The sequence below is a fragment of the Stenotrophomonas terrae genome, from assembly GCF_001431465.1.
Classification (GTDB): domain Bacteria; phylum Pseudomonadota; class Gammaproteobacteria; order Xanthomonadales; family Xanthomonadaceae; genus Stenotrophomonas; species Stenotrophomonas terrae.
The window spans coordinates 1-57,671 of record NZ_LDJJ01000015.1 but is presented as its reverse complement, the minus strand read 5'-3'; the positions used below and the strand labels follow the sequence as shown (position 1 = coordinate 57,671).

General features: G+C 62.9%; 35 protein-coding genes and 1 pseudogene. 23 read left to right on the top strand and 13 right to left on the bottom strand.

The features are described from left to right. Positions 1 to 17 precede the first annotated feature (17 nt). Positions 18 to 1,631, top strand: coding sequence for an alpha-glucosidase (locus tag ABB27_RS05525; protein WP_057627234.1), 1,614 nt, complete (start codon positions 18 to 20; stop codon positions 1,629 to 1,631). A 333-nt stretch (positions 1,632 to 1,964) separates the two neighbouring features. Here the strand turns inward: ABB27_RS05525 and ABB27_RS05520 are convergent, their stop codons facing one another. From ABB27_RS05520 to ABB27_RS05510, 3 genes are all read right to left on the bottom strand, one after another. Then, positions 1,965 to 2,696 (bottom strand): DUF6348 family protein, encoded by a 732-nt coding sequence (locus ABB27_RS05520; protein ID WP_057627233.1) that lies wholly within the window; start codon positions 2,694 to 2,696, stop codon positions 1,965 to 1,967. A gap of 168 nt (positions 2,697 to 2,864) precedes the next feature. Then, a complete protein-coding gene (locus ABB27_RS05515; RefSeq protein WP_057627232.1) occupies positions 2,865 to 5,633 on the bottom strand; it encodes a TonB-dependent receptor in 2,769 nt (922 codons plus the stop codon). Between the two features lie 330 nt (positions 5,634 to 5,963). Then, positions 5,964 to 8,030 carry a glycoside hydrolase family 97 protein gene (locus ABB27_RS05510; protein ID WP_057627231.1) on the bottom strand — a complete coding sequence of 689 codons (2,067 nt, stop codon included), beginning with the start codon at positions 8,028 to 8,030 and terminating at the stop codon, positions 5,964 to 5,966. Positions 8,031 to 8,241: 211 nt separating this feature from the next. On the opposite strand from ABB27_RS05510, the gene ABB27_RS05505 reads away from it, so the two are divergent. The 3 genes from ABB27_RS05505 to ABB27_RS05495 all read left to right on the top strand — a co-directional run bounded on the left by ABB27_RS05505 (position 8,242) and on the right by ABB27_RS05495 (position 12,104). Continuing rightward, on the top strand, positions 8,242 to 9,723 hold the full coding sequence (locus tag ABB27_RS05505; protein WP_057627230.1) for an MFS transporter: 1,482 nt from the start codon (positions 8,242 to 8,244) through the stop codon (positions 9,721 to 9,723). Further along, positions 9,723 to 11,438 carry an alpha-amylase family glycosyl hydrolase gene (locus ABB27_RS05500; RefSeq protein ID WP_057627229.1) on the top strand — a complete coding sequence of 572 codons (1,716 nt, stop codon included), beginning with the start codon at positions 9,723 to 9,725 and terminating at the stop codon, positions 11,436 to 11,438. Before ABB27_RS05505 ends, ABB27_RS05500 begins: the two co-directional genes overlap by 1 nt. Before the next feature lie 285 nt (positions 11,439 to 11,723). Next, positions 11,724 to 12,104 (top strand): SseB family protein, encoded by a 381-nt coding sequence (locus ABB27_RS05495; RefSeq protein ID WP_057627228.1) that lies wholly within the window; start codon positions 11,724 to 11,726, stop codon positions 12,102 to 12,104. 193 nt (positions 12,105 to 12,297) lie between these two features. On the opposite strand, the gene ABB27_RS05490 is transcribed toward ABB27_RS05495, so the two are convergent. Next, the gene (locus ABB27_RS05490) at positions 12,298 to 13,329 is read right to left on the bottom strand and encodes a LacI family DNA-binding transcriptional regulator (protein WP_057627273.1); all 1,032 of its coding nucleotides are present in this window, start codon (positions 13,327 to 13,329) and stop codon (positions 12,298 to 12,300) included. Between the two features lie 253 nt (positions 13,330 to 13,582). Here ABB27_RS05490 and ABB27_RS05485 point away from each other — a divergent pair, with 253 nt between their 5' ends. The 6 genes from ABB27_RS05485 (at position 13,583) to ABB27_RS05465 (ending at position 18,491) form a co-directional block, all read left to right on the top strand. Continuing rightward, positions 13,583 to 14,134, top strand: coding sequence for a single-stranded DNA-binding protein (locus ABB27_RS05485; protein ID WP_057627227.1), 552 nt, complete (start codon positions 13,583 to 13,585; stop codon positions 14,132 to 14,134). A 27-nt stretch (positions 14,135 to 14,161) separates the two neighbouring features. Next, the gene (locus ABB27_RS19630; RefSeq protein ID WP_152984450.1) at positions 14,162 to 14,467 is read left to right on the top strand and encodes a hypothetical protein; all 306 of its coding nucleotides are present in this window, start codon (positions 14,162 to 14,164) and stop codon (positions 14,465 to 14,467) included. 78 nt (positions 14,468 to 14,545) lie between these two features. Continuing rightward, positions 14,546 to 15,442, top strand: coding sequence for a hydroxypyruvate isomerase family protein (locus ABB27_RS05480; RefSeq protein ID WP_211263675.1), 897 nt, complete (start codon positions 14,546 to 14,548; stop codon positions 15,440 to 15,442). Between the two features lie 27 nt (positions 15,443 to 15,469). Beyond that, entirely contained in the window at positions 15,470 to 17,155 is a 1,686-nt protein-coding gene (locus tag ABB27_RS05475) for a GMC oxidoreductase (protein WP_057627226.1), read from the top strand. Further along, positions 17,155 to 17,730 carry a gluconate 2-dehydrogenase subunit 3 family protein gene (locus tag ABB27_RS05470; protein ID WP_057627225.1) on the top strand — a complete coding sequence of 192 codons (576 nt, stop codon included), beginning with the start codon at positions 17,155 to 17,157 and terminating at the stop codon, positions 17,728 to 17,730. Before ABB27_RS05475 ends, ABB27_RS05470 begins: the two co-directional genes overlap by 1 nt. Positions 17,731 to 17,747: 17 nt before the next feature. Continuing rightward, on the top strand, positions 17,748 to 18,491 hold the full coding sequence (locus tag ABB27_RS05465; RefSeq protein WP_425477500.1) for a 3-keto-disaccharide hydrolase: 744 nt from the start codon (positions 17,748 to 17,750) through the stop codon (positions 18,489 to 18,491). Positions 18,492 to 18,500: 9 nt separating this feature from the next. Here ABB27_RS05465 and ABB27_RS05460 read toward each other — a convergent pair whose 3' ends face one another. From ABB27_RS05460 to ABB27_RS05440, 5 genes are read right to left on the bottom strand one after another with little or no spacing between them, the layout of a single operon-like run. Further along, on the bottom strand, positions 18,501 to 18,800 hold the full coding sequence (locus ABB27_RS05460) for a c-type cytochrome (RefSeq protein ID WP_244479150.1): 300 nt from the start codon (positions 18,798 to 18,800) through the stop codon (positions 18,501 to 18,503). 42 nt (positions 18,801 to 18,842) lie between these two features. Then, complete coding sequence (locus ABB27_RS05455; protein WP_057627224.1) at positions 18,843 to 19,715, bottom strand: sugar phosphate isomerase/epimerase family protein; 873 nt, start codon at positions 19,713 to 19,715, stop codon at positions 18,843 to 18,845. A 19-nt stretch (positions 19,716 to 19,734) separates the two neighbouring features. Next, a complete protein-coding gene (locus ABB27_RS05450; RefSeq protein WP_057627223.1) occupies positions 19,735 to 20,859 on the bottom strand; it encodes a Gfo/Idh/MocA family protein in 1,125 nt (374 codons plus the stop codon). A gap of 12 nt (positions 20,860 to 20,871) precedes the next feature. Next, positions 20,872 to 22,089, bottom strand: coding sequence for a nucleoside permease (locus tag ABB27_RS05445; RefSeq protein ID WP_057627222.1), 1,218 nt, complete (start codon positions 22,087 to 22,089; stop codon positions 20,872 to 20,874). A 27-nt stretch (positions 22,090 to 22,116) separates the two neighbouring features. Further along, a complete protein-coding gene (locus tag ABB27_RS05440) occupies positions 22,117 to 23,169 on the bottom strand; it encodes a sugar phosphate isomerase/epimerase family protein (protein WP_057627221.1) in 1,053 nt (350 codons plus the stop codon). Positions 23,170 to 23,264: 95 nt separating this feature from the next. Here ABB27_RS05440 and ABB27_RS05435 point away from each other — a divergent pair, with 95 nt between their 5' ends. The 5 genes and pseudogenes from ABB27_RS05435 to ABB27_RS20470 all read left to right on the top strand — a co-directional run. After that, a complete protein-coding gene (locus ABB27_RS05435) occupies positions 23,265 to 24,272 on the top strand; it encodes a LacI family DNA-binding transcriptional regulator (protein WP_057627220.1) in 1,008 nt (335 codons plus the stop codon). 534 nt (positions 24,273 to 24,806) lie between these two features. Beyond that, on the top strand, positions 24,807 to 26,540 hold the full coding sequence (locus ABB27_RS05430; protein WP_244479148.1) for a ShlB/FhaC/HecB family hemolysin secretion/activation protein: 1,734 nt from the start codon (positions 24,807 to 24,809) through the stop codon (positions 26,538 to 26,540). Positions 26,541 to 26,643: 103 nt separating this feature from the next. Next, complete coding sequence (locus ABB27_RS05425; RefSeq protein WP_057627219.1) at positions 26,644 to 39,372, top strand: hemagglutinin repeat-containing protein; 12,729 nt, start codon at positions 26,644 to 26,646, stop codon at positions 39,370 to 39,372. Then, entirely contained in the window at positions 39,369 to 39,686 is a 318-nt protein-coding gene (locus ABB27_RS05420) for a hypothetical protein (protein WP_057627218.1), read from the top strand. The genes ABB27_RS05425 and ABB27_RS05420 overlap by 4 nt, the downstream gene beginning before the upstream one ends. 180 nt (positions 39,687 to 39,866) lie before the next feature. Continuing rightward, a pseudogene (locus tag ABB27_RS20470) lies at positions 39,867 to 40,007 on the top strand (transposase); the annotation flags it as partial. 43 nt (positions 40,008 to 40,050) lie between these two features. On the opposite strand, the gene ABB27_RS05415 reads toward ABB27_RS20470, so the two are convergent. After that, a complete protein-coding gene (locus ABB27_RS05415) occupies positions 40,051 to 40,983 on the bottom strand; it encodes a LysR family transcriptional regulator (protein WP_057627217.1) in 933 nt (310 codons plus the stop codon). A gap of 120 nt (positions 40,984 to 41,103) precedes the next feature. On the opposite strand from ABB27_RS05415, the gene ABB27_RS05410 reads away from it, so the two are divergent. Further along, positions 41,104 to 42,447 carry an SGNH/GDSL hydrolase family protein gene (locus ABB27_RS05410; protein ID WP_057627216.1) on the top strand — a complete coding sequence of 448 codons (1,344 nt, stop codon included), beginning with the start codon at positions 41,104 to 41,106 and terminating at the stop codon, positions 42,445 to 42,447. 3 nt (positions 42,448 to 42,450) lie between these two features. After that, positions 42,451 to 43,584, top strand: a complete 1,134-nt coding sequence (locus ABB27_RS05405) for an alkene reductase (protein WP_057627215.1) — start codon at positions 42,451 to 42,453, stop codon at positions 43,582 to 43,584. A gap of 119 nt (positions 43,585 to 43,703) precedes the next feature. Here ABB27_RS05405 and ABB27_RS05400 read toward each other — a convergent pair whose 3' ends face one another. Continuing rightward, complete coding sequence (locus tag ABB27_RS05400; RefSeq protein ID WP_057627214.1) at positions 43,704 to 44,768, bottom strand: pirin family protein; 1,065 nt, start codon at positions 44,766 to 44,768, stop codon at positions 43,704 to 43,706. A gap of 437 nt (positions 44,769 to 45,205) precedes the next feature. Further along, positions 45,206 to 46,171, bottom strand: coding sequence for a LysR family transcriptional regulator (locus tag ABB27_RS05395; protein WP_057627213.1), 966 nt, complete (start codon positions 46,169 to 46,171; stop codon positions 45,206 to 45,208). A gap of 302 nt (positions 46,172 to 46,473) precedes the next feature. Between ABB27_RS05395 and ABB27_RS05390 the strand changes: the two genes are divergently transcribed. Both ABB27_RS05390 and ABB27_RS05385 read left to right on the top strand, forming a co-directional pair. Next, positions 46,474 to 47,136, top strand: a complete 663-nt coding sequence (locus ABB27_RS05390) for a LysE family translocator (protein ID WP_057627212.1) — start codon at positions 46,474 to 46,476, stop codon at positions 47,134 to 47,136. A gap of 650 nt (positions 47,137 to 47,786) precedes the next feature. Next, entirely contained in the window at positions 47,787 to 49,235 is a 1,449-nt protein-coding gene (locus ABB27_RS05385) for a carbohydrate porin (protein ID WP_275452861.1), read from the top strand. Positions 49,236 to 49,343: 108 nt separating this feature from the next. On the opposite strand, the gene ABB27_RS05380 is transcribed toward ABB27_RS05385, so the two are convergent. Further along, on the bottom strand, positions 49,344 to 51,107 hold the full coding sequence (locus ABB27_RS05380; RefSeq protein ID WP_057627210.1) for a peptide MFS transporter: 1,764 nt from the start codon (positions 51,105 to 51,107) through the stop codon (positions 49,344 to 49,346). Positions 51,108 to 51,315: 208 nt separating this feature from the next. Between ABB27_RS05380 and ABB27_RS05375 the strand changes: the two genes are divergently transcribed. The 4 genes from ABB27_RS05375 to ABB27_RS05360 all read left to right on the top strand — a co-directional run bounded on the left by ABB27_RS05375 (position 51,316) and on the right by ABB27_RS05360 (position 57,597). Next, positions 51,316 to 53,307: an OPT family oligopeptide transporter gene (locus ABB27_RS05375; protein ID WP_057627209.1), complete on the top strand. Its 1,992-nt coding sequence runs from the start codon at positions 51,316 to 51,318 to the stop codon at positions 53,305 to 53,307. Positions 53,308 to 53,757: 450 nt separating this feature from the next. After that, a complete protein-coding gene (locus ABB27_RS05370; protein WP_057627208.1) occupies positions 53,758 to 55,818 on the top strand; it encodes a S9 family peptidase in 2,061 nt (686 codons plus the stop codon). A gap of 99 nt (positions 55,819 to 55,917) precedes the next feature. Continuing rightward, the gene (locus ABB27_RS05365; RefSeq protein WP_057627207.1) at positions 55,918 to 56,148 is read left to right on the top strand and encodes an SHOCT domain-containing protein; all 231 of its coding nucleotides are present in this window, start codon (positions 55,918 to 55,920) and stop codon (positions 56,146 to 56,148) included. A gap of 195 nt (positions 56,149 to 56,343) precedes the next feature. Next, complete coding sequence (locus tag ABB27_RS05360; protein WP_057627206.1) at positions 56,344 to 57,597, top strand: DUF819 family protein; 1,254 nt, start codon at positions 56,344 to 56,346, stop codon at positions 57,595 to 57,597. Positions 57,598 to 57,671 lie beyond the last annotated feature (74 nt).

Sequence of the window (57,671 nt, the reverse complement as noted above, 5' to 3'; positions counted from 1 at the left end):
CCGTAGGGGGGCGTTCGATGTCCAAGACTTCGTGGTGGCGCGGTGCCGTCATCTACCAGATTTACCCGCGCAGCTACCTGGACACCAATGGCGACGGCGTCGGCGACCTGCCGGGCATCATCGAGCGCCTGGATTATGTGGCCTCGCTGGGCGTGGACGCGATCTGGGTGTCGCCGTTCTTCAAGTCGCCTATGGCCGACTTTGGTTACGACATTGCCGACTACCGCGATGTGGACCCCTTGTTCGGCAACCTGGCCGACTTCGACCGCTTGCTGGCCAAGGCGCATGCGCTGGGCCTGAAGGTGATGATCGACCAGGTGTTCAGCCATACCTCGGTGGAGCATGCCTGGTTCAAGGAAAGCCGCGAGAGCCGCGACAATCCCAAGGCCGACTGGTACGTGTGGGCCGATGCGCGTGCTGACGGCAGCCCGCCCAACAACTGGCTGTCGATCTTTGGCGGGGTGGCCTGGCAGTGGGAGCCGCGTCGCCGCCAGTACTTCCTGCACAACTTCCTGGCCTCGCAGCCGGACCTGGATTTCCATAATCCGGCCGTGCAGCAGGCAACGCTGGACTATGTGAAGTTCTGGCTGGATCGCGGCGTGGATGGCTTCCGTCTGGATTCGATCAACTTCTGCTTCCACGACGCGCAGCTGCGCGACAACCCGCCCAAGCCGGAAAGCGAGCGGGTGGGGCGTGGTTTCAGCCCGGACAATCCGTACGCGTTCCAGTACCACTATTACAACAACACCCGGCCCGAGAACATTGGCTTCCTCGAGCGCCTGCGTGGCTTGCTGGATCAGTACCCGGAAGCGGTAACGCTGGGCGAAATCTCCTCGGAGGATTCGCTGGCCACAACCGCCGAGTACACCGCGCCGGGCCGGCTGCACATGGGCTATAGCTTCGAGCTGCTGGTGGACGATTACAGCGCCGCCTATATCCGCGGCACGGTCGAGCGGTTGGAAGCGGCAATGGGCGAGGCCTGGCCGTGCTGGGCGGTGTCCAACCACGATGTGCAGCGTGCGGTGACCCGTTGGGGCGGGCATCCGGCCCAGCCGTCGCTGGCCAAGATGTTGGCTGCGCTGGTGTGCTCACTGCGCGGTTCGGTGTGCATCTACCAGGGTGAAGAGTTGGGCTTGGGCGAAGCGGATGTGCCGTTTGAGGCGCTGCAGGACCCGTATGGCATCACCTTCTGGCCGAACTTCAAGGGGCGCGATGGGTGTCGCACGCCGATGCCGTGGACCGATGGGGCGCTGGCGGGATTCACCACCGGCAAGCCATGGCTGCCGATTCCGGCCGAGCATCAGGCGCTGTCGGTGCAGGCGCAGGAAGTGGATGCTGATTCGGTATTGCACGCGTTCCGCTGCTTCATGGGCTGGCGCAAGGCGCATCCGGCGTTGGTGGGCGGTTCCATTCGTTTCCTGGACAGCGCCGAGCCGGTGTTGTTGTTTGAGCGCCAGGCGGGGGATGAAACCTTGTTGCTGGCCTTCAACCTGTCGGGTGACACCGTGCGGCACGGTTTGCCGGCGGGTGAATGGCAGGCGCTGGACGTGCCGGGCCCGGTGGCGGGCGCGGTGGAGTCTGGCGAATTGGTATTGCCTGGGCACGCGGTGTATTGCGCGCGTCGCAGCTGAGTTTTGTTGTTCTCTCTTTTGTGCGGGCGGAGATAGCATCTCCGCCTTTTTTTTGCTTTTGATTTTGATTTTGCTCTTGATCTAAGCCCCTCTCCCGCCTGCGGGAGAGGGGTTGGGGTGAGGGCGCTTTTAAAAGCAAGCCAAACCCAAAGCTCCCCCATCCGCCCTCCGGGCACCTTCCCCCGCAAGCGGGAGAAGGGAAATTCCAGAGCAATAGTGCAGAGCGAAATCTAAAGCCAAAGCTCAAAGCCAAAGCTCAACGCCAGATCCCCAAGGATTTGCTGTGGAGCATGCACTTGCGTCACCTCGAATGTGATGGTCAGTGAACAACGCTCAAGGCTTATCGCGGATAACGACATATTGCTTGCGGAACTCATTGCCTTCGCCAGGCCAGCTTCTGGCGTATTCGATCAGCAAGGGTAGGGCCTCAGGGTGATCCTGCCCATTGACCCTGCAGTCCGCAGTGAACTCACCATCGCTGTCTCGATTCACGAAGATACGGATGCCCAGCACTCCCTCAGCGGCCAGGCTTGATTGGAAAGCTGCACGGCTGTTGGTGAACAGGCAGCACGGACAGAACCCATGGTCTGCTTCCTCCGCGGCAGGGCTGGCGGCGTAACGGGCAGTGGGCCCGAACACGACTTGCCGGCAACGTGGACCTTGCTTGGCATCGCTGGGCAAGTCGAGCTCCATCGTCGTGCAGTGTTCCGGCTGTACTGCCAGCGCATCGAGAATGGCAACCAGATCCGTTCTGGCCCAGGTATCAAAACCATTGTGCAGTGCGCTTTCCACATCCGCACCGCTTGCATGCTGGTACTCGTATAGACCGTCAGGGAAGGCAGTGCCATGCGATGTCAGCGTGGCTGTAGCCGTCCTGACCCCGCCGTTGGAGAAAGCATGGGTTTCGATCAACTGGGTACGTACGCAGACTCCATTGTCGAGGCGGATGTGATCGGCTTCGATCCGGGCGGAGCGGTGGTGGGCCTTGAGGGCGGCATGCAGCTGACGTAGCTCTATTGGGTGCTCGTTGTGCTGTTTGCGCAGCAGCCGGCGCAGAAAATCCATGGGTCAGCGTCCTTGTTGACGGTTGGTTTGATTCGACACAACGCAGTGACGTTAGCTGAAAGCCCGTCTTGCTGCCAAGCTCCCTACGGTGCCGGCTAGCACTTCAGCGAACACAACAAAGGCCCGCTGCCTTGGCAGCGGGCCTTCGTTACATCGCGATATGGCAGATCAGAACTTGTAGTTCACACCCACCTGGTAGGTGCGGCCCCATTCCACGGTTTCCAGCGGACGATCCTTGGTGCCGGCATAGGTTTCGTACTTGGAGTTGGTCAGGTTGCTGGCCTGCAGGAACAGGCTCAGGCCGCTGAACATGGTGCTGTCGGCGAAGCTGTAGCCTACCTGCGCATCCAGCACGTTCTCACCCTTCACATAACGCAGGGTGCGGGCGCCGTTGAAGTTGCCGATCTCACCGATGAAGTCCGAACGCTTGCGCTGGTTCAAACGCACTTCAAAGCCGCTGTTCTCGTAGTAGGCGGTGAAGTTGTAAACGCGCTTGGACAGGCCCGGCAGCATGATCGGATCGCTGCCAACGCTGGAGGTGGTGCCCGGATCGGGCTTGATCTTGATGTCGCTGTCGTTGAAGCTGGCGCTGGCCACCACGCCGAAGCCGCGCAGGGCGTCGGAGAACAGATCCAGCGGCAACGATGCGGTCAGTTCAGCGCCGCGCAGGCTGCCACCGGTGCCGTTGAACGGGGCGGTGTAGTAGCCGGTCATCTGCGCCGGCTGCTGCAACTGGGCTTCATTGGTGTCAACCTTCAGCCACTCTGCTACCTGGTCGGTGAAATCGTAGCCGTCACGCTTTTCGGTGTAGATGTAGCTCTTCAGGTCCTTGTAGAACACGGCAGCAGCCACATAAGCCTTGTTGCCGAAGTACTTTTCCCAGGACAGGTCCACGGCGTTGGCGACCCACGGACGCAGATGCGGGTTACCGCCGCTGGCGCCGGGCTTGCCCAGGGTGGTGTCCATGCCGAATTCCATCGAGGCACGCAGTTCATCCACGCGCGGGCGCGCTACCTGGCGGGCCAGGGCGAAACGCACGGTGTTCTCGGCCGGCAGCTCGAACGCCAGGTTCAGGCTGGGCAGGAAGTCCAGGTACTTCTCGCCTTCGTTGATCGGAACAACTTCATTGCCCACGCCCTGCGAGCTGTCCCAGTAGTTGGAGCGCGAGGATTGGTCGGCGTACTGGGCCTGGATGCCGACGTTGCCGCGTACCGGGATCGAGCCGATCTGCGTGCTGATGTTGGCGCGCAGGAAGGTGGTGGTGATCTTCTCATCCACCGTCCACTGCTTCGGAATCAGGTAGCTCTCGGTGGTGGTCGGGTTGAACAGCATGTAGCGGCCAACCGCTGCCGGTACGTTCCAGGCGGGGATATAGCCGGCGCCGGCAAAGCCCAGGTTGACCGGCTTGTACTGCAGGTCAGCGGCGATGTTGGTGATGCCCTGGGCACCCAGGTTGATGTTGCCTTCGGCCTGGGTCTTGTTCTTGCTGCGATCGGCGTAGTTGACGCCAACGTCGAAGTCGGAGAACCAGGTGAAGCCTTCCGGTACCGGGAAGGTGGCAGCCAGCTTGAAGCCCTTCAGCTCGTCGTCAACATGCGGGGTCTTGCCGTAACCCGAACCATAGATGGTGTTGGTCAGGTAGAGCTTGCTGTAGTCCGAATAATCAAGGCCGGGCGTGAACTGCGGGAAGCTGCCGCCTGCGAAATTCAGCTTGACCGAATCCAGCATCGGCGCCGGCAGCAGCTGCAGGTTGTTCTCAAGGTTCAGTTCGTCACGCTCGGCCTTGGACCAGCTGACGTCGGCCACCACGCGCACCTCGCCGAAGGTGAATTCGTTGTTCCAGCCAACCGCCTTGATGGTGTCTTCGCGGTTGTTGTACATGCCGCGCACCAGCGGGTAGACGTTGTGCGCCACGCCGCTGACGAAGCTGCCATTGCCGTTGACCACCACGTCGGTGACGTTCAGGCGGTCATAGCCACCGTTGTAGTCGCCCAGATGGATTTCCATCTGGTTGGCGGTGTCGTATTCCTTGGCCTTGGTGTAGAAGGTGTCCAGCGTGCTGGTCCAGCTGTTGTTGGGCCGGAACTGCAGGGTTGCCATCACCCCGTCGCGCTTGGAATGGCCGGTGCGGCGCAAGGCCTTGATGCCGTCGGAGTAATAGGTGCCTTCAGCCACGCCGGGGCGCCAGTTGTCACCGATTGCCTGCCATGGCTCATACAGGCCGACCTGGTTTTCCTGCTTGGACATCTCCGAGTGGGAGATGCCAATGGCCAGGCCGATGGTGTTGTCGGCGAACTTGTCGACGTAGCTGAAATTGAGGCGGTTGCCATACGGATCTTCGCCGGCCGCTTCGCCCAGCGAGTTCTTCTGGTAGCGGCCGCTGACGGCGATGACGCGCTCGTTGTAGCTGAGCGGGCGCACGGTCTGCAGGTCCAGCGTGCCGGACAGGCCCTGGCCAACTAGGCCTGCGTCGGGGGTCTTGTAGACGGTGACGCCGCTGATCAGTTCGGACGGGTACTGGTCGAACTCCACCGAGCGGTTGTCACCGGTGCTGACCATTTCGCGGCCGTTGAGCAGGGTGGTGGCGAAGTCGGGCGACAAGCCACGCACGCTGATCACCTGGGCGCGGCCAGCGACGCGCTGGGCAGCCAGGCCGGGCAGGCGGGCGATGGATTCGGCGATGCTGACGTCGGGCAACTTGCCGATGTCTTCGGCCGAGATGGCTTCCACGATCGAGGTCGAGTCGCGCTTGACCGAGATCGCACTCTCGATGCCGCGGCGGATGCCGGTAACGGTGACGGTATCCAGGTCAGTGGCCTGGGCCTTTGCTTTTGCAGTGGCCTCGTCGTCCACGCTCTGCGCGTGTGCGGCGGTTGCGCCCAGCGTGATGGCCGAAGCCAGTGCAACGCTCAGCAGGTTGCGCTTGTTGTTCAACATACTCCCCTCTCCCAGGTGATGTCGGTTGGTTGCTTTTCTGCTCCCCCACATGGGTGCGGGGGATGCGTCGCATTGTTTTTTTCGCTGCTTGCGACTGTCTCGCATGGTAATCAGCACGCAAGGCCGTGGCGCCGACCTGCATACGTATTCAATGGCGTGCAGGGGCGGCAGATAGGTCTGAAAACGCTTTCTGCGGTGGTTTTGGATGTCTGTACAGGGAAAGGGCAGCGGGCACCTGCGCCGCTGCCCTCAAGCCGTCATCTCCATTGATGCGGAAAATGACGGGTGGGAAGCAAGGCCCGAAACGCCTTGCTTCAGTGCGACAGGGGCTTAATCCAGCGGTACAAACCGCAGCGCAGCGCCGCCACCGGCGCCCAGCTGCAATTTGATACGGTCGCCACGGCCGACCTCGCGCGTCTCGCGGACGAAGGCAAACGGTGCGGTTTGCCAGTTGGCGCCGTCACCGTCGCGGTAGATTTCCGCGCGATAGCGCTTGCCCGCGTCGAGGAAGCTCAGCGGCACGTCCAGCGCCTGCGGCGTCTCGCTGCCGACGCTGCCGACGAACCATTCCTGGCTGCCGCGGGCCTTGCGTGCAAACGTCACGTATTGGCCGACTTCGCCGTTCAGGACGTGGCTTTCTTCCCAATCCACCGCCACGTCCTTGATGAACTGGAAGGCGTCCGGATGCTGCGCGTAATGCTCGGGCAGGTCGGCCACCATCTGCACCGGGCTGTACAGCACCACGTACAAGGCGAGTTGCTTGGCCAGGGTGCTGCGCAGGGCCAGGCCGTTGCGGCCCTTCAGGCTGACGATGCCGGGCGTGTAATCCATCGGCCCGCCCAGCATGCGGGTGAACACCAGCGTGGCCTCATGGCCCGGCGGGTTGGGCGGGTTGCCCCAGGCGTTGAATTCCATGCCGCGCGCACCCTCGCGCGATACCCAGTTGGGGTAGGTGCGGCGCAGGCCGGTGTCCTTGATCGGCTCGTGCGAGTTGATCGCGATGTGCTTGGCGGCGGCCTGCTGCAGCACGCGCAGGTTGTGGTTGCTCATCCACTGGCCTTCGTGCCATTCGCGGGTGATCGGGCCATCGGCCTGATCCTGGCGGTGGATGTCGCCGGCGTCGCAGACATAGCCGGTCTTGATCACGTCCACGCCGTTGCGCGCGTACAGATCCAGCGCTGCCGGCAGCTGCCGCTCGTAATGGCTGACCGCGCAAGCGGTTTCATGGTGGCCGATCAGGTGCACGCCCTTGCCGGCGGCATAGCTGGCAAGCCCGGGCAGGTCGAAATCGGGCGTGGCGCGGGTGAAGTCGAAAGCCTCGCCATTGGCGAACCAGTCGCCGTCCCAGCCAACGTTCCAGCCTTCCACCAGTACGCCGCGGAAGCCATTTTCGGCGGCAAAGTCGATGTAGCGGCGGGTATTGGCGGTGGTGGCGCCGTGCTTGGGGCCGGTGGCCCAGGTTTCGGTTTCCAGGTGCAGCGACCACCACACGCCGGCATATTTGGCCGGCTTGAACCAGCTCACATCGCCAATCGCGTTGGGCTCGTTGAGGTTGAGGATCAGGCTGGATTCGGCCAGATCGCCGGCCTTTTCGCCGATGGTGATGGTGCGCCACGGGGTATTGAAGGGCAGGGCGCGCACAACCGGCGCACCGCTGCTGGACGGGGTCAGCGTGGCGTGCAGGATGTCGCCATCACCGCGGGCCAGGTTCATGCCGGCATAGTCGACCAGCGCGGCTTCATGGATGGAGATATGCAGGCCGTTGTCGCTGCGCAGGGTCAGCGGGGTCTGCGCGGTGCCAACTTCCTTCAGCGGCGTCTGGTGGTACAGGTATTCCTCGCGGTTCCACTCGAAGGCGGGGATCCACCACGCGGTCGCCGGGCGGGCCAGCGCGAATTCGGTCAGTTCGGCGTGGATCTGCGCCTGCTTCATGCCGGACTGCTGCGGGAACTCGTAGCGGAAGCCGATGCCATCGTCGTAGACGCGGAACACGACATCAAAGCGGCGCTCGTAGTTGCGGCCGGCGCCCGGCTTCTCGGTGAAGCTGGCACGTAGCTCGTTGTAGTGGTTGCGGGTGAGGCGGCGCTCGCCCCACGGCTGCTCCCAGGTTTCATCGAAGCTGCGCTGCGACTGGCCGGTCAGCGCGACATTGCGCTCCAGCCGGCCATCGCCCAGCAACATGCCCAGCCGCGACGGCGCAATCACCGCCTCGCCGTTGCGTTCCACCCGGTACGAGGGGCGGCCCTCGTGCTGGGATTCGACGATCACCACCAGGTGCTTGTCGGGCGAGGTGACGCGCGCCAGGTCGGCGGCGTGGGCCGGCAGGCAGCTGATCAGCAGCAGCGCGAAGGCGGCTTTCAGCGACAGGCGGGCAGGGGTGGGACGTGTATCGGCCATGCGGGTCTCAACTCCGGGTTCTGGTCGGCGCGCCGGCCCTGCGGGGCGGCACGTGGCGCCACTATTCCCCGGCGCAGGCCGCCGTGGGCGCAATGCCGCATTGAATACGTATGCAACGGCGGTGCAGATCACAGGTGCGCCCTCTACCATGGCCGCAGCGCATCCGCGCCCAACCATCGCATCCGTGATTCCCGGAGGGGGGAAGCGCTTGATGAATAGCAAACCGCAGCTGTCGTTCTGGCAGATCTGGAACATGTGTTTCGGCTTCCTGGGTATCCAGTTCGGCTTCGCGCTGCAGAACGCCAATGCCAGCCGTATCTTTGAAACGCTGGGCGCGCCGATGGATGCGGTGCCGGGGCTGTGGATCGCCGCACCCCTGACCGGCCTGCTGGTGCAGCCGGTGATCGGCTACCTGTCCGACCGCACCTGGACGCGCTGGGGCCGCCGCCGGCCTTACTTCATGATCGGCGCGGTGCTGACAACGCTGGCCCTGCTGGTCATGCCGAATTCGCCGACGCTGTGGATTGCGGCAGGCACGCTCTGGGTGCTGGACGCATCGATCAATATCTCGATGGAGCCGTTCCGCGCCTTCGTCGGTGACCAGCTTTCGCCCAGGCAGCGCCCGGCCGGGTTTTCGATGCAGAGTTTTTTCATCGGCGTAGGCGCGGTGGTGGCCAGCTTTCTGCCCTTCATCCTGGCCCACTTCGGCGTGGCCAATACGGCCGGTCCCGGTGAAGTGCCCGATACCGTGCGCTATGCGTTCTATTTTGGCGCCGTGGTGTTGCTGCTGGCGATGAGCTGGACCGTGTTCAGCACGCGCGAGTACTCGCCGGCCGAGCTGGCCAGCTTCGATGATGCCGAGCCGTCGCCGGTACACGCCGCACAGCGTGTGGGTGGCCCGCCGCAGTGGCGCCAGATCGGTCTATGGCTGGGCCTAGGCGTGGTACTGGCGGCCCTGATCGCGTGGCGGCAAGGTGATCGCATGCTCTATGTGCTGGCGGGCCTGTGTGCCAGCTACGGTTTGTTGCTGGCGGTGGCGCGGGTGCTGCCGGGCACGCATATGCTGGCCACCATCGTCGACGACCTGCGCAGCATGCCGGGCACGATGCGGCGCCTTGCCTGGGTGCAGTTCTTTTCCTGGTTTGCACTGTTTGCGATGTGGATCTACACCACCGCAGCGGTAGCCGGCACCCATTTCGGCTCTACCGATACGCAGACCGCGGCCTACAACGAAGGCGCAAACTGGGTCGGCGTGCTGTTTGGTGCCTACAACGGTTTTGCCGCGGTGGCTGCGCTGATCATTCCATTGATGGTGCGCGCGATCGGCCTGCGCTGGAGCCACCTGGTCAACCTGTGGCTGGGTGGGCTGGGGCTGATCTCGCTGATGCTGATCAAGGACCCGCATTGGCTGCTGCTGTCGATGGTGGGCGTGGGTTTTGCCTGGGCATCGATCCTGTCCTTGCCGTATGCCCTGCTGTCGGACAGCGTGCCGGCGGCCAAGATGGGCGTGTACATGGGCATCTTCAATTTCTTCATCGTGATACCGCAGTTGGTCGCGGCCAGCGCGCTGGGTTTTGCCCTGCGCAACTGGCTGGGCGGTGACCCCATCCACGTGCTGGTGCTGGGTGGTTGCAGCCTGTTCGTGGCCGGGCTGTGTGTATTGCGGGTTCCGTCGCAACAGGAGGTGGTGTGATGCGTAGTCGTTTGGCAGCAGCGGTGGGTCTGGCCTTGGTGGCGGGTACGGCTTTGGCCGGCAACCGGCCGGAGTACATCGGCACCACCGAGCCGTTTGCCAGTGACGCGGTGTACTTCGTGGTCACCGACCGTTTCGTCAATGGCGATGTCAGCAACGATCACCGCGATCAGGGTGGCGAGCACCCAAGCTTCGATATTCCGGTGCCATGCCCGGACAAGGTTGACGGCAACATCGGCTACCTCGGCGGCGACTTCAAGGGCGTGCTGGACAACGCCGACTACATCCGCAACCTCGGCTTTGGCGCGGTGTGGATCACGCCCATCATCGACAACCCCGACCAGGCCTTCACCGGCAGCAAGCCGATCAGCTGCACCAGCACGCTGACCGACCGCGGCAAGACCGGCTACCACGGTTACTGGGGTATCAACTTCTACAAGCTGGACGAACACCTGCCCAGCGCCGATCTGGATTTCGCCGGGCTGACCAAGGGCCTGCACGACGCCAAGCTGAAGGTGGTGCTGGATATCGTCGGCAACCACGGTTCCCCGGCCTGGACCATGCCCAAGCGCCAGCCGCAGTTCGGGCAGATCTTCGACAAGGACGGCAAGCTGATCGCTGACCACCAGAATCTGGCACCGGACAAGCTCGACCCGAAGCACAACCCGTTGCACGCGTTCTACAACAACATCGGCCCGGTCGATGGCAGCAAGGGCTCGATCTTTGACGGCAACCTGGCCGAGCTGTCGGATTTCAACGAGCACAATCCGGCGGTGATGGACTATCTGGTTGGTGCCTACCTGCAGTGGACCGCGCAAGGCGTGGACGCCCTGCGCATCGACACCATCGGTTGGCTGCCGCACCCGTGGTGGCATGAATTCGTGCAGCGCATCCGCGCCGAGCACCCGGGCATGTTCATGTTCGGCGAAGCCTTCGACTACGACGCGGCCAAGATTGCCGAGCACACCTGGCCGTCGAACGCGAATGTCAGCGTGCTTGATTTCCCGCTGCGTGGCGCTTTGTCATCGGTGTTCGGCAAGGAGCAGAAGGGCTTTGAGGCCCTGGCCGAACCGCTGCATCTGAGCGGTGGCCCGTATGCGAATCCATACGCACTGATGAGCTTCTACGACAACCACGACATGGCGCGGCTGGATGCCAGCGACGCCGGTTTCATCGATGCGCACAACTGGTTGTTCACCGCACGCGGTATTCCGGTGCTTTATTACGGCTCGGAAATCGGCTTCATGCGCGGCCGTGCCGAGCATGCCGGCAACCGTGCCTACTTCGGCCAGCAGCGTGTGGATGCTGCAGGGCAGAGTCCGATCTTCGCGCCCTTGCAGCGCATCGCCAAGCTGCGCGAAGCAACGCCCGCATTGCAGCGTGGCCTGCAGGTCAACGAGCGCTTGCAGGGCGACGAGGCGGTGTTCTACCGCGTGCTGCAGCAGGGCGATACCGCGCAGACGGTATTGGTGCTGTTGAACAAGGGCGATGCCGCGCACACGTTCGAGGTGAGTCGTTATCTGCAGGCCGGGCAGTGGCGTGATGCATTGGATGGCGGCAGCGTAAAGGTGAAGCACACGCTGCAGGCCGAGGTGCCGGCGCATGGCGTCAAGGTGTTCGTGCTCGATGCGCAGGTGAACCAGAGCGAGCTGCAGGCGCAGCTGGACGCGGCGATGGCGGATCAGATCGCGCGGGACAAGAGATTGGCGCAGTAGCGCCCGCTTGAGCCCCTCTCCCGCAGGCGGGAGAGGGGGGGGCAGTTTCAGCTTCGCGCCCAAAGCCACCCCTCCCCAACCCTCTCCTTTGCTGCGCAAAAGGGAGGGGGCTGATCGTGACGAGCGGCAGGCTTTGCTTGTCTCCCTCCCTTTGCCGCAGGCAAGGGGAGGGTCGGGGAGGGGTAGCTCTTGCTTCTGCGTCTGCCCCAGCTCCCGCTCCCGCCTTTGCGACGCCACCAGCCCCACCCGCTACAATCCGCCCCCAGGCATTCCCGGCGGCATCGCATGAACCAGCTTCCCCCACAGACCCCCATCGAAACCCTGTTGCAGACCGCAATGGAAGGCAAACTGCCGATCCGCGCCTTCATGCAGGCCTTCGTGGCGTCCGAGGTGGTGTTGCTGACCGGCAGCCTGGTCACGCCCGACGGCAGCGGCTTTGATCCACTGCTGTTCGACAAACAGGGTGTGCTGCATGTGGCGGTATTCACCGATATGACGCGGGTTGGCTTCCACCAGCAACAGGCCCCGCACAACATCCGCATGCTGATGCTGGAGGTGCTGCGGCGGGTGCCCGGCGGCTATGGCGTGGTGATCAACCCCGGCACCCCGCTGGGGTTTGAGATATCGCCATCGGGCGTGGGCGAGATCCTCAAGGATTTCACCTGATAGAGCCGCCGTCCCCGCTACGCGAACACCTGTAGCCCGGGTAAGCGCAGCGCACCCGGGGCCTGTGCCTGATCGCGCGCGTGGTTGCCGGTTTCAATTGGATCGTCTTGCTTTCCCCGGGTGCGCTGCGCTTACCCGGGCTACGGGGCTACGGGGCTACGGGGCTACGGGGCGAGTCGCGCTTCGCCGTTGCTCAGCCGCGGCGCGAAGACTCGCGCACCACCAGCTTCACCGGAATGGTCAGCCCTTCCACGGCTTCACCGGCAATCAGGCCAAGCAGCTTGTCGACCAGCAGCTGGCCGGCCTGCTTGGTGTCCTGCTGCACCGTGGTCAGCGCCGGCGATACCGAGGCTGCCAGCGGAATATCATCAAAACCGGTCACTGCGATGTCCTGCGGCACCTGCAGGCCACGTTCGCGCAGGGCGCGCAAGGCACCAATGGCGATCAGGTCGCTGGCCGCGCAGATCGCATCAAACGCCATGCCTTGATCCAATAGCGCCAGACAGGCGGCATGGCCGGATTCCTCGGTGGTGATGGCATCGTGCTGCAGGCGCGCATCCGGCGTCAGCCCACTGTCGCGCAGCGCCTGCACGTGGCCACGGTAGCGCTCTTCGAATTCCGGGTAGTGGCTGGACGCATGGCCGAGGAAGGCGATGTGGCGGCAACCCTGCTCCAGCAGGTGCGCGCTGATGTCGTAGCCGCCCTGGAAATTGTCGCTGCCCACCGACACCCCAGGCTGGCCGGGCAGGGCGGCGCCCCAGCGCACGAAATGGGTGCCTTGCTCGACCAGCCGCTGCAGGCGCTCCACCGACTCGTGGTAATCGCCATAACCCAGCAGGATGATGCCGTCGGCCTTGTTGCTGTCCTCGAAATCGGCGTGCCAGTCGCTGGACAGCTGCTGGAAGGACACCAGCAGGTCGCGGCCATGCAGGGCGCAGGCGCGGGTGATCGAGCCCAGCATCGAGTGGAAGAACGGGTTGATCAGCGAGTCGTCCGGGGTCGGGTCCTCGAAGAACAGCAGGGCCAGCGTGCCGGATTGCTGGCAGCGCAGGCTGGAGGCGTTCTTGTCGACCTTGTAGTTCAGCTGCCGGGCGATATCCAGGATGCGCTGGCGGGTCTCGGCGTTGACCATCGGGCTGCCGCGCAGCGCTCGCGACACGGTGGGCTGCGAAACGCCCGCCATGTGTGCGATATCCAATGAGGTGGCTTTGCCCTTGATGACCATCATGCCTGGCGCTGTGAAGACGTCGGGCATCATGCCATGGGCCACGCGGTACAGGGACGGGCGGAAGCGCTGCGGGGCCGGGCCTGAGCCCGTCCCGGGCGTGCGCTGGGGCCGCTTCAGCTGCTCCGGGGAGGGCGCAAGCCTTACGTGCCAAGGCATCCGCGGATTGACTGATATCTGTCGCGGGAACGATATAATACGTCGGCTATTGCCCGCATCCGGCGGGTGGACCCCAACGGAAGAGTAGGAACCTATGGCCCGCGGCATCAATAAAGTCATCCTCGTCGGCAATCTCGGCAACGACCCGGACACCAAGTACACCCAGGCCGGCATGGCGATCACCCGTATCAGCCTGGCCACCACCAGCGTGCGCAAGGACCGTGACGGTAACCAGCAGGAGCGTACCGAATGGCACCGCGTGGTGTTCTTCGGCAAGCTCGGCGAGATCGCCGGTGAATACCTGCGCAAGGGCAGCTCGGTCTATGTCGAAGGCGAATTGCGCTACGACAAATACACCGGCCAGGACGGCGTGGAAAAGTACACCACCGACATCGTCGCCAACGAAATGCAGATGCTCGGCGGCCGTGGTGAAGGCGGCGGTGGCGGCATGGGCGGCGATCGTCCGCAGCGCCAGTCGGCTCCGCGTCAGCAGCAGGGCGGCGGCCAGGGCGGTTACGGCAACCAGGACCAGGGTGGCGGCGGTGGCTACGGCGGCGGTCAGCGCCAGCAGCAGCGCCAGGCACCGGCGCAGCAGCAGTCGGCTCCGCCGATGGATGATTTTGCCGACGACGATATTCCGTTCTAAGCCACCCATCGGTGTTGGTGAAATGGATTGAAGAAAAGCCCCGTTTTACGGGGCTTTTTTTTATCCGAAGAATTCTTCCTTTCAATGCGCCATTATCTGGATGGGCGCGCAGGCCTCATCGAGTGTGTCAACGGCGCGGCCGCAATCCAGGCGCTTCTCCACGGTCTTTTGCAGACCGTTGAATTCAACGCTGCAACCGGCGATCCCGCCGCCGAGCGGGTAGTACGGTGCCATCTTGTTGCGACATTCCATCACCAACACGCAGCAACCGGTGCGGCAGACGTTGTGCCGCGCAGCATGGGTTTTCGTGCACCGCGTCTTGCAAAAATTTGATTCCCTCCTTTATGGTGCAATCGATTGCATTGCTGCCAATCGTCAGCGTTTGTTACCGGCTGGGAGGCCGGAAGGTGGATGTCCATCCATTCGATCGAACCGGCACCGGCCCCGGTGCTCACCCGGCGCGATGCGCTGCGCATTGCTGTCGCCGGGAGCCTTGGCCTGGGTGTGGCCGGTGTGCTACCTGCGCTTGCTGCCGCTGCACCGCTCAAAGGCAACCTCAAGCATTCCGTGGCCCGCTGGACGTTCCCGCAGCAGTCGGTTGCCCAGCTCTGCAGGACGGTGAAGGACATCGGTTTTGCCGCCATCGACCTGGTAGGCCCGGAGGATTGGCCCACGCTGAAGGCCAATGGCGTGTACAGCTCGATGTGCAACGGCGCGGAGATTGGCCTGGACAAGGGCTTTGCCGGCAGCCAGTTCCACGACCAGCTGGTGCAGCGCTATATGCGGCACATCGATCTGGTGGCCGATGCCGGCTATCGCAACCTGATCTGCTTTTCCGGCAATCGCAACGGCATGGATCCGCAGGAAGGCATGGCCAATGCCGAAGCGGGGCTCAAGCGCATCCTCGGGCATGCGGAGAAGCGCGGCGTGGTGTTGGTGATGGAGCTGTTGAACTCCAAGGTCGATCACCACGACTACCTGTGCGACAACTCCGCATGGGGCGTGGAGCTGTGCCGGCGGATCGGTTCGGATAATTTCGGCCTGCTCTACGACATCTACCATATGCAGATCATGGAGGGCGACATCATCGCCACCATCGGCAAGCATCATGCCTGCTTCAAGCACTACCACACCGCAGGCGTGCCTGGCCGGCACGAGATCGGTGACCAGCAGGAACTGCACTATCCCGCCATCTGTCGCGCGATCCGCGACACCGGTTTCGAAGGGTATCTGGCGCAGGAGTTCATGCCTGCCGCAGCAGATCCCGTCAACTCGCTGCGCGAGGCCATCCGCCTCTGCGACGTCTGAAACGATATCCACCCAGGTGAAATACCCATGGCAGACAATCATTACGACGCCATCGTCGTTGGCTCGGGAATCAGTGGCGGTTGGGCAGCGAAGGAGCTGACCGAGAAGGGCCTCAAGGTGCTGATGTTGGAACGCGGACGCAACATCGAGCACATCAAGGACTACGTCAATGCGATGAAGGAGGCGTGGGATTTCCCACATCGCAACCGGCCAACACAGGCGATGAAGGCCGATCATCCGGTGCTGATGCGGGACTACGGTCTGGTTGAGAACCTTGAAGGCATGTGGGCTGATGAAAAGGAATCGCCCTATACCGAGACCAAGCGGTTCGATTGGTACCGTGGCTATCACGTAGGCGGTCGCTCGCTGTTGTGGGGGCGGCAGAGTTATCGCCTGTCTGACCTGGATTTTCAGGCGAACCTCAAGGACGGCATCGCTACCGATTGGCCAATCCGTTACGCCGACATCGCGCCCTGGTACGACCACGTGGAGAGGTTCGCCGGCATCGCCGGCACGCGCGAGGGACTGGATGTATTGCCTGACGGCGAGTTCCTGCCGCCGATCCCGTTGAACATCGTCGAGAAGGACGTGGCCGCGCGGATCAAAAAAGCATTCGGTGGTACGCGCCATATGATCCACTCGCGCACCGCGAATATCACCCAGCCCATGCCGGAGCAGGGCCGCGTCAACTGCCAGTACCGCAACAAGTGCATCCTGGGCTGTCCCTTTGGTGCGTACTTCTCGACCCAGGCGGCGACGCTGCCGGCGGCGATGAAAACCGGCAACCTGACCTTGCGGCCGTTCTCGATCGTCAAGGAAGTGCTCTACGATAAGGACCGCAAGCGTGCGCGGGGCGTGGAGGTCATCGATGCCGAGACCGGGCAGACCTATCAGTACACGGCCAAGGTCATCTTCCTCAATGCGTCCTCGTTCAACTCGACCTGGCTGCTGATGAACTCGGCCACCGATGTCTGGGAAGGCGGGCTGGGTTCTGCGTCCGGCGAGCTGGGGCACAACGTGATGGACCATCATTTCGGTGCCGGCGCCTCCGGCCGCATTGAGGGTTATGAAGACAAGTACTACTTCGGTCGTCGCCCCTGCGGTTTCTACATTCCCCGTTTTCGCAACGTCGCCGCGGACAAGCGTGGCTACCTGCGCGGGTTTGGCTACCAGGGCGGCGCCAGTCGCACCGGCTGGTCGCGCGAGATCGCCGAATTGAACATCGGTGCCGACCTGAAGGAGGCGCTGACCGTGCCAGGCGACTGGCGTATCGGCATGACCGGGTTCGGTGAAATGCTGCCGCACCACGACAATACGATCCGGCTGGACCCGGACCGCAAGGACAAGTGGGGGTTGCCGGTGTTGGCGATGGACGTAGCGATGCGCGCGAACGAGCTGGCCATGCGCAAGGACATGGCTGCCGACGCCGCCGAGATGCTGGAGGCCGCAGGCGTCAAGGACGTGAACATGCACGACAACGACTACGCCCCGGGCAAGGGTATCCACGAAATGGGGACCGCGCGCATGGGGCGTGATCGCAGTAATTCGGTACTGAACCAGCACAACCAGGTCTGGGACGCGCCCAATGTCTACGTGACCGACGGTGCCTGCATGACCTCCAGCGCCTGTGTGAATCCGTCGCTGACCTACATGGCGCTGACGGCACGGGCCGCCGACCATGCCGTGCGCGAACTGAAAACGGGGAACCTGTGATGGATCGTCGTGAATTGCTGAAAATGATTGTCGCCGCTACCGGCGCGGCGATGATCGGCTTGCCCGCGCTGGTGCAGGCACAGTCTCCGGCCGCGGGGGCGAAAGCACTCTTCTCTGCTGCCGATGCCGGCATGCTGGACGAGATTGCCGAGACCATCCTGCCGCGTACCAAGACGCCGGGGGCGAAGGACGCCGGCGCTGGGCTTTTCATGGTGCGGTTCGTCAGCGACTGTTACACCGCTCCGCAGCAGGAGACGTTCCGCGCCGGCCTGGTTGATATCGACAAGCGCGCCGGTGGCCGCTTCGTATCGCTCACGCCGCAGGCCCGCACCGAACTCCTGCGCGCGCTGGATGCGGAAGCAAAAGCGCACGCGGTCAGGGTGACCGAGACCGGCACCGCCCAGGAAGACGGCGTGATGCCGCATTACTTCACGATGATCAAGCAACTGGCGATTTTCGGTTTCTTCACCTCCAAGGTCGGCGCGACCGAAGTGCTGCAATACGTCGCCGTGCCGGGGCGTTACGACGGTGAGCTGGCGTATGTTCCTGGTACGCCCGCGTGGGGGACAAGCTGATGGACCGCAACGATCTGATGATCGGCCCCGTGCTGATGGCGGCCTGCCTGCTGGCTGCGGCACCTGCGTTTGCGCAGGCCGCCGGCGACCACGCGCGCGATCCTAAGACGACCGAAGTGTGGGCGCCCGTGCCGACGATCGTGGCCACGCCGGTAGGCATCGCCCCATCCGACGCGATCGTGCTGTTCGATGGCAGGGATGTTTCGGCGTGGGAATCCGAGCAGGGCGGGCGCGTGCCTTGGTCCGTTGCCGATGGTGCGCTCACGGTGGTTCCGGGCAGCAAGGGCATCCGCACCCGGCAGTCCTTCTGCGACATCCAGCTGCATGTGGAGTGGCGCACGCCTGTCGAAACCAAGGGGTTCGAGGGGCAGAACCGTGGCAACAGCGGCATCTTCCTGCAGGCGCTGTACGAGCTGCAGGTGCTCGACAGTTACAACAACGCCACCTATGCCAACGGCCAGGCCGGCTCGATCTATAAGCAGGCGATGCCGCTGGTGAATGCCTCGCGCGCACCGGGGCAATGGCAGAGCTACGACATCATCTGGAAGGCACCACGTTTTTCGCAGGGCGGCGGGCTCACTACGCCAGCCCGCATCACCGTGCTGCACAATGGCGTGCTGGTGCAGGACGACACCGTGCTGGCGGGCAAGACCGAGTACATCGGCGCGCCTTCGTACGCGCCACATGCTTGCGCACCGCTCTACCTGCAGGAGCATGATTCCAAGGTCAGCTACCGCAACATCTGGGTGCGCGAGCTTTAGGCCTTGCTTCTAGTTCGCCAGAAAAACGGCGATGTCATCGATCTCCTGCTGCGACAGCTGGGCGAAGGGCGGCATCAGTCCGCCGCCCTGCCTGATCTTGTCCTTGATCTGTGCCGGTTGCAGCCGCTTGGCCACGTCCGTGAGCGCGGGAAACGTCGGCGGAATACCCGCCCGGGTTGCGCCATGGCAGGCAATGCAATGCGTTGCGTAGAGCTGCGCACCGGCGGCTGCAGGATCGTCCTTGGGCCACGCAGTGAGTGCAAACATCGCGCCGGATAGAACCACCGCCATGGTGAGGATCGGTTTCAAGCAGGTGTGCAAGCGCGTTTGCAAGCGGGAATCCTTCACGCGTCAGCGCCGTGCATTGGCGCTGGCGGGGACCGCGGGGTTGAGGTGTTCACGCAGGTAGTCCGCGCCGGCCTGGATGACCTTGGCCGGGTCGCGTGGCTGGTCGTGCTCGATGATGTACCACTGCACGCCGGCCGCTGCGGCGGCAGGCAGGATCGCGTTCCAGTCCAGCACGCCCTGGCCAACCGCGGCGAAACCGCCTTCGTCTTCGGCCTGGCCTGCCGGTGCATTGTCCTTGGCATGTACTGCGAATACATGGCCACGGAATTTACCCAGCATCACCGCCGGGTCCAGGCCTGCACGCGCAACCCAGGCCAGGTCCAGTTCGGTCTGCAGCTCAGGGCCGGCCGCTGCGAACAGCAGTTCCAGCCCGGTCCTGCCATTGAAGTCGACCAGCTCGAAGTCGTGGTTGTGGTAGGCCAGACGCATGCCCTTGGCCCGCACCTGTTTCGCGATCTGGCCCAGTTCCCGGCCCAGCGCGGTCCAGCCCGCGGCATCGGTTGGGCGCTCCTTCTCGGCCAGGTAGGGCACCACCAGCGTCGTGTTGCCGATCGATCGGTTGAAGTCCACCACGCCATCCAGGCCGGTGCGCAACTCGGCCAGGTGCACGTGTGATGAAATTGCCTTGATCGAATATCGGTCCAGCAGCTGCTTGAGTTCGGCAGCGCTGACGTCCTGCGTACCAACGGTTTCCACCGCGCGCACGCCCGCGTCGTGGACGATCTTCAACTGCTGGTCGAGCGAGCCGGCGTTGCGCAGGGTGTACATCTGCACCGCGATCGGCGCTTGCGGACCGGCGCTGTCGCGTGCGAAGGCGGGCAGGGCAGCGAGCAACAGCAGGGCGAGGGTTGCAGTTCTGCGAGCAGCGATGTTCATCAAGACATCCTCCGGGAATTCAACCGATGGCGGTCCAGGCGCGTGTCCTGGCCGATGCAATGACGTGATCGACGATGCGTGCCGAACGCACACCGTCCTCGAAGGTGGGCAGGCCTTGCGGCTGCTCGCCGTCGATGGCGCGATAGGTGTCGGCGACAAACGCCTCGAAGCACTGGGCGTAGCCCTGCGCGTGACCGGCCGGCAACACCGATAGCCGGCGTTGTTCGGCACTGCCGGCACCCGGCCCGCGCACGAAGACTTCCTCGCGCTGGTCGGGCAGGCCGATCCACAGCCGCTCGGCATCCTCCTGATTGAATGCCAGGCTGGCCTTGGCCCCGTCGATTTCGAACCACAGACGGTTGCGGCGCCCTGCCGATACCTGGCTGACCGTCAACGACGCCAGCGTACCGGCGCCGGTACGGAACATCGCCGCCGCCACGTCCTCGCTGGCTACCGCCTGCATCGCGCCGCCCGCCGCCGGTGTGCTGAAGCTCTGGCCGGTGACGGCGCCGCGTTCGGCGATCACCGTGTCGAAGGCCGCGCTGACCTCGGTGAAGCGCTCGCCGCTGACCCATTCCACCAGGTCGCACCAGTGCGAACCGATGTCGGCGAACACGCGCGACACGCCGCCCAGCGTTGGGTCCACGCGCCAGTTGTTGCTGGCAGGGGCCAGCAGCCAATCCTGCAGGTAGCTGCCGTGGATCAGGTGCAACGGCCCCAGTTCGCCTTGCGCGATGCGAGCGCGCGCCTCGCGCACCACCGGGTGGTAGCGGTAGACGAAGGGCACGGTGGCGACCAGCCCGGTCGACGCCGCCAATGCCGCCAGCGCCTGGGCGTCTTCCAGCGTGGTGGCCAGCGGCTTCTCGCAGACCACGTGTTTGCCAGCTTCAAGCGCGGCCTGCGCGATGGGGCGGTGCAGATGGTTGGGCGTGCAGACGTGCACGACCTGTACCTGTGGATCGGCGAGCATGTCTTCGATGCTGTGGTAGCCGCGCGGGGCACCCCACGCCTGCGCCACCTCGACTGCGCGCTGCGGGGAGGAGGCGGCTACGCCACGCAATTCGGCACCGGCCAGCAATACCGCGCGGCGATGCACGGCAGCGATCATGCCGGTGCCGACGATGGCGATTCCAAGCTTTGGCATCGGTGGGGCTCCTCAGGGCGTGGAAGGCGCAGCCGCGACCAGCGGGCGGTCGCGGAACAGCAACAGGAAGGCGATCAGCACCACCAGCGCCACGCCAGCCGGGAACAACCAGATCTGCTGCCAGTCCGGCCCTGCAGCGGTGGTGAAGTGTTCCACTACCGCGCCGGACAGGAAGGTGCCGATCAACATGCCCACGCCATACGTGGCCAGAGTGATGAAGCCCTGTGCGCTGCTGCGCGCGGTGGGGCCGGCATGGGCATCGGTGTAGATCTGGCCGGTGACGAAGAAGAAGTCGTAACAGATGCCGTGCAGCACGATGCCGATCAGCAGCAGCGAGAAGCCGCCGCCCGCATCGCCAAAGGCGAACAGGGTGTAGCGCACCACCCATGCCGCCATGCCCACCGCCAGCATGGTCTTCACCCCAAGGCGCGCGAACAGGAACGGCATGGCCAGCATCAACAGGACTTCGGAGACCTGGCCCAGCGACTGCAGACCTGCTGCGCCGCGCACGCCCAGATCGTTGAGATACGGGTTGGTGAAGTTGTAGTAGAACGCCAGCGGAATGCAGATGGCGATGGAAGCGAGGAAGAACACCAGATAGGAGCGTGACTTCAGCAGCCGCAGCGAATCCAGCCCGAGGATCTGCCCGAGCCCGGCGTCGCGCTGTTGCGCCAGCGGCGGCGTGTGCGGCAGGGTGAATGCATACAGGCCCAGCACCAGCGATGCCATCGCCGCCATCCGGAATGTCAGCTCCAGCCGGTGTGCCTGCTCCCAACCCAGCCAGCCGATCAGCACGCCTGCCACGATCCAGCCGACGCTGCCGGCCACCCGCACCAGCGGGAATTGTTTCTCAGGCGACTGCATGTGCCGCATCGCCACGCTGTTGGCCAGTGCCAGCGTCGGCATGAACAACAGCATGTAACCCATCACACAGGCGGAGAACGTGCTGAAGCTGGCTGCGGTGGACGCAAGCCACATGAGCACAGCGCCGATCAGGTGCAGTACCGCCAAGATGCGTTGCGCGGCGAAGTAGCGATCCGCGATCAGGCCGACCAGGAAGGGCGCGACGATGGCACCGATCGATTGGCTGAGGAAGGCGGTTGCCACCTGGCTCGCACTGGCCTGAAGCGGGCCCTGCACAAGGTACGTCCCCAGGGTCACAAACCACGCTCCCCAGATGAAGAACTGCAGAAACATCATCGCGCCCAAGCGCGACATGGTGTGCGTCATGGCTTGCCCTCCTGGGCGGTTGATGGCTCAGATACCCAGCATGCGGTGCAGTGATCCAGGATCGGTGCCGCTGTCGGCAAAATCGTCGAAGGCGCGCTCGGTTACGCGGATGATGTGGTCGCGGATGAAGCTGGCGCCCTCACGCGCGCCGTCTTCCGGGTGCTTCAGGCAGCACTCCCACTCCAGCACCGCCCAGCCTGGGAAGTCGTATTGGGCGAATTTCGAGAAGATCGCCTTGAAGTCGATCTGGCCGTCGCCGAGCGAACGGAACCGCCCCGGCCGATCGATCCAGTCCTGGTAACCGCCATACACGCCACTGCGTGCGCTGGCGTGATACTCCGCGTCCTTGACGTGGAAGATGCCGATGCGTTGGTGATAGCGGTCGATGAAGCCCAGGTAGTCCATCTGCTGCAGCAGCAGGTGGCTGGGGTCGTACAGGATTTTCGCGCGGGGATGCTGGTCCACCACCTCGAGGAAGCGTTCGAAAGTCGCGCCGTCGTGCAGGTCCTCGCCCGGGTGGATCTCGAAACACAGGTCCACGCCGCAGGCATCGAAGGCATCCAGAATGGGGCGCCAGCGGCGGCCGAGTTCGGCGAAGGCTTCGTCCACCAGCCCGGGCGGGCGTTGCGGCCAGGGATAGAAATAAGGCCAGGCCAGCGCGCCGGAGAACGTGGCATGCGCGGTCAGCCCCAGCCGCTGGCTGGCCTTGGCAGCCAGCAGCAGTTGTTCTACCGCCCAGGCCTGGCGGGCGGCCGGATCGCTGCGCTTGTCCGGCGGCGCGAAGCCGTCGAACAGGCTGTCATAGGCGGGATGGACGGCGACCAGTTGCCCCTGCAGGTGGGTGGACAGTTCGGTGATCTGCAGACCATGCCCGGCCAGCATGCCGGCGACGTCGTCGCAGTACGCCTGGCTGCGTGCGGCCTCGGCCAGATCAAACAGTTGGGGAGCGCTGGTGGGTACTTGTAGGCCAGAATAGCCTAGGCCCGCAGCCCATCCGGCCAGCGTGTCGAGCCGATCAAAGGGAGGTGTGTCGCCGATGAACTGCGCCAGGAACAGTGCTGGACCCTTGAGCGTCTTCAAGCTGATTGGCCTCGATGCAATCGATTGCATTACCCTAGCATGGGCTCCTCGCAGACCCGTTGTGCGCTGCACAGCGTCAAGAAGAACGTAACGCCATGGCAACCATCTATGACATCGCAAAGCGCGTTGGCGTCTCCGCCGGAACGGTGTCGCGGGCGCTTTCGCGGCCGGACAAAGTCCTGCCGGCCACGCGCACGCGCATCGAGCAGGCCGCCGCCGCGTTGGGCTACATCCCCAACACGGTTGCCAGGACGCTCAAGACCCAGCGCAGCGGCAAGATCCTGGTCACCGTCCCGGACATCGCCAATCCGTTCTTCGCGCAGATCCTGCAGGGTGCGGAGGACGCTGCGCAGGCGGTCGGCTACGCCGTGCTGCTGGGCGATACCCAGCATCAACCGGACCGCGAAGAGCGTTATGCGCAGATGCTCAGGCGCAACGAGGCCGATGGTCTGATCGTGTTGGGGCATCGCCTGCCGCCGACGGCGCGCGACATCGTCCAGCAGCTGGGCGATGCGGCACCGGTGGTCAATGGCTGCGAGTTCGACCCGGCACTCGGCATTCCCAGCGTCCACATCGACAACGCGGCCGCCGCGCGGGCAGTGATGGAGCACCTGTATGGACTGGGGCACGAGCGGATCGCGGTGGTTGGCGGGCCAGCCGACAACCCCTTGCACCAGCAACGGCTGGAGGGGGTTCGGGCCGCTGGCAAAGCGCGTGGCCGGCTGCGCCAGCTCAGCATCGTGCCCGGCGACTTCTCGGTGGAATCCGGGCATGCGGCCGCGCTGGCGCTGTTGGTTCTCGCGCCTGCGCCGACCGCGATCTTCTGCTTCAGCGACCAGATGGCACTGGGCACCCTGGCGGCGTGCCGGGATCTGGGCATCCGCGTGCCGGATGACCTGTCCGTTGTCGGCTTCGATGACCTGGCGTCATCCCGTTACCTCACGCCTCCGTTGACCACCATTCGGCAGCCCATGCGGGAGATCGGCGAGCGCGCGGTCAACCTGCTGCTCGCCATCATCGAACACGTTGATGTGCCGCTTCAGCAGACGCTGGATTTCAGCTTGATGTTGCGAGGCTCCACAGGCGCGCCAAAGAAGGAATGAGGGCCAGGGCGGGGCAGGGTGCTGCCTTGGGGTGGTTCCCAACCCAGGACGCGGCTCGGATTAGCCTGTCTTTTTGGACTGATCTCCCGGACTGGATTGGTATCCCAGCCATCGGCGATTCACCTCGCTCCCGGCGGCAGGCCATTCGAACATCGCGGGCCACGCGCTCGGACCTTTACTACAAGGGCACAACCGTTGTGATCGCCGCTTGATGTGTGTGGTCCCGAAGGCCACGCAGTGCATGGCCCTTTTGTTTGTGCAATGTCCGAACAAGATGTCGGTGGTGACCGACGGCTATGACCACATGTCAATTGGGCCTAGTCCGAAAAATACATTTCGTTGTTTGTGAAGGAATCGAATCTGCAGGTTTGCTAAAATCGCCAGCAGATTTGTGCTTACAGGGGGCGGGCGCAATCAGGGCGGACGGGAGGTTTCCGGTTCTGGTTGTGTAGCCGATGTTTTTCGGAATGGTGCGCAGGCCCCAATCATTCCGCGCGGCCGATGGCTGCAATTGCTCAAGGACGGTTGTTTCATATGCAAGGCAAAGGAATGCGGGTGCGTGGCGCGTTGATGACGCGTGCGCGGGTGTTGGTGGTTGCATGTGCGGCCGTGCTCGGAAACGGCGCCGCACAGGCGCAGACAGCAGACGTAAACGCACAGGAGTTGCTGCGGCAACAAGAGCGCGAGCGCGTCTTGCGTGAGCAGCAGGAAGCACAGCCCGATGCGCGTCTGCAGGCCACCCCGGAAGAAAATGTGGGGCGTTTGCCCGTTGATGAAGCGCCGTGTTTCGTCATCAACCACATCACTCTGGATGGCGAAGAGGCTGAGCGCTTCCGCTGGGCCTTGAAGGCCGCCGATCCCAAGGACGATCCCGCTACCGGGCGCTGCCTGGGTACAGCCGGCGTCGATATCGTGATGAAGCGCGTGCAGAACGCGATCATCGCCCGCGGCTATGTCACCACCCGTATCCTCGCCGCGCCGCAGGATCTGAAAAGCGGGACCTTGCAGCTGACCGTGGTGCCGGGCCGCATCCATGCGATTCGCTTTGCCGACAGCGCGCAGTCGCATCCTGCATTGTGGAATGCGATGCCGGCGGCAGCGGGCGACCTCTTGAACCTGCGCGATATCGAACAGGCCCTGGAGAACTTCCAGCGCGTGCCAACCGCGTCCGTGGACATCCAGATTGCGCCACCGGCCGAAGGGGCCGATGCCAAGCCGGGTGAAAGCGATCTGCTGATCAGCTGGAAGCAGCGCTCCAAGGTCCGCGCAAACCTGACCCTGGACGATTCCGGCAGCCAGTCCACCGGCAAACTGCAGGCCGGCGCCACGGTGTCGCTGGACAACCTGGCCGGCCTGAATGATCTGTTCTATCTCAACGCCGGCAAGTCAGTGTTCAACGGCAGTGGCCGCGACACCGACAGCTGGGCCGCGCACTACAGCGTGCCGGTCGGCAAGTGGCTGCTTGGCGTCAACGCCAGCAAGTACGACTACAGCCAATCGGTTGCCGGTGCCTACGAAACCTATGTATACAGCGGCGCCAGCCGCAACGCGGAAGTGCGCCTGACCCGCATGCTGTTCCGCAACGCCAGCTTCAAGACCAGCGGCTATGCACGGGCCTGGTACCGCGACTCGAACAACTTCATCGACGACACCGAGATCGAAGTACAGCGCCGACGCATGGCGGGCTGGGAGCTGGGGCTGGCGCACAAGCACTTCTTCGGCAACAACACGCTGGATGCCGGGCTCGCCTATCGGCGCGGTACCGCGGCATTCGGCGCCTTGCCTGCACCGGAGGAAGCCTTCGGCGAAGGCACCGCGCGTGGCCGCATCATCACCGCCGATGCGCAGCTGATGCTGCCTTTCAAGCTCGGCAAGCAGCCCGTGCGTTACACCGGCAGTTGGCGTGCGCAGTGGAACCGTTCCCTGCTGGTGCCGCAGGACCGCTTCTCCATCGGCGGCCGCTACACCGTGCGCGGTTTTGACGGCGAAATGTCACTGAGCGGCGAGCGCGGCTGGGTGCTGCGCAACGAGCTGGGCTTCGCGCTCGGCGGTGGGCAGGAGGCCTATCTGGGCGCGGACTACGGCCATGTCGGTGGCCCGGCCACGCGCTGGCAGATGGGCGACTACCTGGCGGGCGCGGCCATCGGCCTGCGCGGTGGTGTTGCCCACGCGCAATGGGACGTCTTTGTCGGCAGCCCGCTGCACAAGCCGGCGGGTTTTCCAACCGCATACACGACGTTCGGCTTCAGCCTGAGCGTCTCGTTCTGATACCCGGCGGCCGAGCCGGCTGCCTACATATGGAACCTGCCGCCTTCATCCGTACGGCGAAGGCGGTGGATCGAAAATCCAAGGATAGAAAGGAAGCAATGCCATGAATCGTGTTTACCGTCTGGTCTATAACCGTACCCTGGGTGTGTGGCAGGTAGCGTCGGAACTGGTGAAGGCAGCGAAGGGCGGCTGCAACAGCGGCACCGGCCTGTCCACGGCGGCATTGCATCCGATGAGCTTTGGCCTGTGGTTGTTGATGGGCTGGGTAGGGCTGGTACAGCCGGTGACGGCACAGCAGGCACCCACCGCTCACGCCGGCCGCATCATTGCCGACCCCAGCGCGCCGGAGCGGCAGCGGCCGACGGTGGTGAACTCGGCCAATGGCACGCCGCAGGTCAATATCACCACGCCCAGTGCGGCCGGTGTGTCGCGCAATACCTATAGCCAGTTCGATGTGGGCAGCGACGGCGCCATCCTCAACAATTCGCGCGGCAACGTGCAGACCCAGCTTGGCGGCTGGGTGCAGGGCAATCCGTGGCTGGCCAAGGGCACCGCGCGGGTCATCCTCAATGAGGTCAACAGTGCCAACCCCAGCCAGTTGCGTGGCTATGTGGAAGTGGCCGGTGACCGCGCCCAGGTGGTGATCGCCAACCCTGCCGGTATTTCGGTCGATGGCGGCGGCTTCCTCAATGCCAGCCGCGTCACCCTGACCACCGGCACGGCCATCGTCAATGCGGGCGTTCTGGACGGTTATCGCGTCGATGGCGGCGCAGTACGGATCAGCGGCGCGGGCCTGGATGCGAGCGACAGCGACTACACCGACATCATCAGCCGCTCGCTGGAAGTGAACGCAGGCATCTGGGCACAGCAGTTGCAGGCAAGCCTGGGCAACAACGTGGTCAGCGCCGATCACAACCAGGTGAGCGCACAGGCCAGCAACGGCAGCGCCCCGGTATTCGCACTGGACGTGGGCGCACTGGGTGGCATGTACGCCAACAAGATCTGGCTGGTCGGCAACGAGCACGGCGTTGGCATGCGCAATGCCGGCAAGATCGGCGCGCAGGCTGGTGAGCTTGTGGTCACTGCCGAGGGCAGGCTGGAGAACAGTGGCTCACTGCAGTCACAACAGGATGCGAAGCTCTCCGCCACCGGCGGCGTTGCCAACAGTGGCACCGTGAGTGCTGCGCGCGAAGCCATCATCAATACCGCTGCGGACCTGGACAATAGTGGCGGCACCCTCAATGCGCGTCGCATCGAGGTCAATGCGGACGCTCTGCGCAATCAAGGCGGCGCCATCGAACAGGTTGGCGCACAGCAGCTCAATCTATCGGCGGGAACCCTCAGTAATCGCAATGATGGCCGCATCGGCGTGGTGGAGGCCGCTACCTCTGGTGGCGGTACCGGCGGCGGCACGGGTGGTGGTTCCGAAGGTGGCAATGGCGGCGGCACTGTGGGCGGTGGTGGCCCAGCTCCAGGCGAAGGCGGCGGTGGTACGGGCGGCACGGTCACTCCGCCTGCCACGGCGCTGGCGGCCGGCGCGCTCAACATCGGCAACACGTTGAACAATGATGGCGGCCGGATCGACGCGCTGGGCACTGTGGACATCCTCGCGCGCAAAGGCCTGGACAATAGTGGCGGCAAGCTGGGGGTGGCAACGCTGCAGCTAGAGGGCGGCGATCTGCGTAATGTCGCCGGCAAACTGGCGGCGCGCGATGCTGGCCTGCGTGCTGCCATCGTCGACAACAGCCAAGGGCAGTTGAACGTTGCCGGCAGTTTTAAACTCTCCGCCGACGCATTGATGAATCGCGACGGCAGCATCGCGCATGGCGGCGTTGATCCAAGCACATGGACGATTGCCGGTGCGTTGGACAATAGCGGCGGCACACTGGCCAGCAACGCCAGTACCTTGCGCTTGAACACAGCTTCGTTGGTCAACGAAAAGGGAACGATCAGTCACGCAGGCACCCAGGGCCTTTGGTTGACCACGGGCAATGTGGCGGGCCAGGGGGGCAGTATTGTCAGCAGTGGCGCGATCGCCCTCCATGCTGGTGTGGTTGATCACCGCAATGCCACGCTCAGCGCCACGCAGATTGCGCTGGACGCTGCTGCATTTGATAACCGGGCTGGCACGGTGGTCAGCACCGGCTCACAGGCCAATGTCCTGCGCGTCCAGACGACGTTGGACAATAGTGAAGGTACCTTGGCGAGCAATGGTGACTTGACCATCACTGCTGCCGAGCTGGGTAATGCCACCGGCACCGTGCAGCATGCAGGCGAGGGTACGTTGGCAATCAACGCTGCCCAGCTCAGTGGTCATGGCGGTAGCGTGATCAGCAACGGCAGTCTCAACATCACCGGGCAAACCACGGATCTGCGCGATGGCAACACTTCCGCGCAGCGCATCGCCATCAAGACCGGAGAGCTGATCACCGCCGGCGGCCAGTTGGCAGCTACCAGCACGGATGCCCTGCATCTGCAGGTGCAGAACCGCCTGGACAATACCGGCGGCACCATCGGCAGCAACGGCGCGGTTGCGTTGAACGCGGCCAGTTTCATCAACAACCAGGGCAAGCTGATAGCGGCCGGCAATGCCGCATCAAGCATCCGTATCGCGCAATCGCTGGAGAACCAGGGCGGGGCGGTATCCAGCAATGGCGCATTGCAGATCGACGCGGGCCGGCTGGGGAACGCGGGCGGTTCGGTGGTGGTGGCCGAAGGTGCCGAGCTGCGGGTGAAGGTGGATACGCTGTTGGACAACAGTGTTGGCGGGCGGCTGGCAGCCGGTGGTGATATGAGCTTGGAGGCTGCCCGCCTGGATAACCGCAGCGGCTCGATCGAGCACGCTGGTGAAGGCGAATTGCGGGTTGCTGTTGCCGAGCTATTGGGCGCTGATGGCAGCATTGTCGGCAATGGCAGCTTGACGTTGGAAGGTGATGCGGTCGATCTGCAGGGCGCCACCACGCAAGCGCGGAAGCTCAAGCTCAAGGCCAACACACTCACCACTGCCGCTGGCAGTCTGATATCCACCGGTAGTGACACATTGCAGCTGCAGGTGCGCGATGGCTTGAACAACGATGGCGGCGCTATTGCGGCCAACGGCGGCCTGCAGCTCAGCGCAGGGGCACTGTCCAATCGCGAGGGAAAGCTGAGTTCAGCGGGTACATCGGCAAGCAATATTGATGTGTCAGGCCAACTCGACAACACCTCTGGCAGCATTTCCAGCAATGCCGATATCCTGGGCCTGAGTGCAGGCAGCCTGGTGAACGCGAAGGGTGTCATCAGCCATGCAGGTGCCGAAGGTCTGCAGCTGAGCACCGGTACGCTGGACGGCCAGCAGGGAACCATGGCCACCGCCGGCGCCCTCACGCTTACCGCCGGTGTGGTGGACCATCGCGGCGCAACGCTGAACGCCAATCAGCTCACACTGAACGCAGCGGATTTCGACAACCGCGGTGGCACGGTGGTCATGACCGGCGACCAGGCCAATACGCTGGATGTGCAGGGCGCACTGGACAATGGCGATGGCGGCACACTTGCCAGCAATAGTGATTTGACGATTCGTGCTGCAAGTTTCGGCAATGCGGCAGGTACCGTGCAGCACGCCGGCACTGGTACGCTGGCGATTACCGCCGGTACGCTCACAGGCCAGGCCGGCAGCCTGCTCAGCAACGGCAGTCTGAGCATCAGCGGGCAGGTGACGGACCTGCGCGCTGGCACCACTTCGGCGCAGCGTATCAATGTGCAGACCGGTGATCTGACCACGGCGGGTGGGCAGTTGGTCTCTACCGGTACCAATGCGCTGCTGCTGCAGGTTCGCAACCGGCTGGACAACAGCGGCGGCAGCATTGGCAGCAATGGTGCGGTTGATCTGCGCGCGGCACAGTTCCTGAACAACCAAGGCACCTTGCAGGCTGCGGGCACGGCGGCGAGCACTATTGCCATTGCCGGCGCAATGGAGAACCGCGGCGGGATCGTGGTGACGGCAGGGGACGCCAATGTGCATGCGGCAAGTCTGGATAACCGTGGCGGCAGCCTGCATGTGGCAGGTACCTCCGCGCTCGAACTGACAGTTGATGGCCTGCTGGATAACCGCGAACAAGGAATGGTATCCAGCGGCGGCGATGCGGTGGTGGCAGCTGGCGGATTGAACAACAATCAAGGCACCGTAGCCGCAGGCCAAGCGCTGGCGCTCATCGTACAGACGGGGATCGACAACACTGGCGGCATTGTTCAGGCGGATACGGACTTGCAGCTGACCAGCAGTGGCCTCAGCAATGCGGGCGGTACGGTACTCGGCGGCAAGGCTGTTATCGACACCCGTGGCCAACTGCTCGACAACAACGGCGGCACGATAGCCAGCCTGGAAGACGCGCTCACCATCAACAGCGGCGTGCTGCAGAACAATGCCGGCCTGATTCAATCCGCCGGTCCGCTGGTTGTGGATACGGCAGGCAAGGCCTTGTTCAACCTCAACTCCGGCACGGCTGGCATCGTCAGCGCCGGCACTTTGGATATCCGTAGCGGCGCCTTGGACAACCGCAACGGCGTCGTGTTCGCGCAAACCAATGCGCAGCTGGATGCAAGCAGTATCGACAACAGCCAGGGCGGCTCCCTGGTAAGTGCCGCGGACCTGCTGCTGCGCACGCAATCGCTGGCAAACGCCGGCGGTGTGGCCAAGGCGGGCAACAATGCCACTCTCAATGTGCAGAAGGTGCTGGACAACCGGGCCGGCCTGGTTGCAGCCAACGGCACACTGGTCCTCAACGCCGGCTCCGTTGATAACCGCAATACCGCTGGGGCGGACCAGGCCCTGGGCCTGCAGGCGGGCACGATGCAGCTCACTGCGCAATCGCTGGACAACCGGCAGGGCCAGGTGATTGCTGATGGCAACGCAACGCTGAAACTCACGGCGGCCCTGAACAACGCTGGCGGCCAGGTATCTACCGGCAACCGCCTGGATATCAGTGCAGATACCGTGCTCAATACCGCAGGCACGTTGGTATCGGGCGGCAATCAAGCTTTGACCGCTCGCAATCTCAGTGGTGATGGCAAGGTATTGGCACAGGGCGACGCCACCCTTGTGCTGGGTGAGAGCTTCACCAATACCGGGGAACTGGTGGCAAATGGCGCGCTCAGCCTCACCACTGCCGGCGATGTGAACAACCATGGCAAGATCCAGGGCGGCGCCGTGGCGGTGCGCGCAGACAACATCAGCAATGCCGCCGAAGGTGAGATCAGCAGCCTTGGGCTGACCCAGCTGTCAGCCGATGGCAAGGTGGTCAATCGTGGCCTGATTGATGGTGGAACCACGCATATCGTGGTGGATACGCTGGAGAACACCGGCAGCGGCCGAATCTACGGCGACCATGTTGCCATCCAGGCCAAGGACCTGCTCAACCGTGCCGAGACCCTGGCGGGTGTGGCGACATCGGCAACCATCGCTGCGCGTGACCGGCTCGATCTTGGCGCCAATCATTTGATCAACAGCGATAAAAGCCTGATATACAGCGGCGGTGATGCTGCCATTGGCCAGGTGCTGGATGTCAATCGGCTGGCGACGGGTACCGCGCAACAGGTGGACAACATCAGTTCCATCATCGAGGTGGGCGGTAACCTGGATATCAACGCGCTGGCGGTCAACAACATCCGCCAGAACGTCATCGTGGAGCAGGTGACGACGGTTGACGCACCTGTGCGCCTGGATCAGCCAAGCTGGTTCAAGAACGGCAGTAACGGCAACTCCGATTACAAGACCACCAGCAACTACACTGCGTATGAGGTGTACTACCTGAACGCGGACGACATTCTGGAGGATACCCCTTACATAACGCCCGACGGCTATGTCATCCGGCGGGCGGTGGTACGCATGACCGCACAGACAAGCGCCTACCTGTTTGGTCGGGGAGGCTTGTACGGTGCCCGTGGCGGGCGCTCGCGGTTGGTCATGCAAGATGGCACGGTGACGATTTACTACATTGCACGGCGCGATGGGAAGGCCAATCCGGATCAGGTGACGACGGGCGCGGATGATCCGTTCCGCGAGCTCATTCCCTCTGAGCCCGGCGTGCCTACATTCCGTTACGAGGAGGACAATCTCAACTATTCCACTGACTACGGAACCTGCACGACCAATTGTGTGCAGTTGACCGCGATGTATCAGTACACCGATCCGGATCAGATGCTCCTCTTCATGCAGCGTGATCCAAACAATACCTCTGGAAACGAGCAGTACCGCATTGCCACCCACAGCATTGTTGAGGATGTGGTGAGTTCAGCCGGGGCCGATGCGATCATCAATGCGGGCGGCCATATGCGCATCGATACCGATGCGTTGCTGAATCAGTACGGCCGCATTGCAGCTGGTGGAAACCTCGACATTGAGGGTATCAATCGTGATACCGCCAGCGTGCAGAACATTGGCTTGTCGCTCTATCGCACGCATTCGTTCAACAACACCTCCTACACCTACCGGGGTGCTTCCAGTTCCTGGGCAAACTCCGATATCTCCGAGAAGGTCGGGCAGCTTGGCGGCGTACTTTCCGCGGGTGGCACGCTCAGTGTTGATGTTGGTGATCTGAGCAACCTCAACAACGGCCGCGACGCGCCAAATGTGCAGGATGGCGCAGGGCTGGCCAATTTGAACACCCAAGGGCCGGGCGCAGGCGCGGTGGGGCCGGGCGCTGGCCAGGGGCAAGGGCCTGGCGTAGTGAAAGGGCAGACCGCGGCGGACGCGAATGCAAACGGCCCGAATGCCGCACAAACCGGCACCGCCGGCACAGTCAATACACAGGGTACAAGCGGCCTGGGCGGGACCACTGCGGTGCGCGCCAACGGTGATGGTGCGGATACCATCGTGACTACCGTCATCGATGGCAAGGCACCCACCGGAAGCTTGTTCAAGGTGGACGCCAATCGCGGCCAGCACCTGGTGGAAACCGATCCGCGTTTTGCGGATTACCGCAACTGGCTGAGCTCTGACCACCTGCTCGCGCAGATGGGATTTGACCCTGCCACCACGCAGAAGCGTCTGGGTGACGGCTTCTACGAACAGAAGCTGGTGCGCGAGCAGATTGGCGAACTCACCGGTCGTCGTTTCCTCGATGGCTATGCCAGTGATGAAGATCAATACCGCGCCCTGCTGGAAGCCGGTGCTACCGTCGCCAGCGGTTGGGGCCTGCGCCCGGGCATCGCGCTGACCGCCGAGCAGATGGCGCAGTTGACCAGCGACATCGTCTGGCTGGTTGAGCAGACCATCACCCTCGCCGATGGCTCCACCACCACCGCGCTGGTGCCGCAGGTGTACCTGCGCGTGCAGCCAGGTGACCTGGCCGACAACGGTGCGTTGCTGGCCGGCGCCAATGTTGACCTGAAGCTGCGCGGTGACTTCGTCAATGAAGGCGACGTGGCTGGGCGCAAGCTGGTGTCCATCGATGCCGCCAACATCCGCAATCTTGCTGGCGCCAATATCAGCGGCCAGCAGGTAGGGCTGCAGGCCAAGCAGGACATCGACATCATCGGCAGCAAGGTGACCGCTACCGATGCACTCAGCGTCAAGGCGGGCGGCGACATCACTGTTACCAGCACCACACGCAGCTGGGAGAGCGGTGGCACCTACGCGCAAAGCAGTACCAGCATTGATCGCGTGGCCGGGCTGTACGTCACCAATCCCAGTGGCATCGGTGCACTCACCGTCAATGCCGGTGGCGATGTCACCTTGACCGGTGCCCAGGTAGTAAATGCCGGCACAAACGGCGTCACCGTGCTGGCAGCCGGTGGCAACCTCAACCTGGACACCATCGCGCAGAAGCAAAGCCTGGATTTCGCCGCCGATAGCCGAAACTACCTGCGCACCAGCCAAACCACGCATGTTGGCAGCACCGTAAGCGGCGCCGGCAACGTGGTATTGCAGGCCGGTAACGACGTCAACCTGACCGCCGCAAACGTCAGCGCCGGCAATGCGATGGCTGTACAAGCTGGGCGGGATATCAACAGCAGCGTTGCTGTGGATGTCAGCACTTTCGACACCGGCTATGCAGGCAAGAAGTCCTCGCGTGCGGTATCAGCCAGTGACGAAACCGTGCGGGGCACGCAGATCACTGCCGGCGGCAATATTGCGATGCAGGCAGGGCGCGATATCACCTTGCAGGCAGCGACAGTGGCGAGTGAAGAAGGCGGTGTTGGCCTGTCTGCCGGTCGTGACGTTAGTTTGACCGTCGCGCAGGAGCAGCATGATCTTACTGTTGACGAGCAGCGCAAGAAGAAGGGCTTCCTCAAGAGCAAGACCACCACTACGCATGATGAGTGGCATGACAGTTATGCGATTGGAACCACGATAACCGGCCAAGCTGTCAGTGTTGCAGCGGGCAACGATCTCACCCTGCAAGGCGCGCAGGTGATTGGTGACGGCAACGTCGGCCTGTTTGCAGGCAACAACGTGGTAATCGAATCGGCGCAGGATACCCATCAGGAAGCGCACGACTTCAAGCAGAAAAAGTCTGGTCTGACCGGTGGATTGTCCGGTGGCGTTGCCAGTGTGGGTTATGGAAAGTCGTCCAACACCACACAAAGCACGCTCGAGAGCACGACGCAGGTGGCATCGGCGGTGGGCTCCATCAATGGGAACCTGACGGTCAGCGCTGGAAACCAGTTGACGATCGCCGCCTCCGATCTCGCCGCAGGCCAGGACCTGACCTTGGCGGGCAAGGACATCAATCTCATTGCCCGTCAGGACACCGTTGATGCGCAGAACAGTGCGTCGAGCAAGTCCAGCGGGTTCTCGGTTGGCGTCACCTACGATCCCGGCAAGGCGTACCGCAGCGCCCGTGACTCCACCACGGACGGAATGGCGGACAGTGGCTCGACCATGGGCAAGATCACCCGCACTGCCGAAGGTGTAGCTTCCGGTTTGCGAGCGGCGACAACTCCGGTGGTTGTCACTGCAGGCAGTCAGCGTTCCAACAGCAACCAGAGCAATTCCACCAGTGACGCGCGGGTAAGCCAGCTAAGTGCTGGCGGCGATCTTACCTTGGTAGCCAAGGGCGGTTCCATCTACAGCCAAGGCGCGCAGATGGCCGCCGAAGGCGACGCCTTGCTGCTGGCAACCAAGGACATCGTGTTCGATGTTGCCCACAACACCGAGAGCTCCGAGAGCAGCAGCCGCGGCAAGGGTTGGGGCATGGCCAACAACACAAGTGGCCTGCCGTTCGGTACCAATAATTCGCGCAGTGAAGGCAGCGGCAGTAGCGACACCATCACCGGTACCCAGTTGTCGGTGGGCGGTGGCGTGCGCATGGCCACCAGTGGGGGCGACATCCGCTTGACTGCGGCCAACGTTGTTGCCGAGAAGAACGTCAATATCCACGCTGCGGGCGATCTGAGCATCCGCAGTGGCCAGGACACGGTGAGCAACGCCAACAGCTCTGACAGCAAAGCCATCGGTACGGTGCAGGTGTCGGATACGGAGAAGTTCTCTGGTTGGAATCGACAACAGCACACAGACGCAAGCGGGCAGGTCTCGCAGGTGGCTAGCAATGTCGGTAGCTTGGGCGGCAATGTGAATCTTAGTGCTGGCGGCACCTATAGCCAGATTGCCAGCAACGTGGTGGCCGACAAGGACATCAACATCACCGCTGCCAAAATTGAGCTGCTCACCGCCGATGAAGTTGGGCACTACTCGCAGAGCGACGATGACCTGAAGATCGGTGTATTCGCGCGGGTGAAGTCGCCGTTGATCGACTTGATCAACAATGTTGACGGCGCACGCCAGTCCGATGGCCGCCTCTCCCAGATGCAGGGCATGGCAGCGGCTGCCAGCGCCTATCAGTCGGCCAGTGCCATCGCCAACGCAGCTGGTGTTGCGGGCAGCGGCTCGCTACTAAGTGCAGAAGCGGGTGTGGGCTTCAAAAAATCCAGCAGCAGCGCCGAGGGCAGCAGCGTGGTGTCGCAGGGCTCCACCCTGCAGGCCGGTGGCAACCTCAACCTGACCAGCACCAGCGGCGACATACATGTGGTGCAGGGCAATCTGAGCGCAGGCAACACGATCAGCCTGGATTCGGCGCGCGACATTCTGCTTGAGGCCGGGCAGGCCCACCTGCAGGACAAGAGCAAGAGCAGCAACGCCGGTGCCGAGGTGGGAGTGGGGGTTACAGTGGGCGCACAAACCGGTTTTTATGTTTATGCCGAAGCCAGCGTGGGCAGCAGCAAGTCGAACTCGGACAGCACTACCTACCAGAACACCACGCTTAGCGGCCAGAACATATCGTTGAAGGCAGCCGGCGATACCACGCTGCGTGGCGCAACAGCCACGGCTGATCGCATCTACGTGCAGACCGGCGGCACGCTGAGCATCGAGTCGTTGCAGGACACGGCCGAGAGCATGTCGAAGAACAGTCAGGTGGGCGGGCGGGTGCAGGCATCGGTCGGTACCGCCTGGAGCGCCGACGGCTATGCAAGCGGTGGCAAATCCAACGGCAACTACCAGGGCGTTGGTCAGCAGTCGGGGCTGTTTGCAGGCGAGGGCGGATATCACGTTGAGGCCGGGCATGTGAACCTGGTTGGCGGTGCTATCTCCAGCACCAATGCTGGCAAGAGTGAACTGACAGCACAGACACTGACCTTTCGCGATCTGCAGAACGAGATGGATCACAAGACCAGCTCAGGCAGCATCAGCGGCGGTTACGCAGGCAGCATGGACGGCTGGAAGCCAGTGATGGAAGGGGCTACGCCAAGCTTCGGCGGCGGCGTGCCTATGAACGAAAAGGGTGGCGACAACAGCACCACATACGCCACTCTGACTGAAGGCAATATCGTCATCGGAGGCAAGCAGACCACTGCCGCCGAGCTCGGCGTCAATACCGATGCGGCTGCAGCGCACCGAGCGCTGGAAGCCTTGCCGAACGCCGACAAGCTGCTGGCCGACCAGCAGATCATGGCCGGGGCGATGGGTGCGGTGATGGCCGCGAGTAAGCAGGTGGCGAACGATATCGCTAATCAAGCGATGCGCAATCTGGAGAATGATTACGTTGCTGGGCTGGGCGATGAGGAGAAAGCGCGATTCGAGGGGCTGAGTACTGCTGAGAAGAATCGTGAGCTGTCGGAAAATCGAGGTGTCGAGTTCGATGCTGCACTGGATCAGCGCGGCAAGTGGGCGCCGGGAACCGATCGCTCGCGTGCGCTCGAGGCTGTAACGACGCTGCTGGTGGGTGGTTTGTCTGGGCAAGGTGGCGGGCAGATCGCAGCAAACGCGCTTGCGCCGTTTGCCGCCAATCTCATCGGCGAAAAGTTTGATGGGCACCATGGCAGCGATCCGAATGCTGCATTGCAAGTGTTGTCACATGCGCTACTCGGCGCATTGTTGGCAGAAGCGAATGGCGGCGCGGCGGTTAACGGTGCGTTGGCCGCAGGCGGTGGTGAGCTCGCGGCCAAGTACCTCGGAGACTACTTCACCAGCCAGAATGGTGGCCGACTGACGTTGGAGCAGGAGCAGCAGGTCAAGGCATTGGGCCAGGCTGTGGGGGCGGTGGCCGGAGGGGCGGGCGGAGCTGGCATCGTTGGTGCAGCGCTGGGAACGGGTATTGCGACGAACTCCATTGAGAACAACTTCCTGGGTAAGGATGATCTGGCAAGGCTAAGGAATCTTAGGAATAAGGCCAAGGGATCAAGTGCGATGAGCAGTCAGGAGTGGACGGAATTGATCCTGCTGGACACCGCTGATCAAATGAGTGCTGGGCTTTTGCGTCTGGTCCTGGCGGGCGAAGCGCTTACGGAAGTTCAGCAAGCAGATCTTTACACCTTCTATCAGCGGTACGTAGCTCAGAATGGTAGTTTCGATATCGACAACCTGCAGGGTATTACGCCCGATACCGTATACGGTTTTCCTTACGCTGGTTTGAGCGAAGATCGGAAGGCGTATAAGGAAGCGCACTTCACCATATGGGACGATATCGTCCCTCTATGGCGGGAAAGAACTGACAACGAGAAGATTTATGAAACTGGCCAGAGATGGTCAGGATTAGTGCCCAATCAACCGCAAGATTTGCTTCCTTCGACAATGCAGTGGAGGGAGTTTTTCGGGCTGCATGATGCATTGACTTCGAGTGTGCTTGCGAGCGCAGGCTATGCTACTGCGCACTTTGCAGGTGCTTCCGAGGAAAACAAGCGAGCGATCGCTCAGACCATCGCGAACATTGCGGCGATCGGTGGGACGGTACAGGCCGGTAAAACAGGTCTGCTGCCGGTTACCGGAAGTCTCGGGGTGCCCAACAAGCCTGGGGTGATGACGGAGTCTCCGCAGACCAACGCGCTTCTGACTCTGCCAAAGTTGGTTGGCGGAATAGATATGCCTATCCTGAAGATCGACGTTAGTAAGTCGATTCCGGGTAGCGCAGAATATGATCTGCTCAATCAACCAAGGCCAAATACACGCTATGAGCTTAGCGATGGTACAACTTTTTTGACCAATAACCGTGGTTTCGTCGACGAAATCAGTTTTACTCCAACATTGGAGGCAATGAAGCGAGATTCAAGGCAGACTGCCGTCGGGAAAGAAGGGGAAGTGACGGACGTGGGTGGGCACATTCGTGCGTGCTCTATGGGTGGCACATGTGACAGATATAATCTGTTTCCACAGAATTCAAACTTCAACAATTCTGCTTATAAGAAGTTTGAGAACACGATTAGGAGTGCGCTGGAGGAAGGGAGCAGCGTGGAGGCGGTGCGAGTTACATTTGCACGGAGTGACACGGGGTCTCCGCGTCCTGATTCGTTGATAATTGACTATTCTATTAATGGTGTGATAAAAACAAAGCGTTTTAGAAATGAGGGTGGTCAATGACAATTCAGCGGCAAATTGAATTGCTCAATAAGATTGTGGGTGTGATGCATGCCTCAGCAGGGGCCGGGTACTCTGGTATGGAGTGTGAGTTTGATCATGAGACCTACGAAGGAGGCTGGTCTGTTGGTTCCAACTACTGCTACATAATGGGGGCGAATCGCATTAGCGGGCGTCTGGATGATCCTGAGGATACGTTGTCTGACTTCGTGCACGAGTTGCACGAGTTGATGAAAGTACACACGGGCGGTGATTGGACATCGTTTCTTCTCACTGTGGATGCCGGCGGGAAGGCAGCTACGAAATTTTATTATTAATTTTGTAAATGCTAATTCGTTAAAGGCGGCATTAAGAATGGGGGCCAGTTCTTGGTGTCGCCTACCCTTAAAGGTTATCCAGAAATTCCTAGAGGCGTCCGGGCAAACTAATCCGAGGAGGCTGCCGATGCGCAAGAGCACGCGTCCGAAAACAAGGTCCTCAAGACGTTAAAGCCTGCTGTGGTAGCAAGGCCGGTCAATAATATCTGCCGTGATTTGGAAAATTCCGATGCGATTTACTACGTATGGAAGTCAAAGTACGGCGGTATGGAGGCGTCGGACGTGCAGCGGCTCCTTACCGTTAATACCGAGCACGCCAAGCTCAAGCGAATGCACACCGAGCTGGCGCCGGAAAACCCTGCGTTCAACGATTTAAAGGCGCCGCCTTGTCTGCACCAATGTCAACGCGCTCCGCCAGAAAATCCAGAAACGCCCGCACGCGTAGCGGCAGATAGCCGCCCTGGCCGACGTAGACGGCGTGGACTTCCTCCAGGTCGCCGGGGTTGCAGTGTTCGAGTACGGCAAGCAGCCGGCCGGCGGCGATGTCATCACGTACCTGGAACGCAGCAAGGCGCGCCAAACCCAGGCCCGCCACGGCCAGGCGGTGCAGCGCCTCACCATCGCTGGCCTGCGCGTTGCCGCTGATCGGCATGATACTGTCTTGGCCGTCATGGCGCAGGGGCCAGCCCGCTTGGGCACGCACATAGTTGGCACCCAGGCGGTTGTGGGCCAGTAGTTCATCGGGTGTGGTTGGCATGCCGTGACGCGCCAGGTAGCCGGGTGCGCCGACGATCACCATGCGCGTAGCGCCCAGTTTGCGTGCCATCAGGTTCGAGCTTTTCAACGGGCCAGCGCGTACGGCTACGTCGGTGCGCTGTTCAAGGATGTCTATGACTTCATCGCTCAGCACGATGTCCAAGGTCACGTCGGGGTGACCTGCCAGGAACTCGGGCGCCAGCGGCAGCAGGAAGTGGTGTCCGAAAGGTACGTTTGCATTGATCCGCAGCCGGCCGCGAGGCGTGGCATCGGCGTTGGCACAGCGTTCGGCTTCGTTGAGGTCGGCCAGGATGCGCACGCCGCGTTCGTAAAACGCGCAGCCCTCGGGCGTGAGCTGGAGCTGCCGCGTGGAGCGGTTCACGAGGCGCGCTCCCAGCCGCTGCTCCAGGCGCGCGACCAGCTTGCTTACAGCCGAAGGCGTCATGCCGCAGGCGCGGGCGGCAGCGGAGAAGCCGCCGAGTTCGATCACGCGCACGAAGACTTCCATTTCGCCGGATCGGTTCACTTCCAGACGGGCCATATCGCGTCTCGATGAGTTCAATTCATAAATGATGTTCCGCTGGGCAGTCTAGTCCGTATTTGTCTTTGAATTCATGATTCTTCCATCAGATGACTTTGAATTCATCGCAAAGGAAAAGACATGAAATCACTTTCCGCGGCTTCGGTCGCCGCCCTGTTGACCTTCACCGTGGCGTTGCAGGGAGCTGCCGCTGCGGCTGCCGCACCTGCGACCGCCGCGCAGGCTTGGGTTGCCACCTGGCAGGCCAGCCCGCAGCCGGTGTGGAGGGCGGACTTCCTGTTTCCGAGCAATGTGCCGGCGACGTTGAACGACCAGACCGTGCGCCAGGTAGCGCGGATCAGCCTGGGCGGGTCACGCCTGCGGATCGTGCTGTCCAACGCCTACGGCACCGAGCCGATCAGGATTGGCAAAGCCACGGTTGCGCAGCCTGTGGAAAGTGGGGTGGTAGAAGGGCAGAGCAATGGGGCGATAGCCGCTGGCAGTCTGCATGCCGTTACGTTCGGCGGCCAGGAGACCGCAACCATCCTGCCCGGTGCATCGCTGGTCAGTGATCCGGTGGCCATGAAGGTTGCCGCACTGTCGTCGGTGGCCGTGAGTTTCTATCTGCCGCAGGCGGCACCCTTGCAAACGTTTCATTGGGACGGCCGCCAGACGGGCTGGCTGGTTGCTGGCGACCAGACTGGCGCGCCTGTACTGCGAACGACAGGGCGCAGCAGTACCACGGCCCGTCCGCTGCTGTCGGCCATCCAGATTGAAACCGAACAGCCCGCGCGCGCCGTGGCAGTGATCGGCGATTCAATCACCGATGGCGCCACCGCCAGTCTGGACAGCAATAGCCGTTGGCCGGACTTCCTGGCCGAGCGCCTTGCGCCGCACGACGTTGCCGTCATCAATGCCGGCATTTCCGGTGCGCGGCTGCTGTCCGACGGCATGGGCGTCAATGCGCTGGCACGGTTTGACCGCGACGTGCTGGCGCAACCCGGTGTGCAAAGCGTGATCGTGATGCTGGGCATCAATGATATTTCCTGGCCGGGCACCGCGTTCGCGCCCGAGGCGGCGCTTCCTTCGCTGGATGATATGAAGGCGGGCTTCCAGCAATTGGTTGAACAGGCGCATAGCCGTGGCCTGCGCGCGGTGGGCGCCACGCTCACCCCGTTCAAGGGTGCATTGCCCGCTACGTCGCTGGACAACTACTACCGCGCCGACAAGGACGCCATGCGCCAGGCGCTGAACGAATGGATACGCCACGGTGGTGCATTCGATGCCGTCATCGACTTCGATGCGGCGCTGCGTGATCCCGGGCAACCGAGCCGCATGGGGCAACGCTTTGATTCCGGCGATCACCTGCATCCCGGCGACGAAGGCAACCGGGCGATGGCTGAAGCCGTCGATCTCGACGCGCTGCTGCCGGCACTGCGCGCCTCCCAGAGCCGCCCGGCAACTCTGACTACTTCGGAGGATTGAATCATGCTGTTCACCCCCTACCGCCTGGGCAAGCTGGAACTACCCAACCGCATCGTGATGCCGCCCATGACCCGCTCGCGCGCCGCCAGCGGCAATGTGCCAAACGCCTTGATGGCCGAGTACTACGCGCAGCGTGCCAGCGCCGGCCTGATCGTGACCGAAGGCACGCAGATCAGTCAGCAGGGCCAGGGCTATGCGTGGACGCCGGGTATTCACAGTCCCGAGCAAGTGGCTGGCTGGCGTCGCGTCACCGATGCCGTGCACACGGCGGGGGGCCGCATCGTTGCCCAGTTGTGGCATGTCGGCCGGGTATCGCATGTCGCATTGCAGCCGGATGGCGCAGCGCCCGTTTCGTCATCGCCGTTGGTGGCCGAAGGCGTCAAGGTGTTCGTCGACCCCGAGGGCAAAGGGCCGCAGGCAGGTGCTGGGAAGATGGTGCAGCATTCCATACCGCGTGCTTTGTCCGGGGCCGAAATCAAGCAGGTTGTCCGAGATTTCGCAGCCGCCGCGCGCAACGCGCTGGATGCGGGTTTTGATGGTGTCGAACTGCATGGCGCGAACGGCTATCTCATCAACCAGTTCATCGACTCCCAGGCCAATACGCGCACAGATGGCTATGGTGGCTCGCTGTCCAACCGGTTGGGCTTCCTGCGTGAAGTCACCGAGGCCGTGATTGATGTGGTGGGCGCCGAACGCGTCGGCGTTCGACTGGCCCCGCTGACGACGCTGCAAGGCGCGGTTGATGACACGCCACAGGCGACCTATCTGGGTGCAGCCAAATTGCTCGATGACCTGGGCATCGCCTATATCCATATTGCAGAAGCCGATTGGGAAGACGCGCCCGACATGCCAGCCGCCTTCAAGGAAGCGCTGCGCCTGATCTACCGCGGCACCATGATCTATGCCGGCAAATACACGCTGGAACGCGCTGAGATTGCGCTGCGCAACGGCTGGGCCAATCTGATCGGCTTCGGTCGCCCATTCGTTGCCAACCCCGATTTGCCCGAGCGCCTGCGGCAAGGCTGGCCGCTGGCCGTACCTGATGGCAGCCGCTTCTTCGGCGGCTCAGCCGCCGGCTACACCGACTATCCGGCCTACGCTGCAGCAAGCGCGCCAATGCCGATGAAGATGACATGATGAATCAGCGCGGCTTCGTACACGCAGCGTCATGTGCACCGAGGAGCACCGCACACGCAGCTGCTTGCCGCTGCGCATGCAGTCTCATTGCAGTACCACGTCGCTTCACTCCGCAACAATCACGCCGCCGGATCTTCCTCGCTGCCATCTTCGGCGTATCTGGCAAAGCGACGGAAGCCCGGTCCGTGCATGGGCTCGCGGCCCGGCCAGGGCCAGCCGCCGAACCCGGTCTGCTGGAAGTCGAGCTTGGCTTGGCGCAGCTCGGCAATCGTGTTGGTCACATAGACCGTGGAGCGGATCGCAGGCTCCTGCAGTGGCACGCCCTGCATCAGTATCAACGTGTTTTCCTTGGTGCCACGGTTTTCCAGCAAGAGTGCTTGCTGCGCGACCACCCTGATGCGGTGGTTGCCGCCTACATCCTGCTCAGCGACAAACATGCCGCGCCCGGCAAGGGTGTAGAGGGTGCGTTGATTGGCCTGCAGCAGCGCCGGGGGCAAGGTGAGGCGGGCGCCGGGCTGAAGGGTGATCACCCAGATGGCAAGCTCGGAATCCGGATTGGCGGCCCAGGTGCTTTGCGTGGGTGGCAGTGGTTCAATAGGCGGAAGCCCCGGCGCTTCCATCGGCTGGTAGGCACCGGCGATGACCGTGACGTCCGCGCCTTCATGCACATGGTGGGGAATTTTTTCCGCCCACATCATCCGGTATTCCGGTGCGACGTACTTGCTGCGGCCCGGCATGTTCAGCCAGATCTGGAACAGTTCGAATTCGTTGACGCGATCGTCATGCAGCAGCGGAAACATCTCCGCATGCTGGATGCCGCCACCTGCGGTCATCCATTGCACATCGCCGGGGCCGTAGCGGCCGCTGTTGCCCAGTGAATCGGCGTGGTCCACATAGCCTTTGCGCAGGATCGATACGGTCTCCATGCCCAGGTGCGGGTGGCTTGGAAAGCCGGGCAGTCCGTCCTTGCCGAAGTAAAGGCTGTAGCCGTCGGCGTTGGCGAAATCATTGCCTGCGCGGTGGCCTTGCAGGTGCTCGGGGTCGAGCTTCTGCGCGGTGTTGCCGGGCGGGTAATGGTCAATTTGCGGCGCGCACAGCAGGAAGGGATCTATGGTTGCCCAAGGCCAGCTCAGTTCAATGGACTCGAGGATGGGATTGCCTTCGATCGGATGTATGGTTTCCATGGGTGCTCTGCAGGTGGCAATGGGAGTGAAGTTGCGCTCAGCCCTCACCGCCTGATGGCCTTCAATTGGCCGGTACGGCGCGATAAGAACCGATGGCGTTGGCATGGCTGCAACGGGTGGAACAGCGTTGCATCGAAGCGTGTATCTGCGGGACTAAGTTGGCTGCGACATGGCGGCACCGGTGTCGGGGCGGAATCACAGTCTATGACTCTCCCGATCCCATTCCTGGTAAACACTTTCCCAAGACTGTGGCAATCGGAAGGCACAGTTCGGATGTTTGTGCCGCTCAGCCGTATCGGCAGCTGACGCTGTTTGGGCTGGTGCTGTGTACCCGCCGGAGACGGCGGTTCCCAGCGTTTGATTCGTCATATTCCGCCGCAGAAGGCCCTGTGTGCTCGGCCGAATATGAGGAGCGCGAACGCAGTATCCGGCGGTCGTCAGCTTTGTGCTGCGACTGCCTGTGTGCTGCGCAGGCGTTCGCTGAGCGTCGGTTCCTTGGCCAGGCGCTCGGCCATGAAGCCAATGAAGGCTGTCAGCTTGGGCGGCAAATGCCGCGTCGGCGCATACAGCACCCAGGCCTGGCCGCCGTAGTTGCTTTGGAAATTCCAGTCGGGCAGGACCTGCACGATGCGCCCCTGCTGCAGTGCTTCCTTGGCGGTGAAGTAGGGCAGGCTGCCTATGCCCAGGTGGTTGAGCACGGCGTCCAACCGCGCGCCGGTGTGGTTGACGGCATAGCGGCCGCGCACATTGACGCTTACTGTCTTGCCTTGGCGCTGCAGTTTCCAGCGGGCGTCGCCGGGTTCCTCGCCCAGATAGATGCAGTCGTGCTCGCGCAGGTCCTGCGGCTGTGCGGGGGTTCCGCGTGTGGCCAGGTAGTGCGGCGATGCGCACAGCAGGTGATCGATGCTGATCAACGGGCGGCCCATCAGGCCCGGCGCTGGATGATCGGAAATGCGTATTGCCAGATCGATCTCGTCATCGATCAGATCCAGCTGGCGGTCTTCGAAGCGCAGCAATAGATCAACCTTGGGATAGCGCGCCAGGAAATCGGCCACATGCGGATGGATCAAGGCCCGTCCCACGGCTTTGGGTACGCTCACGCGCACCAGCCCCTGCGGCTCGGGACTGAGCTGGTGCGAGATCGACATCACCGATTGGGCAGCGCTGGAGACGTCGCTGCAGCGCTGGAAGACCTCCTGGCCAAGATCACTCAGGCGCAGCTTGCGTGTGGAGCGCTGCAGCAGGCGGATGCCCAGCGCCTTTTCCAGGCGCGCGACCGAGCGGCTGGTGGCCGAAGGCGTGGCACCGAGCTGGCGCGCGGCTTCGGAGAAGCTGCCGGTTTCCACCACCTTTACGAAGGTGACCATGTCGGCCATCAGGGCGACGGCTTTATTTGTGCTCATGGCGCAAAAATGATTTGGTTCTGCAGGTGATTACGCAAGTCTGATCTGCGGAATAGACTTTTTCCAGTGCGAAGCGCTCAGGTTGTGGCGCTCCGTCGGTTTCCGGCGGTCAGCGCAGTTCGCAATGTCCACCCTCCTGCGTCGTATCCGGCCCGAATAGGGTCAGTTGCTCAGCGGCAGACATGCGACCGGCGGCACATTTCACTGTGGTGAAGCGCGCACAACCGGCATCAGCGCCGAGCCGAGCAACCCGTTCACATGCCCCTCCCGCTACAACAGCCAATGCATCCTGGAAACCCGTCGTGACTGCCTACTACCCCGAATTCATTTCCCTGGCGCTGATCCACTTGCTGGCGGTCATCGCGCCGGGGCCGGACTTCGCCGTCACCGTGCAGCAAAGCGTGCGCAAGGGGCGGCTGGCCGGCATCTGGGTAGCCATCGGTATTGGCGCCGGCATCTCGGTCCATGTGCTGTACACCTTGCTGGGCGTTGGCGCCTTGTTGCATGCACACCCGTCATTGATGGCAGTGGCCAAGATTGCGGGAGCGGCGTATCTGCTCTACCTGGTGTTTTCTTTCCTGCGCAGTGCCAAGCGGGAGACGCCGGTTACGGAGATAGAGCCGGGCGCGGTGACCGATGGCAGTGCCTGGCGGTCGTTTGCGTTGGGCTTCATGACCAATGCCACCAATCCGAAGGCAACGCTGTTCTTCCTGGCGATCTTCACCACGGTGGTCAGTGCGAGCACACCGCTGAAAGTACAAGCGCTTTACGGCGCGTGGATGTGCTTCGTCAATGCTGCCTGGTTCGTGCTGGTCAGCCTGGTCTTCGCCCAGCCCGGTGTGCGGCAGAAGTTCCTGCGCATGGGCGGGCGGCTGGAGGCGTTCATGGCGCTGGTATTCCTGGGCTTCGCGCTGCGGCTGCTGTGGGATGTGGGTAGAACCTGGCTGTTTCCGGTTGCTGGATGAGGCGGTTGTTGCGCAGGAACGCCGCCAATGCGCTCATCAACTCAAGCAATGCAAACATGGCGGCAGCCTGTTTGCCAAAACAGCAGCACGCTGCAGCGGTGCCCTCGAGTGAAGTGGTGTGGCAGCAGTGCATGGGCAGCTGTTTCGCCGGTACAGTCAACATTCGCATTTGATAAGCACTTGAAAAAGCTCTTGCGCGCTCTGGACTATTTTGCGCAATTGGCGTTTCTTCGTTGGTGAGCATCGAATTTTTCCTGTTGGGATCGGCATCGCACAGGCTGAGGTAGCGGCTTTGTCTTGCGTCAAGGAACAAATCCAGTTCGCGCGAATCCGCGCGCGGCGCAGTGCTGAGTCCAGCCCGAAGTGCACGCATCTACAGTTGCGAAATTTTGTCAGAATCTCTGGATATCGCTATTTTCAAGGTACCGCGTCGCCTCCGGGCGTGAGCAATCGCTGTCGCATGCGCTACCTTAATGACTGCCTTCCGATCCCGGCATGCCTGCCTCGTGGTGTGTTCGCGCGGCGGATACCCCTTCGCCAAGTAATCCTGTTTATGGCGAATTAATCGCCATCCGCTTAAGTCTGTGGCCGATGCAATTGAGCTTGGCGTTGCAGCTGTGTCTCTGATTTCAGAGTCTTGGGTCAGCTGAATGATTGGACACGTCGCGGTGACAGCATTTTTGATTAGCTGCGTCGCGCGGCCGCTGCCTGCTTTCGGTCTGCGCTTGAGGAGTTGTGCGATGAGTAAGAGAGTCTTGGTGTCAGCTGTACTGCCGGCGGCAGTATTGAGTGTCTTTGGGTGTTTGGGTACGGGTAGCGCAATGGCCGCCGAGCAACAGGACGGGCCCTCGGCATGGATGCTGGGCAATTGGGGCGGCGCGCGGACGCGATTGCAGGAACGCGGTTACGATTTCAACATCGGCTACGTTGGTGAAGTTGCCGGTTTGCTCGATGGTGGATATCGCGACGATCACATCGGCCGCTACAGCCACCAGTTTGCAGCGGGCATGCACATGGACCTGGAGAAGGTTTTTGGCTGGCATGCGGCCGAGTTCCAGGTCTCGATCACCGAACGCGGCGGTCGTAATCTGTCGAATGTAGGCATCGCCGATCCGCGAGCGGGTCAACTCAGTTCGGTGCAGGAAGTGTGGGGGCGTGGCCAGCGCTGGCGGCTGACCCAGTTGTGGTTCAAGCAGAAGTACTTCGGCGATCGGCTTGACCTGAAACTGGGGCGGTTTGGTGAAGGTGAGGATTTCAACAGCTTTCCATGCGACTTCCAGAACCTGGTGCTGTGTGGCTCACAGATGGGCAACTGGGCCGGCTCGGTCTGGTACAACTGGCCGGTGAGCCAGTGGGCCATACGAGCGAAGGTCACGCTTGCACGCGATCTGGCGTTGCAGGTGGGGGCGTATGAGCAGAATCCATTGCTGCTGGATCCGCGGCGGGGATTCACCTTCAGTACCCGCGGCCGTGCTGGCACGCTTATGCCTGTGGAACTTGTCTGGAGTCCGCCGAAGTTGGTGGGTGGTTTACCGGGCGAATATCGGCTTGGCTACTTTCGTAGCACGGCGCGGGCGACGGATGTCTACCTGGATGTGGATGGATTGCCGCAGGCAATCACCGGCAATGCCTTCAGGCAACGGTCTGGCAAGCATGGTGCCTGGTTCACGGCACAGCAGCAGCTCACGCGTGTAGATGGCGATGCCTCGCGCGGCTTGAGCGTGTTTGGCAACCTCACCATCCATGACAAAGCCACCAACACGGTGGATGGGTTCCAGCAATTGGGCGTGGTGTACCGCGGGCCGTTCAATGCACGGCCGCGTGACGATATCGGTTTCGGCGTTGGCCGCATCCATGTCAATGATCGTCTGGCGCGGCAGCAGCGGTTGTTGAATACGGTCAACCAGGTCGATACATTTTCCGATCCGCTTTACCAACCGGTGCAGCGCACCGAATACAACGCTGAGGTGTATTACGGCGTGCACGTCAAAGATTGGCTGACGGTGCGGCCCAACCTGCAGTATGTGAAGGATCCCGGTGGCGTGGGCGAGGTGGACTCGGCACTGGTGCTGGGCATCAAACTGCAGGTGGTGCTGTAATCAGGCGGTAGGAACGGTCCAAGCCGCGAAGCTCGTAAACGATCAGCACAACGCATATAGCGCGCCTAGCGCATACCCGCTTCGCGGCTTACGCCGTTCCCACAGGCCTCAACGCACGCCGTGCATCATCCGCTTCAGCAGCGGCGAGACGATCAACGCCACCACCGCGCAGCCCAGGCCGATCCACATCAGCAGCCAGAACAGGTGTTCGTAGCGGCCAGCGGCTTCGGCGATGTTCATCACTTCGCCTTCGGGCACGTCGATGGCGGCCAGCTTGCCGAACAATGCCGCCAGGGTTTCGGAAAATGCGGTGGCCAGGAACCAGGTGCCCATCATCAGGCTGACCACGCGCGGTGCAGCCAGCTGGGTGACCGCCGACAGGCCAACCGGTGACAGGCACATCTCGCCGATCTCCAGGATCAGGTAAGCCAATACCAGCCACCAGACGCTGGCCATCTGCCCGGTTGCGCCTACCTGTTGCGCGGCCAGTGCCAAGGGCACGAAGGAGAGGGCGCCGAATACCAGGCCGAACGAAGACTTCAATGGCTTGGACGGGTCGAGCCGGCGCTTGTCCAGCCAGGCCCACAGCGCGGCAAACAGTGGCGCGAGCAGTACCAGGAACAGCGCGCCCAGATAGGTCAGCGAACCGGCGGTCTGCGGCAATACCAGGCAGTCGCGGACCAGCATCACCAGCATGGAGACCACGATCAGCGCAAACAGCAGGCGCGGGGCCTTTGAGGCAGGGTCGCGGTCGGACAGGCGTGCTGCCACCACGAAGCCCAACGGCGCCAGCAGCAGCGAGACGATGGACCACGGCAACGGCGTGCCTTCGCGGATGACCAATGCCGGCACCAGATCCTTGGTCAACAGGCGGTCGGTGAAGGTGACCCAGGAGCCGTAGGTCTGCTCGTACAAGGTGAAGAAGACCAAGGCCATGAAGATCAGCACCATCAGCGCGATCATCTGCTGGCGCTGGATGGGCGTGCATTGGCTGCCGGTGAACCAGGCAAACCACAGCAGCACACCACCGAGCACGACGATCATCAGCATCAGTGCCAGGCTGATCTCACCGCCCAGGGCAAAGGCGCCATTGGCGGCGGCCCACATCAGTGCGGCCACCGGAACCACGCCGACAATGGCGACTGCATAGATCAACCATTCGCGCGGCAGGCCAAGCACGCGCTCACGCAGGCTGGCAGGTTGCGCCGGCTCGGCGTGGCCTTGCAGGTACTTCTGGCCCCACAGGAACATCGCCAAGCCGACCAGCATGCCGATGCCGGCCGCGCCGAAGCCATATTTCCAGCCATAGGCTTCACCGAGGAAGCCGCAGACCAGCGAGGCGAACAGGGCGCCGAGGTTGATGCCGGCATAGAACAGGGAGAAACCGGAGTCGCGGCGCGGGTCGTTTTCCGGGTACAGCTTGCCGACGATGGTGGAGATATTGGGCTTGAGAAAGCCCACGCCCATGATGATCAGCGCCAGCGAAAGGTAGGTGATAGATAGCGCGGCCTCGTCGCGGACGACTTCGCCGGCTACCCGCTGCGCGGCATGGCCTTCAAACGCCATGCCGGCGTGGCCGAGCACCAGCAGGATGCCGCCGAACACCACCGCCTTGCGCATGCCCAGCCAACGGTCGGCCAGCAGCCCGCCAAACACCGGTATGCAATAGACCAGCCCGCCATAGGCGCCAAGCAGGTCCAGCCCGGCCTTGTCGCCGAACAGGTGGTACTTGGTGAGGTAGAGCAGCAGCAGGGCCTTCATGCCATAGAAGGAGAAGCGCTCCCACATCTCGGTGAAGAAGCAGACGTAGACGCCCTTGGGGTGGCCGAGGAAGTCGTCGGTGCCGGTGGCCGATAGGGTAGATGTGGACATGGGGAGCGTCTGGATCGAAGCCGGCGAGTATAGGTGGCTGCCTGCTTTGGTGTGGCCCGCGCTGCAGCATCGGCATAAACCCTTGATTGGCCGTGCCGAATTGGAGTGCTGGCTGTGCCGCATGCGGGGTGGTGCCGCGGCGCGGCTGGACTTGCTGTTAAGCGGGCGTTAGCGTGGCGAAGGTTTTTTTGCCATTCAAGGGCTTTCCATGAACAACGCTGCGCCTGCGCAGCTCACATTCCGCGCGGTGGTTCTTGCCATCGTGCTGGCTGTGGTGCTGTCTGCCGCCAATGCTTACCTGGGCCTGTTCGCAGGCCTGACCATCGCAACCGCCATCCCGGCGGCCGTCGTCTCGATGGGCGTGCTGCGCCTGCTCGGTGGCGGCACCATTCTTGAAAACAACATCGTCCAGACCGGTGCTTCGGCCGGTTCGTCGATTGCCGCCGGCGTGATCTTCACGATCCCGGCGCTGGTGATCATGGGCTACTGGCCGGACTTCAAGTACTGGTGGGTGCTGGGTATCGCCGGCCTGGGCGGCCTGCTGGGCGTGCTGTTCTCGGTGCCGCTGCGGCGCTCGATGATCGTCGAAGATCCGCTGCCCTTCCCGGAAGGCAAGGCCGCGGCCGAAGTGCTCAAGGCCGGTGAAAACCCCGGCCCGGGCATGAAGATCCTCGGTATTTCGGCGGCCATTGGTGGCCTGGTCAAGCTGGCTGCGGCCTCTGGCCTGCGCATCTTCCCGGATGCCTGGGCGCAGTCGGCCTATATCGGCAGCTCCAAGATCACCGCCTTCATCGGCACCAACCTGTCGCCGGCACTGCTGGGCGTGGGCTACATCGTCGGCCTGAACGTTGGCATCGTTGTGGTGTCCGGCTCGATCCTGTCCTGGCACATCGCCATCCCGCTGTACCAGGCCTTCTTCCTGGGCGGCAACCCGGAGCTGGCGGCTTCCCTGGCCAATGCCGGATCGGCCGAATCGGCGTTCGCCATCTGGGGCTCGCAGATCCGCTACCTCGGTGTTGGCGCGATGCTGATTGGCGGCGTCTGGACCCTGTTCTCGCTGCGCAAGTCGCTGTTCAACGGCGTCAAGAGCGGTTTTGCAGCCGCTCGCAAGAGCAGCGGCCCGGCCCTGGCCGAGACCGAGCGCGACCTGCCGATGAAGTGGATGCTGATCGCCCTGATCGCCTTCACCCTGCCGTTGCTGGGCCTGTACCAGGCCATCGTCGGCCAGTGGCACGTGTCGATCCCGATGACCATCATCATGATCGTCGCCGGCTTCCTGTTCGTGTCGGTATCGGCCTACCTGGCCGGTTTGATCGGTTCGTCCAACAACCCGGTCTCGGGCATCACCATTTCCACCATCCTGTTCGCCTCGGTGGTGCTGGTGCTGCTGCTGGGCAAGGACGGCCTGATTCCGGTTGGCGTGGGCGGTGCCCCGCTGGGTGCGGTGGCCGCGATCATGATCGGTGCGGTGGTCTGCTGTGCCGCCGCTGTCGGCGGTGACAACCTGCAGGACCTCAAGGCCGGTTATCTGGTTGGCGCAACCCCGTGGAAGCAGCAGCTGATGCTGGGCATTGGTGCATTCTCCTGCGCCCTGATCATGGCGCCGGTGCTGAATCTGCTGGCCCATGCCTACGGCATCGGTGCGCCTACGGCGGAACACCCCAATTCGCTGGCTGCACCGCAGGCCAACCTGATGGCGTCGGTGGCGCGTGGCCTGTTCGGCGGCCAGCTGCCGTGGACCATGATTGCCCTGGGTGCCGGCGTCGGCGCGGTGATCATCGCCATTGACGAGTGGCTGAAGAAGACCGGCAAGCGCTTCCGCGTGCCGGTGCTGGCTGCCGCCATCGGTATCTACCTGCCGCTGGAGCTGATGGTGCCGATCTTCCTGGGCGGCTTGCTGGCCCACCTGGTCGAGCGTTTCCACAAGCTGCGTGCCGACGACGAAGAAGGCCGTGACCGCGTGCACCGCCCGGGCGTGCTGTTTGCAGCTGGCCTGATTACCGGTGAAGCGCTGATGGGTATCGCCATTGCGGTGCCGATCGTGGTCAGCGGCAAGGGTGACGTGCTGGCCCTGCCGATGGGTGGTTTTGCCGACACCTGGGCAAGCCTGTCGGCCTGGGTAGGCCTGTTCGTGCTGTTCCTGGTTGGCCTGCTGATGTACCGCATAGGCAAGAAGGGCGAGCCGGCGGCGAAGAGCTGATTTTCCCTTCTCCCCTTGTGGGAGAAGGTGCCCGAAGGGCGGAAGAGGGGAGCTTTTGGTTTTGATCTGGCTGGGGCCTGGAGCCAAAGCCAAAGCCAAAGCCAAAGCCAAAGCCAAAGCCAAAGCCAAAGCACCCCTCCCCAACCCTCCCCTTGGCCTGCGGCCAAAGGGAGGGGGCTCAAGCCAAAGCGCTCAAGCCAAAGCGCTCAAGCCAAAGCGCTCAAGCCAAGGCGCTCAAGCCAAGGCGCTCAAGCCAAGGCGCCCTCACCCCAACCCCTCTCCCGTAAACGGGAGAGGGGCTTAGGCAGAAGTGAAGCAAAGCAACACCCACAAAGCCGCCCTTGGGCGGCTTTGCTGTTTCCGGCGGTTGCCCAGCCATGACTTCAAGCCTTTGCAGCCGGATGGCCTGGCCGCCTACCATCGGGGTTTGCCTTTGCCTGGGAGTTGCCCATGAAGCTTCGTCACGCCCTGTTGCCGCTATGCCTGTTGGCCGCCTTGCCGTCGCTGGCCAGTGCGCGCGGTTTTGAAGTCCGCGACATGGTCAAGCTGGACCGTGCGTCCGCACCGCTGCTCAGTGCCAATGGCGCGCAGGTGGTGTTCGCCAAGCGCATCGTCGATGCCGACCTCAAGGCCAGCAGCAGCCTGTGGATCCGCGACCTGCGTACCCGCGACATGGCCCCGCCGAAGCAGCTGACCCCGGCTGGCTGGAACGTCAATTCGGCCGCCATCGAAGGCCAGAACGTCTATTTCCTCAGCGCCAAGAACGGCAGCCAGCAGCTGTACGTGATGCCGCTGGCGGGTGGCGAGCCGCGCCAGCTCACCGATTTCGCGCTGGATGTGGACAGCTACCGCATCTCGCCGCAGGGCGACCGCGTGCTGTTCAGCGCCGGCGTGTTCCAGGACTGTGGCTCGGACCTGGCCTGCACCAGCAAGCGTCTGGAGAAGGACAAGGCCGACAAGAGCAGCGGCCAGGTCTACGACAGCATGTTTGTCCGCCATTGGGATACCTGGGCCGACGGCCGCCGCAATACCCTGTTTGTTGCACCGCTGCCGGCCTCTGGCGCGGCTGCGGTGAAGGGTGCATCGGCGATCAGTGCCACGCTGGCTGGCGACGCGCCGTCCAAGCCGTTTGGCGGCAACGAAGATTTCGCCTGGGCACCGGATGGCAAGACCGTCGTGGCCAGCATCCGCGTGCAGGGCAGCAAGGAGCCGTGGTCGACCAACTTCGACCTGTACAAGCTCGATGCTGCCGGCAAGCAGGCACCGGTCAACCTGACTGCGGCCAACCCCGCTTGGGACGCTGGCCCGGTGTTCAGCGCCGACGGCAAGACCCTGTTCTACCGCGCGATGAAGCGCCCGGGCTTCGAGGCTGACCGCTTCGGCCTGATGGCGATGGACGTGGCCAGCGGCAAGGTCAATGAGATCGCCGCGCAGTGGGATCGTTCGGCTGATGGCATCACCTTGTCGGCCGATGGCCAGACCATCTACACCACCGCCCAGGACATGGGCGAGCACCCGCTGTTCGCGGTGGCCATCGCCGATGGCACGCCGACCAAGCTGGTGGGCGAGGGCAGCATCTCCTCCTTCGATGTGGCTGGTGATGCGCTGGCCTTCACCCGCAACTCGCTGAAGAGTGGCGACCAGGTGTTCACCAGCAGCACCGCTGCCGGCGCACCGCAGCGCGCCATCACCCAGAGCGCCGGCGAAATGCTGGACGGGGTGAACTTCGGTGACTTCGAGCAGTTCTCGTTCAAGGGCTGGAACGACGAGACCGTGCACGGTTACGTGGTCAAGCCGCACAACTACCAGGAGGGCAAGAAGTACCCGGTGGCATTCCTGATTCACGGCGGCCCGCAGGGCAGCTTCGGCAATGGCTGGAGCTACCGCTGGAACCCGCAGACCTATGCCGGTCAGGGCTACGCGGTGGTGATGATCGATTTCCACGGTTCCACCGGTTACGGCCAGGCCTTCACCGATGCAATCAGCCAGCATTGGGGCGACCGCCCGCTGGAAGACCTGCAGAAGGGCTGGGCCGCGGCGCAGCAGAAGTACAGCTTCCTCAATGGCGACAAGGCCTGCGCACTGGGCGCCAGCTATGGCGGCTTCATGGTCAACTGGATCGCCGGTAACTGGAACGAGCCGTGGAAGTGCCTGGTGAACCACGACGGTGTGTTCGACCAGCGCGCCATGGGTTATGCCACCGAAGAACTGTGGTTCACCGAGTGGGAGCAGGGCGGTACCCCGTACGACGTGCCGCAGAACTACGAGAAGTTCAACCCGGTCAACCACATCGCCAACTGGAAGAAGCCGATGCTGGTGGTGCAGGGCCAGTTGGACTACCGCATCCCGGTGGAGCAGGGCCTGGCCACGTTCACCGCGCTGCAGCGCCAGGGTATCGAGTCCAAGTTCCTGTACTTCCCGGACGAGAACCATTGGGTGCTCAAGCCGCACAACAGCGTGCAGTGGCATGACACGGTCAATGGCTGGTTGAAGCAGCACATCGGCCAGTAACGCGATAGAAGGGGTGTGCCGATGGCATGCCCCTTTTTTTCAAGGCGATGACGCCGTTCGCGGGGCCATCGCCGCGGCAGTTGCGAGGGAGAGGCTGCGATGGGAATGTTCAGCATCTGGCATTGGTTGATTCTGCTGTTCGTGTTCGCACTTGCGGCCAGCGTGGTCGGCTTGATTGTCTGGCTGCTCGTGCGTGCCTCGCGCGCTCCCCGCAACCCGGTGGCCACGGCGCAACAACGCCTGCAGCAGCTGGAACAACTCAAGGCCCAGGGCCTGATCACCGATGAGGAATACGCGCAGCAACGTGCGGCGGTGGTGACCCGGCTTTGAATCGCGCCGGCGGAGCGGTGCTCCGGCGGCGTTGGAAGTGGTGTCAAACCAGGTCTGGATGGCCGGGGAAAGGCGAGGGACGCGCCATCGTATCCAGTCCTGCGCAATTGCTGTCTCCCTTTCGGTGCGGTGCGGCTGCAGGTTTCATCCTTGGGCAAGGGGCTTGCCCGCATACGCACAACAAGGGGATAGACGATGACGGCAGCCGCAACAGGCGCACTCATCAGCAATGACATCATCGTGTTCGGCCTGATCGCCGCCACGCTCGGCGTTATCTTCTGGACATCGGGCAGCAGCAACCGGCTGCTGAAGAAGTTCTACAGCTTCGTGCCGGCGTTGCTGCTGTGTTACTTCATTCCCGGTGTGTACAACACCTTCGGTCTGATCGACGGTGAAACCACCAAGCTCTACAACCCGATCGCGCGCGATGTATTCCTGCCGGCCGCTCTGGTGCTGCTGACCTTGTCGATCGACCTGAAAGGCATTCTTGGCCTGGGCTGGAAGATGCTGGCCATGTACGTGGCGGCGGTGTTGAGCATCATGCTCGGCGCGGTGGTCGCGTTCCAGTTGATGGCCTGGCTGCATCCGGAAACCGTTGCAGGTGCGACCTGGGGCGGGATGGCGGCACTGGCCGGCAGCTGGATCGGCGGCGGTGCCAACATGCTGGCGATGAAGGAGATCTTCGAAGTCGATGCCACCACTTTCGGCCAGTTTGCGGTGGTGGACGTCGGCGTGGGTTACGTATGGATGGCGGTGCTGATTTTCTTCGCCTCACGTGCGCCAGCCATGGACAAGCGCAGCGGCGCTGACACGCGCGCGCTGGATGACCTGCGTGACCGCGTGGCCAGCTACCAGGCCCAGCACGCGCGCATCCCCGCGCTGGGCGACATGATGGTGATGGCCGGTGTGGCGTTTGGTGCGGTGGCCTTGTCGCACGGCCTGGCCGCGCCGTTGGCGGACTGGTTTGCGGCCAATGTCAGCTGGTCCAGCGCGGTCAGCATGGACAAGCCCTTTGTCTGGGTGGTGTTGCTGGCGACCTTCATCGGCCTGGGCCTGAGTTTCACCCGCGCGCGTGAGCTGGAAGGTGTGGGTGCATCGAAGTGGGGTTCGATGTTCCTGTACTTCCTGATCGCCTGCATCGGCATGCAGATGGACCTGCTGGCGCTGCTTGAAAAGCCCTGGCTGTTCGCGCTGGGGGTGATCTGGATCGGCGTGCACATCGTGCTGCTGTGGCTGGCTGGGCGCCTGCTGCGGGTTCCGTTCTTCTATTTCGCCATTGCCTCGCAGAGCAATATCGGTGGCCCGGCCTCGGCGCCGGTATTGGCCACCGCCTTCCATCCGGCCTTGGCGCCGGTAGGTGTGCTGCTGGGTACCCTGGGTTATGCGGTGGGTACCGGTGCGGCCTATGTGGTGGGGATTACGTTGCGGGCGATGGCTGGGGCAGGGTGAGTTGCCACGCGCGCTGCGCGCGCTCCCTCTCCCCAACCCCCGCTCCGCGCCCCAGCCCTTGCGCCAGCGCAAGG

What these genes read in the sequence shown, in the direction of transcription:
- ABB27_RS05525 (WP_057627234.1), top strand. Translation starts at nt 18, where the DNA reads ATGTCCAAGACTTCGTGGTGGCGCGGTGCCGTCATCTACCAGATTTAC.
- ABB27_RS05520 (WP_057627233.1), bottom strand. Translation starts at nt 2,696, where the DNA reads ATGGATTTTCTGCGCCGGCTGCTGCGCAAACAGCACAACGAGCACCCA.
- ABB27_RS05515 (WP_057627232.1), bottom strand. Translation starts at nt 5,633, where the DNA reads ATGTTGAACAACAAGCGCAACCTGCTGAGCGTTGCACTGGCTTCGGCC.
- ABB27_RS05510 (WP_057627231.1), bottom strand. Translation starts at nt 8,030, where the DNA reads ATGGCCGATACACGTCCCACCCCTGCCCGCCTGTCGCTGAAAGCCGCC.
- ABB27_RS05505 (WP_057627230.1), top strand. Translation starts at nt 8,242, where the DNA reads ATGAATAGCAAACCGCAGCTGTCGTTCTGGCAGATCTGGAACATGTGT.
- ABB27_RS05500 (WP_057627229.1), top strand. Translation starts at nt 9,723, where the DNA reads ATGCGTAGTCGTTTGGCAGCAGCGGTGGGTCTGGCCTTGGTGGCGGGT.
- ABB27_RS05495 (WP_057627228.1), top strand. Translation starts at nt 11,724, where the DNA reads ATGAACCAGCTTCCCCCACAGACCCCCATCGAAACCCTGTTGCAGACC.
- ABB27_RS05490 (WP_057627273.1), bottom strand. Translation starts at nt 13,329, where the DNA reads ATGGTCATCAAGGGCAAAGCCACCTCATTGGATATCGCACACATGGCG.
- ABB27_RS05485 (WP_057627227.1), top strand. Translation starts at nt 13,583, where the DNA reads ATGGCCCGCGGCATCAATAAAGTCATCCTCGTCGGCAATCTCGGCAAC.
- ABB27_RS05480 (WP_211263675.1), top strand. Translation starts at nt 14,546, where the DNA reads ATGTCCATCCATTCGATCGAACCGGCACCGGCCCCGGTGCTCACCCGG.
- ABB27_RS05475 (WP_057627226.1), top strand. Translation starts at nt 15,470, where the DNA reads ATGGCAGACAATCATTACGACGCCATCGTCGTTGGCTCGGGAATCAGT.
- ABB27_RS05470 (WP_057627225.1), top strand. Translation starts at nt 17,155, where the DNA reads ATGGATCGTCGTGAATTGCTGAAAATGATTGTCGCCGCTACCGGCGCG.
- ABB27_RS05465 (WP_425477500.1), top strand. Translation starts at nt 17,748, where the DNA reads ATGATCGGCCCCGTGCTGATGGCGGCCTGCCTGCTGGCTGCGGCACCT.
- ABB27_RS05455 (WP_057627224.1), bottom strand. Translation starts at nt 19,715, where the DNA reads ATGAACATCGCTGCTCGCAGAACTGCAACCCTCGCCCTGCTGTTGCTC.
- ABB27_RS05450 (WP_057627223.1), bottom strand. Translation starts at nt 20,859, where the DNA reads ATGCCAAAGCTTGGAATCGCCATCGTCGGCACCGGCATGATCGCTGCC.
- ABB27_RS05445 (WP_057627222.1), bottom strand. Translation starts at nt 22,089, where the DNA reads ATGACGCACACCATGTCGCGCTTGGGCGCGATGATGTTTCTGCAGTTC.
- ABB27_RS05435 (WP_057627220.1), top strand. Translation starts at nt 23,265, where the DNA reads ATGGCAACCATCTATGACATCGCAAAGCGCGTTGGCGTCTCCGCCGGA.
- ABB27_RS05430 (WP_244479148.1), top strand. Translation starts at nt 24,807, where the DNA reads ATGCAAGGCAAAGGAATGCGGGTGCGTGGCGCGTTGATGACGCGTGCG.
- ABB27_RS05425 (WP_057627219.1), top strand. Translation starts at nt 26,644, where the DNA reads ATGAATCGTGTTTACCGTCTGGTCTATAACCGTACCCTGGGTGTGTGG.
- ABB27_RS05420 (WP_057627218.1), top strand. Translation starts at nt 39,369, where the DNA reads ATGACAATTCAGCGGCAAATTGAATTGCTCAATAAGATTGTGGGTGTG.
- ABB27_RS05415 (WP_057627217.1), bottom strand. Translation starts at nt 40,983, where the DNA reads ATGGCCCGTCTGGAAGTGAACCGATCCGGCGAAATGGAAGTCTTCGTG.
- ABB27_RS05410 (WP_057627216.1), top strand. Translation starts at nt 41,104, where the DNA reads ATGAAATCACTTTCCGCGGCTTCGGTCGCCGCCCTGTTGACCTTCACC.
- ABB27_RS05405 (WP_057627215.1), top strand. Translation starts at nt 42,451, where the DNA reads ATGCTGTTCACCCCCTACCGCCTGGGCAAGCTGGAACTACCCAACCGC.
- ABB27_RS05400 (WP_057627214.1), bottom strand. Translation starts at nt 44,768, where the DNA reads ATGGAAACCATACATCCGATCGAAGGCAATCCCATCCTCGAGTCCATT.
- ABB27_RS05395 (WP_057627213.1), bottom strand. Translation starts at nt 46,171, where the DNA reads ATGAGCACAAATAAAGCCGTCGCCCTGATGGCCGACATGGTCACCTTC.
- ABB27_RS05385 (WP_275452861.1), top strand. Translation starts at nt 47,787, where the DNA reads ATGATTGGACACGTCGCGGTGACAGCATTTTTGATTAGCTGCGTCGCG.
- ABB27_RS05380 (WP_057627210.1), bottom strand. Translation starts at nt 51,107, where the DNA reads ATGTCCACATCTACCCTATCGGCCACCGGCACCGACGACTTCCTCGGC.
- ABB27_RS05375 (WP_057627209.1), top strand. Translation starts at nt 51,316, where the DNA reads ATGAACAACGCTGCGCCTGCGCAGCTCACATTCCGCGCGGTGGTTCTT.
- ABB27_RS05370 (WP_057627208.1), top strand. Translation starts at nt 53,758, where the DNA reads ATGAAGCTTCGTCACGCCCTGTTGCCGCTATGCCTGTTGGCCGCCTTG.
- ABB27_RS05365 (WP_057627207.1), top strand. Translation starts at nt 55,918, where the DNA reads ATGGGAATGTTCAGCATCTGGCATTGGTTGATTCTGCTGTTCGTGTTC.
- ABB27_RS05360 (WP_057627206.1), top strand. Translation starts at nt 56,344, where the DNA reads ATGACGGCAGCCGCAACAGGCGCACTCATCAGCAATGACATCATCGTG.